Below are 56298 nucleotides of genomic sequence, written 5' to 3' on the forward strand. Positions count from 1 at the left end.
GACAGGATGTACGTGAACTCGGTGTCGGGCCGATCGACGACCGGCCAGCCGCCCGGCTGGCATTCCCAGATGCCCAGATTGCCGACCGCGTCGGGCGCGAGGCGCTGAATCGCGATTTGCGGATCGCCGCGATCGGCGCCGGCGCGCTGGCCGGCGGCCGCGAGCGTGGCGTTGGCGGCCTGGCTCGCCTTGACGATGGTGAAGGGTTTCATCGGATGCTCCTGTTCAATGGGCGCCGGTCAGCTTCTCGAGAAGCCGAGCCGTGCGCGAGGGTTGACGGGTCAGCTTCTCTTCGGCGTCGCTGAACCCTGCCGCGAAAAGACCGCTGTTGATGCCGAGCCAGCGCAACGGCTCGGGCTCCCAGGCCGGCGACGTATGATTCACGAGCGGCAGCCGGTTGATCGGCTCGTCGACGTCGAGAATCAGGTTGCGCAGAATCCGTCCGGCGAGGTTGCTGGTCGCCACGCCGTCGCCGACGTAGTTGCCGGCCCACGCGATGCGCGAGCGCGTATCCATGCTGACGGTCGGGCACCAGTCGCGCGACACGCCGAGTGCGCCGCCCCAGCGGTGCGTGATGGCAGCATCGGCCAGTTCCGGGAAGAACTCGACCATCGACGCGTGGATCTTGGCGTGCGCATTGCCGATCTGGTCGTCGCCGTCCGACATTCGCGACCCCCACTGATACGGCGCGCCGCGGCCGCCGAACACGAGCCGGCCTTCTGCGGTGACTTGCCCGTACACGCGCAGGTGTCGCATGTCGTTGAACGCGAGCCGGTGATCGAGTTGCAGCGACTGCCGCAGCGCGAGCGGCAGTGGTTCGGTCGCCAGTACCAGCGAGTAGAGCGGAATCACCGAGCGGCGATGGTCGGATTGCTGGCACGAAAACGCTTCAGTTGCGCGCACAACCGTTTCGGCCGCGACGCTCCCCGCGGCGGTGCGCACGAAGCCCGACCCGATGGCCGTGACTTCCGAGTGCTCGTAGATGCGCGCGCCGAGGCTTTCCACGAGCCGTGCGAGCGCATGCACGAGCTTGCCGGGATGGATCAATGCGCAATGCTCGGTGTACAGCGCGCCGAGCACGCCGCGCGCGCCGATGCGTGCTTTTGCCTGCGCCGCATCGAGCGCGCGCCACTGATCCGGCAGCCCGAACCGTGCGGATGCATCGACGGCCGCCGCGACGCGCGACAGTTGCGCGGTGCTGCGCGCCAGCGACACGAAGCCTTCTTTCTGGTAGTCGGCGTCGATGCCTTCCCGCGCGAGGATGCGGCCGATCTCGTCGACCGTTTCGTTCATCGCGGCCTGCAGCCGCAGCGCGTCGTCGTGCGAGTACATCTGCGCGACGCGCGACAGCGAGATCGGGAAGATCGCCGACGCCCATCCGCCGTTGCGCCCCGACGCCCCGAAACCGACCACCTCGCGCTCGACCAGCGCGACGCGCAGCGAAGGCTGCGCCTTCAGCAGGTAGTACGCCGTCCACAGCGCGGTATACCCGGCGCCGACGATCACGACGTCCGCATCGACCTGACCGGCCAGCGCGCCGCGCGCAGGGGCGGCCTGGTGCCACAGCGGCTTGAGCGGCAGTTTCATCAATTCAACTTCAGCTTGCATGTGCGTGTTCCGGTTTGAATGGAGCCGCGCGCCGTCATTCGCCGACGGGGCGGGTATGTGCGGCCGGCTGCGGGCGACCCGCGCGGACCAGTTTCAATACGCCGTACGTGACGACGATGACGGCGATCGCGATCAGGCACTGCACGAGGCTGAGCCGCGTCGCCGGATCGAGCGCCATGCTCGCGAGCACGGCGACGATCGAGCAGGTCACGGCGAGCGGCAGCCACGGGTGCAGCCACATCCGGAACTTGAGCGTGCCTTCGCGTTCCCAGCGCTTGCGCAGCTTCAGTTGCGACAGGCAGATCATCAGGTAGACGAACAGAAACACGGCGCCCGACGAATTCAGCAGGAGCTGGAACACGGTGTCCGGCCAGAGCGCGGCGATCACGACGCAGCCGTAGCCGACCAGCGTCGACGCCAGCACGCCCAGGCGCGGCACGCCGCGGCTGCTGGTCTTCGACAGCCACTTCGGCGCCTCGTGGTTCGTGCTCAGCACGAACAGCAGCCGCGACGACGTGTACAGCCCCGCATTGAGCACCGACAGCACGGCCACCAGGATCACGGCCGTCAGCATGGTCGCCGCGCCCGGGATGCCGATCTTCTCGAGCGTCGCGACGAACGGCGACTTGCCCGGCACGATGTCGGTCCACGGCTGCGCGACGACGATGAAGAAGGTCGACAGCACGAAGAACACGAGGATGCGCGCCATCACCGTGTTGACGGCGCGGCGGATGTTGCGGGCGGGATGATCGGATTCGGCGGCCGCGATGGTCGCGACTTCGACGCCCGTCATCGAGAAGATCACCGACACGACGCCCGAGAACAGCGTCAGCGTGCCGTGCGGCAGGAAGCCGCCGTGCGCGGTCAGGTTCGAGAAGCGCGCGGTGGAGCCCGGCCAGAGCCGGAACACGTACGCACCGGCGATCACGAGGAACACGACGATCGCCGCGACCTTGATGCCGGCGAACCAGTATTCGGCCTCGCCGAACGAGTTGACCGACAACTGGTTGACCGAGGTCATCACGATCATCAGCCCGAGCGAGATCGCCCAGACCGGCAACTGCGGCAGCCAGCCGTTGATGATCTGGCCGCCGACCACCGCTTCGAAGCCGACCACGATCACCCAGAAATACCAGTACAGCCAGCCGGTCGAGAAGCCGGCGAGGTCGCCGTACGCCATTCGCGCGTAGTCGACGAACGAGCCCTTCATCGGGTGCGCGGCGGCCATCTCGCCGAGCATGCGCATGATCAGCCCGACGATCACGCCGGTAATGCCGTAGGTGATGAAGGCCGCCGGCCCGGTCGACGCGATCACCGCGCTCGAACCGACGAACAGGCCGGCGCCGATCACGCCGCCGAGGGCCAGCATGCTGATGTGCCGGGTCTTGAGTGCGCGTTTCAGGCGCGGGTCGTGTTCCGTCTGAATGGGCATTGCTTGTCTCCGTCTGACCTGTTTTCGTGTCGTTGTCCGGACGGATACTAGGCAAGCGGCCGACGGCTGCCTATGCAAAAAATCCCAGCGCGGCGGCGTCGGTTCGTACAAATGTATGAAGCCGGCGACGGCCGGCGCAGGCCGCGCGCCGCGCGGAAGGCGGCGCGGGACGGCCTGTCAGCCGCGCAAGGTCCGAGCGGGGAACAGTTGCGCGTTCTTGCCGGCGAGCAGCGCGATCCAGAACCGCGCGGTGCCGTTGGTGGTCGTCGGCTTGAGGCCCGTCAGCTGCTCGACGAGCTTGAGCCGGTACACGAGCGTCTGGCGATGGATGCCGAGGTCGTACGCGGTCGCCTTCCAGTTGCCGTCGTTTTCAAGGAACCTCATCAGCGTCGCGAGCAGCGACGTGTCGTGCAGCCGGTCGTGCTCGATCAGCGGCCCGAGATAGCGCCCGACCAGCGCACGCGCTTCGGCCAGCGACTTCGGCGCCATGATGAGCCCCGTGTCGACGTCGCCGTAGCGCAGCACGTCGGTCTCCAGCTCGAGCGCCTGCGTCATCGCGAGGCGCGCCTGCCGCACGCTTTCGCGGAACCCGGTCGCGACCGCGATCGGCCCGCTGACGCCGATCGCCGTGCCGTCGCCGAGATTGCGCAGCAGCGCGTCGATCGTGTCACGGCGATCCGGTGCGAGCGCGAGCAGCCCGTCGTCTTCGAGCAGCAGCGGGGTCTTGTCCTGCAGTCCGGGCGCGTGATGCACGTCGCCGGGCGTCCAGTGGCCCGCGCCACCCGGCCGGATCGACAGGCACACGAACGTGCCGGTCAGGCCGCGCCGCTCCAGCATCGGCCGCACGAACGCAAAATCGGTTTCGTTTTCCAGCAGGCTGCGCAGCAGCGCCGCGCCCTCGTCGCGCTGCGCGTCACGCGTGATCATCAGGCGCTCGAGCTCGACGCCGAGCAGGCCGACCAGCGAGCGCACGAACAGCGGGTCTTCCGGCGCGGTGCGTCCTGCGCGCCGGATGACGAGATGCGCGCGCACCCGGCCGCCCAGCGCAATGCGCTCGACATGCCGCGTATCGGCATCAGCATCAGCAGTGGCCGCCGCCGCCGTCTTCGCGGACGTGACGAGCAGGGCGCCGCTCGCCGTATCCTCGATGCGCAGCGTCAGCCCATGGGCGGCGGCGAGGATCGCGAGCCGGCCGGGAAAATCGGCCTCCTGGCGCATGGCTTCCGCGTAGGTCTGGAACAGCCGTTCGCTCGCCTTGAAGCTGTCCCGCTGCGCGCGCAGCACGCTTTCGATCACGTGACGCGACAGCGTGACGAATTCCAGCTCGAAGCTGGCCTGGAGCACCGGGAACATCAACTGGTCCGCCGCATTCAGCATCTTGCGCGACAGCTTCGGCGCGTCGGCCTGCGGCGCGACGACGAGGGCGCTCGCATTCGTCTGCGCGATGCGTTCGAGCCACGCGACCTGGTCCTTCGGCGCGTGCGGCATGCCGCCGCCCGTCGTCATCACCAGATTGCCGGCGCTGACCCAGCGCCACGGGTCGGGCAGGTCGACCGCGTGCGCCCACGTGATCAGCCGGTGCGTACCGGCGGCGCCCGCGATGACCTTCAGTCCCAGCGACGGGGTATCCAGCAGTTCCTGCACGGTGATCATCGAAAAACTCCCTGGCTCGCGGGCCGGCTGCGGGTCGAGGTCGAAGCGCCGCTGGCCGAAAGTGCATGATGATAGTGGCTGCGCGCGGCCGGCGGTCGGTCGGCCGTTGCGCGCCGCCGCCGCGGTTCCGCGGCGTATCCATTGTTGGTACGATCGCGCGTATCGTCCACGCCGGCGTCGCACGCCGCCGGCCCATCGGCCGCGCGGCCGCACGATCCGCGCGGCCACGTTCGGGAGAAGCGGTTCATGTTGCAGGCGTTCGCGGTCTTGCTGACCTTCCAGTGTCTCGGGGAAGGGGTGTCCTATCTGTTCGGCCTGCCGGTGCCGGGCCCCGTCATCGGCATGCTGCTGCTGTTCGGCTTCGTGATGCTGCGCCCGCAGGTGGCCGACGCGATCGAGCCGACCGCGCTCGAGCTGCTGCGCCATCTGTCGCTGCTGTTCGTGCCGGCCGGCGTCGGCATCATGGTGTCGGCCGATCGCGTGCGCGGCGATGCGCTCGCGGTCGTCGTCGCGCTCGCGGTGAGCACGTCGCTCGCGATCGCCGTGACCGCGCTCGTCACGCGCGCGTTGCTGCGGCGCCAGCGGCGCGCGGATGCCGCGGCGGAGGGCACGCAATGACGGCCTTCCCGAAACTCGGCGCGATCTGGGTCTATCTCGCCGCGACGCCGCTGCTCGGCCTGACCATCACGCTGATCGCGTATCTCGTCGCGCAGGCCGTCTATGCCCGCGCGCGCTTCAATCCGCTCGCGAATCCGGTGCTGATCGCGGTCGCGCTGATCGTCGGGTTGCTGATGCTCACGCATACGCCGTATCCGACGTATTTCGAAGGCGCGCAGTTCGTGCATTTCCTGCTCGGCCCGGCGACCGTCGCGCTCGCGTTGCCGCTCTACCGCCAGTGGTCGAAGCTGCGCCGCGCGGCGGTGCCGCTGCTCGTCGGCCTGCTCGCGGGCTCGCTGACCGCGATCGCATCGGCGGTCGGCATCGCCGCGCTGTTCGGTGCGTCGCACCAGACGATCGCGTCGCTCGCGCCGAAATCGGCGACCACGCCGATCGCGATGGCCGTCGCGCAGGAGATCGGCGGAATTCCGTCGCTGACCGCGGTGCTGGTGATCTCGACCGGGATCTTCGGCGCGGTGTGCGCGCGCGGGATTCTCAACGCGCTGCGCATCGAGGAGCCGGCCGTGCGCGGCTTCGCGCTCGGCGTCGCGTCGCACGGGATCGGCACCGCGCGCGCGTTCCAGGTCAGCGAGGAGGCCGGCGCGTTCGCGGGGCTCGGGATGGGGCTGAACGGCGTGCTGACGGCATTCGTCGTGCCGATCCTGCTGCCGATGCTGTCGCGCTGGCTGTGAGCAGCCAGCGGCGCGCGACGCTATCGGTTTCCCTGATGGCGCACGCGCGGCCTCGGCCGGCCGGGCGCCGGCCGCGCATGTATCGCAGCCGTTATCGGGAGAATTCGGGAACCCGCACGGACATTTGCGCAGTGATCGGCTAACGTTGCATCGGCGCCGTCGTCGCACGCCGACGTCCATGGCGTGCGTGCCGGCGTTCGACCCACAATCAACAATCGACAAGGAGATCCGGCCATGACGAAGTCTCGCGTGGTTTCGGTGGCAGTGGCAGTAACGGCGTCGTTCGGTCTGCTGTTGACCGCCGCGCCGGCGGCATACGCGCAGGATCCGGCGTCCGCACCGACGCAGAAGCAGCTCGACAAGGCGCAGAAGAAGGCGGCCCGCAAGGCAGCCCGCGCGCGCCACGCGAAGGACCTGAAGGCGATCGGCACGGGCACCGGCTACCGGCTGACCAACGACCAGAGCAACTATCCGCAAAACGCGGTGCAGAAGGCGCCCGCCACGAAGGCGGCGCCGGCCGCACCGGCTTCGGGCCAGTAACGGTTAGCGGTCGCGCAAGAAAAACGGCGCCGGTTCGACCGGCGCCGTTCGTTTATCCGCGTCCCGCGCAGGCCGGACGCGCCGCCGCTCCGGGTTTCCCCGGGGCCGGCGGCATGCCGCGTTACGACGCGAGCTTGGCCGCGAGTTCCGCGACGTGCTTGCCCTGGTAACGGGCGATATCGAGTTCGTTCGCGCTCGGCTGACGGCTGCCGTCCGCGCCTGCGAGCGTGGTCGCGCCATACGGCGTGCCGCCCGTGATTTCGTTCATGTTGACGAGCCCGCTGCACGCGTACGGCACGCCCACGATCACCATGCCGTGATGCAGCAGCGTCGTGTGGAACGACGTGATCGTCGTTTCCTGGCCGCCGTGTTGCGTGCCGGTCGATGCGAACACGCTGCCGATCTTGCCGACGAGCGCACCCTTCATCCACAGGCCGCCGGTCTGGTCGAGGAACGTGCGCATCTGGCCGGCCATGTTGCCGAAGCGGGTCGGCGTGCCGAAGATGATGGCGTCGTAGTTCGCGAGTTCGTCGATCGTGGCGACCGGTGCAGCCTGGTCGACCTTCACGCCGGCTGCCTTCGCCTGGTCGACGGGAATGGTTTCCGGCACACGCTTGAGCGTGACCTCGACGCCGGGCACCGATTGCGCGCCTTCCGCGACGTGCTGCGCCATCGTTTCGACGTGCCCGTAGGACGAGTAATAAAGGACGAGTACCTTGGCCATGTTGCGAATCTCCGATTAAGAAGGCCCCGCATTCAGCGGGGCCAGGTTGTCCGAACGGGCGTTATGCCCACTCGGCCGTCACTTCGACCGGACGCAGGTCGAATACCAGCACTTCGGCATCCTTGCCATCGGCGAACGTCAGCGCCTGTTCGCCGCGGATGCGGGCGCCGTCGCCTTCGCCGAACGTCACGCCGTTGACCGTCACGCTGCCGCGTGCGACGTGCACGTAGGCGAAGCGGTCCGGTGCCAGTTCGAGCGTGGCGCGCTCGTCGCCGTCGAACAGGCCGGCGTAGATCCGCGTGTCCTGCCGGATCGTCAGCGAGCCGCCGTTGCCGTCAGGCGACACGATCGGTGCGAGCTTGCCGCGCTTGTCGGCCGCCGCGATATTCGTCTGCTGATAACGCGGCGCAGCACCCTTTTCAGCCGGCCCGACCCAGATCTGCAGGAAGTGGACGGGCGTGTCTTTCGAGTGGTTGAACTCGCTGTGACGCACGCCGGTCCCCGCGCTCATCAGCTGGACGTCGCCCGGCACGATCACCGACCCGGTGCCCATCGAATCCTTGTGCTCCAGCGCGCCGTCGAGCACGTACGACAGGATTTCCATGTCGCGGTGCGGGTGGGTGCCGAAGCCGCCGCCCGGCGCGACGCGGTCGTCGTTGATCACCAGCAGATCGGAGAAGCCGACTTGTTGCGGATCGTAGTAGTTTGCGAAAGAAAACGTGTGACGCGAGCTGAGCCAGCCATGCTCGGCACGGCCACGTTGGTTTGCTGCACGAGTCTCGATCATGATGTTGTCCTGGATGTCCGCCGGTCCTCGGAAGTGGGCCCGGCCGTTCGTTGAGATGAATCTTAGGTCAATCTATTTGACAAATAAATGGCTGAGGAGATAATGACTGTCTCTTTGGGGTGGACAATATGGAACTCAACGACCTGAGGATCTTCGTCGCGACGGTCGATGCGGGCAGCTTCACGGCCGCGGCCGACCAGTTGATGCTGTCCAAGCAGTTCGTCAGCCGGCGCACGATGGCGCTCGAAGCCGCGCTGGGCGTGCGTTTGCTGCATCGCAACACGCGCAACCTCGCGGTCACGGAATCGGGGCAGGAGTTCTATGCGCGCGCGCAGCGGATCCTCGCCGAGGTCGCCGACGCCGAGCAGGCGATGTCGGTGCGCAGCACCGAGCTGCACGGCTCGCTGAAGATCAGCGCGCCGCTGTCGTTCGGGATCACGCACCTGTCGCCGCTGATCGCCGAATTCCTGTCCGCGCATCCGGCCGTGCGGCTGAACCTCGACCTGACCGACCGGCGCGTCGACCTGATCGGCGAGGGCTTCGATCTCGTGTTGCGGATCGGCGCGCTCGAGGATTCGACGTTGATCGCGCGCCCGCTCGGCGCGTGGAAGATGATCGCGTGCGCGAGCCCCGCGTACCTGAAGCGGCAGGGCACGCCCGCGACGCCCGCCGAGCTGGCCGGCCATACGTGCCTGATGTACGGGCGCGAACGGCGCGTCGGCTGGGAATTCCGGGTCGACGGCGCGGCGCGCACGTTCGACGTGCAGGGTCCGCTCATCGCGAACAACGGCGAAGTCGTGCGCGACGCGGCGATCGCCGGGCTCGGCATCGCGCTGCTGCCGCATTTCATCGTCGGCGGGGCGATCGACAGCGGCGCGCTGGTGCCGGTGCTCGACGCGTATGCGCCGTCGCCGATCACGCTGAACGCGGTGTTTCCGCAGCACCGGGAAGGGTTCGTCACGCTGCGCACCTTCATCGGGTTTCTCGCGGAGCGGCTGGACGCGCGCGGATAGCCGGCCTCGCCACGCGCCGATTGATCGACGGCGCGCATCCGCGTTACGCTTCGACGGGGCCTGGGCCCGCGACGCACGCCGGGCCGGGCGTTTCTACCTCGAACGTGTCGGGCATGTCGTTTCTGCACGCCCGACATTCAGCGGCGAACCCGTCCAATGACAATGACAATCCAGCACCGATCGAATACGCGCGCCGGCGAGCGAGGGCACCCGGCGATTGCGGCGCTCCCCGTGCGCCACGCGGCGGCCATGAACCTGCGATCCATCGCGACTGCCGCACTACTGACACTCGCGCCGATCGCCGCGCATGCCGCCGGCTTCGACTGCGCGAAAGCCGCTTCACCGACCGAGAAGGCCATCTGCGCGGATGCCGGGCTGTCGAAGCTCGACGGCCAGTTGGCGGCGGCCTGGAAGGCGGCGCTGGCCAAGGGCGGCGATACGGCTGCGCTGAAGGCCGCGCAACTGAAATGGCTCAGGCAGCGCGACCTGTGCGGCGGCGACGCCGAGTGCGTCGGCGATCGCTATCGCGAGCGGCTCGCGAGCCTGAACGGCACGCCGCTGGCGGCCGATCGCTGGCAGCAGACGTGGTATCGCGACAGCGACAATCCGTCGTTCGGCGGCGCGCTGACGTTCACCGGCACCGCGTCGCGCCTTCATTTCGAACTGAGCGGCAACAACGGCGCGAATACCGGCGAACTCGGCGGCGATATCCAGGTGCACGGCGACAGCGGCACGTTCCGCCAGGACGCATGCCGGCTCGATTTCAGCCGCAAGGGCGCGCGCGTGCAGGTCGTGCAACACGGCGACGATGCCGATTGCGGCGCCGGTGCGGGCGTCGTGTATGGCGGCGACTACGTGACCGCCGCGAAGGCGCAGACGAAGCCGGCCGCCGACCTCGTGACGCTGAAGGTGCTGGTCGATGCGAAGCAGAACGCGATCGCGCACAGGCTGCTCGGTGCCGATTATCAGACGCTCGTCGACACGATCAATTACGGCGCTCAAGACAAGGATCTCGACGGCCTGAACGCCGATGTGCAGTCGTACTGGGTGCGCGGTATCGCGACGACGAACGCGGCGATCGTGATGCGCCGCGGCACCGATCTGTGGATCGGGCTGCTCGTGTTCGATGCGCACGACACCGTGCGGATGCGCTATTACACCAACGTGCCGACGTGGAAAAAGACCGTGCCGAAGACCATTCGCGCGTGGCACGACACGCTCGACAAGACGCTTCCGATCGACATGATGTGATGCGGCGGGATGAAGGGCCGGCGCGCGTGTCGGCCCTTCATGACGCGTTTGTTACGTGACAATTGTCCACTCATAAGTGACAGCGAATCTTGTTTTGACGGATTGATGATTTCTGGTGAGACAGTAGACTGCACTCGTGCTTCGCCAGAACCGATCCGGAACGCGCCACGGCGGCGCGCCAGGGGCGGATTCTTCGGCGACGGGCCAACCGGCCCGTGGACCGATCGCGCGAGGAGTCGTCCGTTGCCGACCCACAGGTTCGCCGTTCCGGCGGACGCCGGCAGCGGGTGCGTCAAACCGTCAATTCAAGGTGAGTGTTATGCGTTACGTTTCGCTGGAGTCGAAGAAGGACGAGCTGCTGCTGGCAGCCCGCGTGCTGCTGATGATCCTGTTCGTGTTGTTCGGCTGGCAGAAGCTGACCGGCTTCTCGGGCACGGTCGCGTACATGACGTCGACGGGTTCGCCGTCGCCCGAGCTGGCCGCGGCGATCGCGGTGGCGGTCGAGCTGGTCGGCGGCGCGCTGATCGCGATCGGCTTCTACACGCGTCCGCTCGCGCTGCTGTTCGCGGTCTATACGCTCGCGACCGCGCTGATCGGGCATCGCTACTGGCAGTTGCAGGGGATGGACCAGTACGTGGCGATGATCAACTTCTACAAGAACATCAGCATCATCGGCGGGCTGTTGTTGCTTGCGGTGACCGGGCCGGGGCGTTATTCGCTCGACCGGAAGTGAGATAGCGCGGCGGTTCGTGCGGCATGACAAGCCCGGTGCGCTTAATCGTGCACCGGGCTTTTTTCATGGCGAGTGCGCGTCGACGTCCGGCGGCACTCGACATCGGTTGCCGGTTCCCGTATAGATTGGCGTTCCCATGTTTCCCGTTCATCGCCGACTACCGTGCCGCACCCGACCATCGTTCTCATCGGCGCCTCCGGCCTGCTCGGCCGCGCGGTCGCCGCGTCGCTGTCGCGCGAAGCGTCGCTCGACCTGATCGCGACGATCCGCAATCCGCAAGGCGCAGGCGCTGCGCGCGTCGCATTGCCGCCCGAGCACATCGTCACGCTCGACGCACTCGACCAGCCGGCCCTCGAACACCTGTTCGACACGCGCCGGCCGGCCGCCGTGATCATCTGCGCGGCCGAACGCCGCCCCGACGTCTGCGAGCGCGACCCGGCGGGCGCCCGCGCGATCAACGTCGACGCCCCGGCGCGCATCGGCGCGCTCGCCGCGCGATACGGCGCGTGGACGCTCGGCATTTCCACCGACTACGTATTCGACGGCCAGGCCGCGCCCTACCGCGAAGACGCGACGCCGAACCCGTTGAACATCTACGGCCGCACGAAGCTGGAAGGTGAAGCGGCGTTGCTCGCCGCGTCGCCGCTCTCCTGCGTGCTGCGCCTGCCGTTGCTGTACGGCCCGATCGTCGACTGGAGCGAGTCGGCCGTCACGAGCCTCGTGCCGGCGATCGTCGCGTCCGCGCGGCCGGGCGCAACCGCGGTCGGCATGGACGCGTGGGCGATCCGCTACCCGACCTACACGCCGGACGTCGCGCAGGTCATCCGCGACCTGACGCTGCGGCATCTCGCGGGCGCATCCGTCACGGGCATCCGTCATTGGTCGGCAGAAGAGCCGATGACCAAGTACGACATCGCGCAGCGGATCGCGGCCGCGTTCGGCATCGACGCATCGCTCACGCCGATCGACCGGCCGACCGACGCGACGCCGCGCCCGTACGACTGCCATCTGGATGCATCGCGCGTGCGCGCGCTCGGAATCGACCGGGCGACGCCGTTCGACACCGCGCTGCGAGCCGTGCTGCGCGACGCGCCGCCGTTGCCGTAACGCCCGCGCGCCGGGGTGCGGCAGCACGGCGCACCGGTCATCGTGCGTGCACGGAAAGGCGATACACTGCGCAGGTTCCCGCGTGCCGGGGAGCATCAGGGCGCCGGGCCGGTTCGACGATGTCCTGACTCATTCGAACAAATCAAATCAAGAGAGAAAGAGAGGGCCCATGCTGACACGTCTTCGTATTGGACTCGATCGCGCGCGCGACCTGCGCGACGCCAGCCGACCCGCGCCCATTCAGCCGCGCCCGCAGGCCTGCGAACTGGTCGACCTGAGCGCCAAGCGCGCGACCTGGCGCGTGCCGGTTCCCGGCCAGGCCGACTGCTATCTGGCCGCGACGCCCGGCGAAACGGAACGCTACGTCGTGCATATTGATGCCGACCGGTTGCCCGGCCTTCCCTCGACTCGATTCGCAGGATTGCGTGCCGCGCCGGATCATGCCGCTCGATCGCAAGTTCTCGACGGCTGCCGCCGCGTTCAGGGGCGGCCGTCTCGAGCCGGTCACGCTGCCGCCGGTGGGCTACTGGCTCGAGGGCAGCGGCTACGAAGTCGCGATGAGCGACGGCATGACGCGCACCTACTGGCTGCTCGCGAATCGCGTGCGATCGTTTCCGGTCAGCGTCAACGAAGCAACCTGGGCGATGATGCTGAACAACATGGCCGGCGTCGGCGTGTCGCCGATCGCGTTCAGCGCGCTTTTTTCCCGGCGCGCATGAGCGGCGCGCGACCCTCGAATTGACACCCTGCGTTCGCGGCCAGTAAAGTCGCGTCGCGGGGCGGTGGGTCAAGCACACCCCCGGAACAGGCAACCGATGTTCCAGGACTACGGGGCTACCCCGTGGATGAGATCGACACGCCGATGCGTCGCAAGAGCGCAATTTGCGCGTTGCGCAAAGACTGCTCTCGCAGCACCTGTCACGTTGGCTCATCGTCCCGCCCATTCTTCCTCATGCACGCGTCCCTGTCCGACACCGTCCGTACGATTGCCGAAGCGATGCTGGCCGGTGCGCCGGAACGCGGCGGCGTCGTCGACCGGGTCGCGGCCGTGCTCGGCGGCGCGCCGCCGTGGGCCCACGACGTGTCGGACGATGCGCTGGCACGCTTCGGCACGCAGTGGGCCGACGTCGGTATCGACCGGCTCGCCGACATGCTGGCCGATGCGCCGGCGTTCCTGAACGCGTGGTACGGCCCGCATCGGCCGGTCGTGATTCGCGTCGTGCGGCGGCCGCCGGTGCAGCGGCCGTTGCCGCCTCGGCTTGCCGGCTGCGACGTGCCGCTCTGGCCGACGTGCGGCGATCTTGCCGCGTGGCTCGGCGTGAGCGCGGCCGAGCTCGACTGGCTGTCCGATCGCTGGCGCGTCGACGCGCGTAGCGCCGATACGCCGCTGCATCACTACACGTACACCGGATACGACAAGCGCAGCGGCGGCTCGCGGCTGATCGAAATACCGAAGGGCCGGCTGCGCGAAGCGCAGCGGCGAATCCTGCACGGGCTGCTCGATCGCATTCCGCCGCACGACGCGGTGCACGGTTTTCGCAAGGCGCGCGGGATCGTGTCGTTCGCCGCGCCGCATGCGGATCGCGACGTCGTCGTGCGTTTCGATCTCGCGGATTTCTTCGTGTCGGTACGGGCGGCGCGGGTCCATGCGCTGTTCGACACGCTCGGCTATCCGGTCGAGGTCGCGCGGACGCTGACCGCGCTGTGTACCAACCGCGTGCCGTCGGCGCGGCTGCTCGCGCCCGACCTGCGCGACCGGTTCGACTGGGCCGCCCGCCGACGCTACCGCTACCGGCATCTGCCGCAGGGTGCGCCGACGTCGCCGGCGCTCGCGAACCTGTGCGCGTTTCGCCTCGACATGCGGCTCGCCGCGCTCGCGCGTTCGCTCGGCGCGACCTACACGCGCTATGCGGACGATCTCGCGTTCTCGGGCGGCGGCGTGCTCGTGCGCGACACCGAACGGCTGACACTCCGGGTCGCCGCGATCGCGCTCGAAGAAGGCTTCGCGCTGCAGCTGCGCAAGACGCGCGTGATGCGGCGTGGCACGCGGCAGCAACTGGCCGGCGTCGTGGTCAACCGTCACCTGAATCTCGCGCGCGACGCGTTCGATCTTCTGAAGGCCATCCTGACCAACTGCATTCGCCACGGGCCGGCATCGCAGAATCGTGCTGCCCACGCGGACTTCCGCGCACACCTGGCCGGACGGGTCGCGCACGCGGTCGCGCTGAACGCCGCGCGCGGAGCGAAGCTGCAGGCGCTGTTCGACCGGATCACGTGGGATACGCGCAGCCCGGGCACGTAAATCGTCGCGCGCGCGTCGCCGCTTGCCGTTCATCCACACGGGCGCGGGCCGGATCACAAAAGTCCTCGAACACGACGCTTGCGCGCTGCTATCATTCGCGCCATGCCGCGCCTGTGCAGGGCGTGGCGCGTGGCGGCGAGGAGGTCGCCGCCCACGGTTCGCCGCGCGCTTGCGTGCGGTGCACCACGTGTTGCACGCTGGATCGGTCCGGCTTTCGATGCTTGCATGTGTGTTCGACACACGTCGAAAGTCTTTCAGATTTCAGGCAAACGATTCACACATTGCAACATTGATTGGCGGAACTTCGTGATAGGTTCAGCCATCGGATGTTTTTTGAATAAAAACATGCCCAAAGAGGATGAGTACATGACCCAGGCCCTGCAGGAACTCGAAGCACAACTTCGGGACCTGAACATCAAGCTGTCGGAAGCGAAGCAGAAGGAGAAGCAGGCCGCGCTCGCGGCATTCAAGGAACAGGTCGAGCTGTTGGGAATCTCGCAGCAGGAAGTGCTGAGTGCCCTCGGCTACATCGTTCAGCGAAAACGCAAGTCGCCCGCCAAGTATTACGACCCGACGACGGGTCGCTCGTGGTCGGGCCGCGGCCCGAAGCCGAAATGGCTCGAAGGCAAGGATCTCGGCACGCTGCTCGTCGACCGCGAGGCCAAAACCTGGTGGCCCGGGGACGACCAGGGCTGATCCAGCACGGCGCCGGAACCGTTCCGGCGCCGTTCGACATGCGCCGGCGGGGATTCCGGCCGAGTGTCACCGTCCCGTCCTTTCGATGTCCCGCTCACGCGCGGCATCGTCCGTTTCATCTTTCAAACCGATTACTTTTCGCGTCCCGCATCCCGCTCCGGCAAGCGGGATGCGGTGCTTTTCCGCCCGCGTCCGCTCACCGGCCGGTCACGCGCGGCAACTGGCCTTAGAATGTCGCCCGGACATTTCCGGCACAACACCATGGCAGCAAACATGAAATCTTCGGCGCTCGGCGACCCGGCGGCGCCGCGCGGGGAACCGGTCGGGCCTTACGCGTGGAAGGCGCTGGCCGGCTCGGCGATCGGCTATGCGATGGACGGCTTCGACCTGCTGATCCTCGGCTTCATGCTGCCCGCGATCACCGCGGCGCTGCACCTGACGCCCGGGCAGGGCGGCGCGCTGGTCACGTGGACGCTGATCGGCGCGGTCGCCGGCGGCATTCTGTTCGGTGCCCTGAGCGACCGCTACGGGCGCGTGCGCGTGCTGACCTGGACGATCCTGCTGTTCGCGATCTTCACCGGCCTCTGCGCGTTCGCGCAGGGCTTCGGCGATCTGCTCGTCTACCGGACCATCGCGGGCATCGGCCTCGGCGGCGAGTTCGGGATCGGCATGGCGCTCGCCGCGGAAGCATGGCCGGCGAGCAAGCGCGCGCGCGTGTCGTGCTACGTCGCGCTCGGCTGGCAGGCCGGCGTGCTGCTCGCCGCGCTGCTGACGCCGCTTCTGCTGCTCCATATCGGCTGGCGCGGGATGTTCGTGGTCGGCGTGCTGCCCGCGCTGCTGGCCTGGTTGCTGCGCAACCGGCTGCACGAGCCGGAAGTGTTCGTGCAGCGCGCGACGCAGCCGCGCGCGAACACGTTCCGGATGCTCGTCGCTGACGGCCGCACCACGCGCATGAGCGTCGGCATCGTGATCCTCTGCGCGGTTCAGAACTTCGGCTACTACGGGATCATGATCTGGCTGCCGACCTTCCTGTCGAAGCAGATGGGCTTCTCGCTGACGAAGTCGGGGCTGTGGACGGCGGCGACCGTGATCGGAATGATGGTCGGCGTGTGGGTGTTCGGGCAGCTCGCCGATCGCATCGGGCGCAAGCCGACGTTCCTGCTGTACCAGCTCGGCGCGGTCGTGACGGTCATCGCGTACGCACGGCTGTCCGATCCGACGACGATGCTGTGGGCCGGCGCGCTGATGGGGATGTTCGTCAACGGGATGGTCGGCGGATACGGGACGCTGATGTCCGAAGGCTATCCGACCGCCGCGCGCGCGACCGCGCAGAACGTGCTGTGGAATATCGGCCGCGCGATCGGCGGGTTCGGGCCGGTCGCGGTCGGCGCGCTGGCCGCGCACTACTCGTTCCAGACGGCGATCGCGCTGCTCGCCGGCCTCTACGTGCTCGACATGGTCGCGACGCTGTTCCTGATCCCCGAACTCAAGGGCGTCGAACTCGAATAGCGGCATGTGCGGCACGGCACGGCGCAAGACAACCCAACGACCTCCACCGGAATTCACGATGCAACGCGACAACCTGACGATCGGCGTGATGGGCTCGGGCAAGGAGCCGTGGCTCGCGTTTTCGGAGCCGCTCGGCGCGTGGCTCGCGCAGGCCGGCTTCAATCTGCTGACGGGCGGCGGGCAGGGCGTGATGCTCGCGGTCGCGCGTGCGTTCGCCGGCGTGCCGGCGCGCGCCGGGCGCTCGATCGGCATCCTGCCGACGCAAGCCGATCCGCAAGCGGGCTTCGTGCCGCTCGACGGCTATCCGCATCCGTTCGTCGAGATCCCGATCCTCACGCCGCTGCCGCGCCGCGAACCGGGCGCCGATCCGCACACGATCAACCGCAACTACGTGAACGTGCTGAGCAGCGACCTGATCGTCGCGTTGCCAGGCGGTCACGGGACGGCCGAGGAGATCGCGCTTGCGCAGCGCTGGCGCAAGCCGCTCGTGTGTTTCGGCCCGGACGGTGCGTTCCGGGAACTCGCGCCGGGCGCCGAGTGCACGTCGTCGCTCGATGACGTGATCCGGTTCATCGACGCCACGTTCGCGCCGGCGCCTTCACGCGCGGAACCCGCGCCGCGCTAGTCGCGTTGCGCGGCGGCGCATCGGCCATGCGCTTTCGTTATCGTGCGGCCGTGGCGTGCGGCGTGCGTGCGACCTCGGTCGCCACGACGCGAATCGCGTCGATCAATGCACGCGCGGCGGGCGACGGCGGGCTGCCGGCGCGCGTCATCAGGCCGATGTCGCGGGTCGTCTCGCGCATCGGCACGTCGAGCACGGTCAGCAGCCCCGCCTCGCATTCGTAATGCAGCTGCTGCGCGGACAGCACTGCCAGCATGTCGGTGTGCAGCAGCAGGCCGCGGATCACGGCGAGGTCGGCGCTCTCGACCGTCGGCATCGGCGGCTTGAGCTTCATGCGCCGGAACAGCGATTCGAACAGGCCGCGCGCGGGCGAGTGGCTGCGCGGCAGGATCCATTGCGCGCCGGCCAGGCGCCCGAGCCCCAGGTTGCGCAGGCTCGCGAGCGGATGATCGTGCCGCGCCAGCACGACGAGGTTCTCCGACATCACGCGTTCGTTTTCGAGGTCGCTCGCTGCGTCGCTCGCGCGCAATGCGCCGAGGATGAAGTCGATGTCGCCGGCGCGCACGCCGGCGACGAGCGCTTCGTACGCGCTTTCGTCGGTGATCACGCGGACCTTCGGGAAGCGCGTGACGACGCGCGCGACCGCTTCGGGCAGGATCAGCGTGCGGCCGAGCGGCAGCGCGCCGACGGTCACGACGCCCTGGATGCTGCCGTGCAACGCGGCGACATCGTCGGCGACATGCCGCAATTCGTTCAGCGCGCGCCGCACGTGCAGCAGGAACGTTTCGCCGTCGGTCGTCAACAGCAGGCCGCGCGGATGGCGATGGAACAGCGGGAACCCCGCGCCGCTTTCGAGAATCCGGATCGCGCTGCTGACAGCGGGCTGCGTGACGCCGAGCGTGCGCGCCGCGCTCGGCATGTGCCGGTGTCGCGCGAGCGTCGAGAACAGCTGCAGCCGCCGCGTGTTGAGCAGGTACGCGGGCAGCCCGCCGTCGGCCGATGCGCGGCGGCGCGACTGGCGCAGCGCGCACCAGTTCGCGAGCGCACCGAGTTCGGCGAACACGCGCTCGCCGCGTTTCAATACCGCGCGCCCGACCGGTGTCGCGAGCATCCCCGACGGCTTGCGGTCGAACAGCGCTTCGCCGAGGGTCGTTTCGAGATCCTGGACCGCGCGCGTGACGGCCGACTGCGCGCGAAACAGCGTCGCGGCCGCCCGGCTCACGCTGCCGGTTTCGGCCACGCGCTGCACCGCGTACAGGCATGCGAGGTTCGGGAGTTCGGTGTCGTCCATGGGGCGGTCGGTGAGGCTGCGCGCGTCGCGTCGACGGTTGACCGACTTTACCGGAACGGTGACGCCGGAGCTTGCGTCGTGCTTATCGGCCTATCTGATTTATTTATCGGTCGTGAAGCGTGCGGCGCCATCGCCGTGCCGGCGGCGGCGCGGGAGTCAGCGCGCGAGCGCCATATCCGGCGGGCCTTCCGGGCGCTGCCGCCTCTGATCGCATGCCGCTTGAAAGCGTGTCGGCCATGCGATCACGTCGATTTATAAGGGTTTGCACTTACTTTTTGACCATGCCTGTGAATGCGTAATTTCGATCCCGGGCACTGCACAAGCGCGGTGGCCGGCGCATCGGGCCGCCATCTGATTCATTGTTCGTCCGATCACGAAAGGGCATGGCCGGGTGCGGCGCCCGAACTCACGAGCGAGGCAGTGCAATGGGACGACAGCACATCATCGGGACCGGCGAGCCGGTCGTCGGCAGCGCCACGGACGCCGTGCAGGCGCGCGCGACGCTGGCCGACACGGTACGGGCCGGCATCCGCGGCGGCGTGACGGGCGCGGTGCTGATCTGGGTGTACGAGGCGCTCGTCTGGGTCGGCGCGCAGCACCTGATGCCGCTCGCCGGCATCCCGCGCAACGCGACAGGGCTCGTGTTCGGCAAGGCCGTGCAGGACGCGCTGGGCATCGGCGCGTACGTTCTCGGCACCGCGATCCACTTCGCGTTCGCGTTGTCGTGGGGCATCGTGTTCGCGGCGATCTGGCCGTGGTTTCGCCGGCGCGGCTTCGAAGCGACGTTCGTTGCGTTGTTCTTCGCGATCGTCGCGTGGATCGTGATGCACGTGCTGATCATGATCGCGTCGAGCAACCACCCGAATTATGCCGACCCGAACGTGATCATCGGCGGGTTCATGTCGCACTTTGTCTTCGCCGTGCCGCTCGCGCTGGTCGTCAAGCGCAGTCTTGCGCCGCAGCCGTCCGGCCGCGGGTAGCCGGCGAACACGCATTCAATCTGTTGCGGACGGCGAGGCCGGACCGCGTTCGAGCATCACGAAGGAGCATAGGCATGGCACGGATTATCGGGGGCATCGCGGCCTCCCACACGCCCACGATCGGGTTCGCGTTCGACAAGAACAAGCAGGACGATCCGGCCTGGGCGCCGATCTTCGAAAACTTCGCGCCGCTCGCCGGGTGGCTCGCCGAGAAGCGCCCCGACGTGCTGCTGTTCATCTACAACGACCATGTGACGTCGTTCTTCTTCGATCACTACTCGGCGTTCTCGCTGGGCGTCGGGCCGCAGTGGCAGCCGGCGGACGAAGGCGGCGGCGCGCGCGACCTGCCGCCGATCGCCGGTCATCCGGCGCTGGCCGCGCATATCGGCCAGTCGTTGATGGCCGACGAGTTCGACATGTCGTTCTTCCAGAACAAGCCGCTCGACCACGGCTGCTTCTCGCCGCTGTCGGTGCTGTGTCCGCACCGGCCCGACTGGCCGGTGCAACTCGTGCCGCTGCAGATGGGCGTGCTGCAGTTGCCCGTGCCGTCCGCGCGCCGCTTCTACCGGCTCGGGCAGGCGCTGCGGCGCGCGATCGAGAGCTTTCCGGAAGACCTGCGCGTGGCGATCGTCGCGACCGGCGGGCTGTCGCACCAGGTGCACGGCGAGCGCGCGGGCTTCAACCATCCGGAATGGGACGCACGCTTTCTCGACCTGTTCGAGCGCGACCCCGAACGTCTGGCCGGCATGACGCTCGGCGAATACGCGACGCTCGGCGGCTTCGAAGGCGCCGAGGTCGTGATGTGGCTCACGATGCGCGGTGCGTTGCCGGCGGGTGTCGTGTGCCGTCATCGCAGTTACTACCTGCCGTCGATGACGGGGATCGCGACGGCCGTCTACGAGCCCGCGGACACCGACGTCGACGAGGCGGCGGCCGAGCGTCATCGGCAGCGGATGGCGGTCGAACTGGCCGGTGTCGAGAAACTGCCGGGCACTTATCCGTTCACGATCGAGCGCGCCGTCCGCGCATACCGGATCAACGACTATCTGCACCGGATGATCGAACCCGCGCATCGCGCGCAGTTCCTGGGCGACCCGGAAGCCAGCTTCGAAACCGCGGGCCTCAGCGCGGAGGAGCGCGACCTGATTCGCCGGCGCGACTGGCCCGGCCTGCTGCGCTACGGCGTGATCTTCTTCCTGCTGGAAAAGCTCGGCGCGGTGACGGGCGTGTCGAACCTGCACATCTACGCGGCGATGCGCGGCGAATCGCTGGAGGATTTCCAGCGCACGCGCAACGCGCCGGGCGCGCTGTACTCGGTGGCCGGCAAGAGCGCGGGCACGCTCGGCTGGGACGGTGCCGGGGAGAAACGCAATCCGTAACGCGTGACGAAGGCGCCCGCGATAGCGCGGCGCCTTCCCGGGCGGTAATCCGGCAACATACCCATCCATATAAATAGGATGACGAATTGATATGAACGATCGTCGTCAAGGAGACAGGAGAGAGATGATGGCAAGCGGCAAGACAATCGACATCAAGTCGTTCATCGACGACCGGCCGGTCTCGCGCTACCAGTGGTTGCTGGTGGTGCTGTGCTGCCTCGTCGTGATCGCCGATGGAATGGACGTCGCGATCATGGGATTCGTCGCGCCGTCGGTGATTCGCGACTGGGCGATCTCGCGGCCCGAATTCGGCCTCGTGATGAGCGCGGCGCCGATCGGGCTCGTGATCGGCGCGCTGGTGGCCGGCCCGAGCGCCGATCGGTTCGGGCGCAAGCGCGTGCTGATCGCGTCGGTGTTCCTGTTCGGCGTGTTCACGATCGTGACCGCGCACGCGCATTCGCCGTTCGAAATGGCGATGCTGCGCCTGCTGACCGGCATCGGTCTGGGCGCGGCGATGCCGAACACGACGACGCTGTTGTCGGAGTACGCGCCGCAGCGGATGCGCGCGCTGATGATCACCGTGATGTTCACCGGCTTCAACCTCGGCTCGGCGCTGATCGGTTTCGTCGCCGGCTGGCTGATTCCGCTGCACGGCTGGCGCGCGGTGCTGCTGTTCGGCGGCACGCTGCCGCTGTTGCTGATCCCGCTGCAGCTGTGGCTGCTGCCCGAATCGGCACGCTTGCTGGCCGTGCGCGGCGCGCCGTCGCAGCGCATCGGCGCATTGCTGAACCGCGTGTGCGGCGGGCAGTTCAGCGGCGACGAGACGTTCGTGTCGAACGAGCCGCCGCTGCCGACGCGCAAGCCGATTGGCGTGCTGTTCTCGCAGGGCTACGGGCGCGTGACGCTGTCGCTGTGGATCACGTACTTCATGGGCCTGCTCGTGATCTATCTGCTGACCGGCTGGCTGCCGACGCTGATCAAGGATGCGGGCCTGTCCGTCAGCACGGCCGCGAACGTGACCGCGATGTTCCAGATCGGCGGCACGATCGGCGCGATCGGCGTGGGCTGGCTGATGGACCGCGTGCGGCCGGCGCCGGTGATCGGCGCCGCGTATCTCGGCGGCGGGCTGTGCGTGGCCGTGCTCGCGTGGGCCGGTGCGCTGTCGTCGTCGCTCGCGCTGCTGGTGTTCGCGGCCGGCTTCTGCATGAGCGGCGCGCAGACGGGGCTGAACGCGTATGCACCGGGACGCTATCCGACCGTTGCGCGCGCAACCGGCGTGAGCTGGATGCTGGGGATGGGCCGCTTCGGCAGCATCTTCGGCTCGGCGATCGGCGGCGCGTTGCTCGGGTTCGGCTGGCAGTTCGACGCGATCCTGTCGATGCTCGCGGTGCCGGCCACGCTGGCCGCGATCGCGATCATGACGACGCAGCGCGCGAGTGCGCCCGAACCGCAGGAACTGGAACACCCGGCGCACTGACGGCGTGTGGCGAACCGCCGTCCGGCGCGGTTGCCGGCAGGGTGCCGGACATATCATCAAACGCAGGAGCATCCATGATCATCGACATTCACGGCCACTACACCACCGCGCCGAAGGCGCTGGAAGCGTGGCGCAATCGCCAGGTCGCGGCGATCGGCAGCCCGTCGGAGCAGCCCACGGTTGCCGAGCTGCGCATCGGCGACGACGAGCTGCGAGAATCGATCGAGCACAACCAGCTGCGCCTGATGCGCGAGCGCGGCCTCGACCTGACGATCTTCAGCCCGCGCGCGAGCTTCATGGCGCATCACATCGGCGATTTTTCGGTGTCGAGCACCTGGGCGGCCGTGTGCAACGAGCTGTGCCATCGCGTGCATCGCCTCTTTCCCGATCGTTTCGTGCCGGCCGCGATGCTGCCGCAGAGCCCGGGCGTCGATGTCGCGACCTGCATTCCGGAGCTCGTGCGCTGCGTCGAGGAATACGGCAACGTCGCGATCAACCTGAATCCCGATCCGTCGGGTGGCCACTGGACCAGCCCGCCGCTGTCGGACCGCTACTGGTATCCGATCTACGAGAAGATGGTCGAGTACGACATTCCCGCGATGATCCACGTGAGCACGAGCTGCAACGCGTGCTTCCACACGACGGGCGCGCACTACCTGAACGCCGACACGACCGCCTTCATGCAGTGCCTGACCTCCGACCTGTTCCGCGATTTCCCGACGCTGCGCTTCGTGATTCCGCACGGCGGCGGCGCCGTGCCGTATCACTGGGGGCGCTTTCGCGGGCTCGCGCAGGAGCTGAAGAAGCCGCTGCTGAAGGATCACCTGCTCAACAACGTGTTCTTCGATACGTGCGTGTACCACCAGCCGGGCATCGACCTGCTGACCGGCGTGATCCCGGTCGACAACATCCTGTTCGCGAGCGAGATGATCGGCGCGGTGCGCGGCATCGATCCCGAAACCGGTCACTACTACGACGACACGAAGCGCTACATCGACGCATCGTCGCTCGATGCGCACGCGCGTCACCAGATCTACGAAGGCAATGCGCGGCGCGTGTATCCGCGCCTGGATGCGCAACTGAAAGCGAAGGGGCTGTGAACATGACTGAACTTGGCGTGGTGTACCGCACGATTCATCGTGCGGACCGGGACGTCGCCGCGCGCCTCGGCGCGCTCGGCTCGGCGACGGTGCACGAGGCGATGGGCCGCACGGGGCTGCTCAAGCCGTACATGCGGCCGATCTATCCGCGCGCGCATGCGGCCGGTACGGCCGTCACGGTGCTGCTGCATCCGGGCGACAACTGGATGATGCACGTCGCCGCAGAACAGATTCAGCCCGGCGACGTGGTCGTCGCGGCGGTCACCGCGGATTGCACCGACGGTTATTTCGGCGACCTGCTCGCGACCAGCTTCAACGCGCGCGGCGCGCATGCGCTGATCATCGACGCCGGCGTGCGCGACGTCGCGGTGCTCGAGGCGATGCAGTTCCCGGTCTGGAGCAAGGCCGTTTCGGCGAAAGGCACGATCAAGGCGACGCTCGGCTCGGTGAACGTGCCGGTCGTCTGCGCGGGCGCGCTCGTCAATCCCGGCGACGTGATCGTCGCCGACGACGACGGCGTGGTCGCGGTGCCGGCCGCGCGCGCGGCGCAGGTGCTCGAGAAGGCCGTGGCACGCGAGGCGAACGAAGCCGCGAAGCGCGCGAAGCTCGCGTCCGGCGTGCTCGGTCTCGACATGTACGACATGCGCGAGCCGCTGCGACAAGCCGGCTTGCGTTACATCGACTGATGCGGGCGGCGGCGATGGAGCAGATAGCGAGCGCGACGAGCAGCGTCACGGGCATGTCGTCGATGGCGACGCGACCGGTTTTGCGCCAGCTTGTGGCTGCCTACGCGCACGAGACGGGCGTACGCGTGTCGATGACGTCGGTCGGCGGCGTCGATGCCGCGCGGCGCGTGCGGGACGGCGAGCCGTTCGACCTTGTCGTGCTGGCGTCCGATGCGATCGAGCGGCTGGCGGCAGACGGCCATGTCGATCCGCGCAGCCGCAGGGATATCGCGCGCTCGGGCATTGCGGTCGCGATTGCAGCGGGCCGTGTGCGACCGGAGATCGGCACCGACGCCGCATTGCGCGACACCGTCTTGCGCGCAGGCCGGATCGGCTATTCGACGGGGCCGAGCGGCACGCACCTGAATCGCCTGTTCGCGCGCTGGGGCATCGCCGACGAGATCGCGCCGCGTCTCGTCCAGGCGCCGCCAGGTGTGCCGGTCGGCGCGTTGATCGCGGCCGGCGATGTCGAGCTCGGCTTTCAGCAATTGAGCGAGCTGATGCACGTGCAGGGCATCGACGTGGTCGGCGCGCTGCCGGATGCCGCCCAGGCCGTGACGGTGTTCTCGGCGGCGATCTGCAATACCACGCGGGATCGCGCGGCCGCGGCGCGGTTTCTCGCGTATATCGCGTCGCCGCAGGCCGATCGCGTCAAGCGCGAATACGGTATGGAACCCGCGTAAGGCCACGGTCGGCCGGCGCCGATAAACGAATCGGATGGGATTCGGGTTTCTTCGCAACGGGTTCGACGGATTAGCTTAGTCATACTGATGATGCAATGAACGGCAAGCCGGATCGTTCGGCGATGCCCGGCGTACCGCAGTACCTTCGCAACGTTGCCGCATCGCCCGTTCCGGACGCGCGGCATATCGAACAGAACGACAAGGAGACAGGCATGCAGGCGAACTGCAGGGCAGGGTGGTGGTTGAACGCATGGCGGTACTCGCCGGGCTACGAGGCGCAGTGCCAGGTCAAGGGTTCGCAACTCGTTTGCACGGGCGGCAACGGCTGGCATGCGTATCGGCCGTGATCCGGCGATGGCGAGCCGCCACCAGAACACCGTATTCACCACTCAACAAGGCAAGGAAGGAGACTGATCGATGAAGAAGCAGGCATTGCGGGCGATGCTGACGTCCGGCGTCGCGATGGCGGTGGTCGCACCGGCATGCGCGCAGAGCAGCGTGACGCTGTACGGGATCGTCGACAACGGGATCGGCTACCAGAGCAACGCGACGACGCTCGGCTCGACGAGCGGCGGCAAGTCCGTCGTCCGGATGAACCAGGGCGTGTGGGCCGGCAGCCGGTTCGGCCTGAAGGGCGCCGAAGACCTCGGCGGCGGCACGAAGGCGATCTTCACGCTCGAATCGGGTTTCAATTCGGCTTCGGGCGCCACGCAGTACACCGATGCGATGTTCGGCCGGCAGGCGTGGGTCGGGCTGACCAACGCGACGTACGGCACGCTGACCGCGGGGCGGCAGTATGCGTCGTACTACCAGACGATGTCGCCGTTCAGCCCGACGACGTGGGTCACCGGCTACTACGGCGCGCACCCGGGCGACGTCGACGGGCTCGACACCATCTACCGCGCGAACAACACGATCGAGTACACGTCGCCGAAATGGTACGGCCTGACGCTGAGCGGTTCGTACTCGCTCGGCGGCGTGGCCGGGAGCACGAACGCCGGCTCGACGTGGGCGACCGGGATCCAGTACGCGGCCGGCCCGTTCGGCGTCGGCGTCGCGTTCGAGCGCGTGAACAACGCGAACACGGCCGGCGGCACGTGGGGGGCGAACTCGACGACGTCGAATGGCGGCTCGCAGGTCGGCGTGTCGGCGCTGACGAACGGCTACCAGACCGCGAAGGCGCAGCAGCGGTTCGCGCTCGGCCTCAGCTACCGGTTCAGCGACACGTGGGATGCGACGGCCACGTACACCAACACCGAATACATCCCGGGCGCGGCGTCGAAGTTCTTCAACACCGCGATCTTCAACACGGCCGGCGCGGTGCTGCACTGGAAGCCGTCGGCGGTGTGGGATTTCGGCGCGGGCTATGCGTACACGCGTGCGACCGAATCGAACGGCATCACCGACAGCGCGCAATATCACCAGTTCAACCTGTCGCAGTACTACGCGCTGTCGAAGCGCACCGGGCTGTACCTGCTCGAAGCGTATCAGCACGCGAAGGGCAAGACGCTCGGCACGAGCGGCGCGGGCAGCATCGTCGATGCGACCGCGACGCTGGGCGACGGGTTCAACAGCGCGCCGTCGTCGACGGGTAGCCAGTTCGCGTTTGGTGCGGGGATCATTCACCGGTTCTGACCGGCGCCGCTCGCAACACGCCACACGCCACCCGCAGCCTGGACGGCCGTACGTGCGCGCAGCGCGTACGGCCGACGTCATCGGCGCTCAGAATGAATGCGTCATTCCCACATGCGCGAGCAGTTGCGAGCGCCCCGACGACGGCCCGTTCGGATAGGTCGCCGCCGTCGCCCCGTTGCCCGACGCGAGCTGCCACGTCAGCGTCGCCTGCAGCTGCGTGCGTTTCGACAGCGCGTACAGGTTGCCGGCCTCGAGCGTGTTCCAGTGCATGCCGTCCATGCGCGAATACGTGTAGTCGAGCGTGACCGATTCCGCCGCGGTGAACCGGTAAAGCGTGCCGGCGTCGACGTTCTGCATGTGCGTGGCCGTGCTCGCGCCCTTGATGTCGGTCCGCGTGTACAGCACGTTGACGTGCCACGGCTCCGTGATCCGGTACGTGAACCCGATGCCCAGGTTGTTGACCTCGTTCGACTGGAAGGTTTTCTGCGCGGACAGCGTCTGGCCGAGGAACTGCGTCCAGCCGAAGTAGTTGTACAGGTCGAGCACGCGGCGTTGGGTCGTCATGTACGTGACGCCGACCGACAGCGGGCCGCGATCGTAGGTCGCGTACGCGCCCGCACTGTGACCCGTCGCGTCCGACCCGGTGAAGCCGTACAGCGCGCCGACGCGCATGCCGTACCAGTCCGGACTCCGGTATTTCACCGCATTCTCGATCTGGTAGCCGTTGGTCAGGCTGTCCAGGTTGCCTGCATGGAACGAGTACAGGTTGCGATTCCAGAACGCATTCGAGTAGCGGATCGCGACGTCGTCCATCAGGTCGGACTGGCGCCCGAACGTCACCGTGCCGAACGGGCCGTCGAGGCCGACATACGCCTGCCGGTCGAACAGCGTGCCGGTCTTGATCAGCGTGCCCGTATTGACGTTGAAGCCGCTCTCCAGCGCGAACACCGCGCGATAGCCGCCGCCGAGATCCTCGTTGCCGCGCAATCCCCAACGCGTCGGCGCACCGATCCCGGACGCCGTGCCCCACGACGCGCCGCCGCGCTTGTTGCTGATGTAGGTGACGCCGGAATCAACCTGGCCCCACATGGTGACCGTGCTGCTTTGCGCGTGGGCGAGCGAAACCAACGAGGCGCCGCATCCGGCGATCAGGAAGGTGCGAGGCAGGATTTTCATGTGTCAGGGACCGGGAAGAAGGCGGACAGATCAACCGAGTGACTCGGCAAATGACCACCAGTGGACGTTTTGTTATCAGGTGGGAAAAATCATAGGGCCGGGTTTTGACCTGAATCAAGCGGAAAATAATTAAGCGCTCCTTGACCCTTGCTTTTGTCCGCGCGATCATCGCGTCTCATATGGTCGAAGTGTCCATCCATGGACTAACAGGGCCAGAATAAGACGAGAGACTCCCGATGCCTGACACCTCCTCCCGGAAACCCACCCGCGTCCGCTTCCTGATGCTGTTTCTCGTGTTCGTCGGCACGGTCGTCAACTACGTCGACCGCGCGAACCTGTCGGTCGCGGCGCCGCTGCTCAAGCACGAATTCGGGCTCGACCCGGTGGCGATCGGCGTGCTGTTCTCCGCGTACTCGTGGACCTACGTGCTGGCCAACCTGCCGGGCGGCTGGGTCGTCGACCGCTTCGGCTCGCGCGTGATGTATGCGGTGGCGCTGCTGACCTGGTCGAGCTTCACGCTGCTGCAGGGTTTCGCGGGCCGCTTCGCGACGCTGTTCGGGCTGCGCCTGGGCGTCGGCATCGCGGAAGCGCCGACTTTCCCGATCAACAACCGCGTCGTATCGATCTGGTTCGCGCAGCGCGAACGCGGCATCGCGACCAGCGTGTATCTCGTCGGCCAGTACGTCGGCATGGCCGCGCTGACGCCGGTGCTGTTCTGGATCGCCGGCACGTTCGGCTGGCGCGAGATCTTCTTCGCGACGGGCTTCGTCGGCATCCTGTGGGCCGGCGTCTGGTATCTGCTGTATCGCGACCCGGAGCAGTGCACGTGGGCGAATGCCGCCGAGCTCGAGCACATCCGCACCGGCGGCGCGGTGGTCGAAACCGGCAAGCCCGCGCGCGGCGAACCGTTCCCGTGGCGCAAGCTCGCGATCGTGTTCCGCAACCGCCAGATCATCGCGATCTGCGCGGGCAAGTTCGCGTCGCTGTCGTCGCTGTATTTCTTCCTGACGTGGTTCCCGAGCTACCTGATCACCGAGCGTCACATGACCGTGCTGAAGGCGGGCGGCGCCGCGTCGATCCCGTTCATCGCCGCATCGGTCGGCGTGCTCGCGGGCGGCGCGTTGTCGGACTGGCTGCTGCGGCGCGGCGCGAGCGTCGGCGCCGCGCGCAAGACGCCGATCATCACCGGCCTGCTGCTGGTGCCGACGATGTCGCTGGCGGTGCTGACCGACACCAACTGGGTCGTGATCGCGATCATGTCGTTCGCGTTCTTCGCGCAGGGCGTCGCGTCGGCATCGTGGTCGCTGATCGGCGACATCGCGCCGCGCAGCATGCTCGGGGTCACGGGCGGCGCGGTCAACTTCGTCGGCAACCTGTCTGGTATCGTTACGCCCATCGCCATCGGCTTCATCGTTCGCGAGACGGGTTCGTTCGGATGGGCGCTCGGGCTGATCAGCATGTTCGCGGTGATCGGCGCGTTGTGCTACACGTTCCTGCTCGGCGAGGTCAAGCGCATCGAGCTCGATCCGCCAGCCACGGGCGGCAGCGCGCCCGAACCGCTGAAGTCGACGGTGCAGGACTGACGACGCAAGGCCACGATGAATCCAGATACGCCCGACACCACCGGCACGCTCTCCGACGACGACACCTATCTCGTTCCCGCGCTCGAGCGCGGCCTGCGGATCCTCGAACTGTTCAACGCACGCGATCCGATGCTTACGCCGAACCTGATCGCGCAGCGGCTGGGCCTGCCGCGCACCACGGCGCTGCGGCTCGTCCAGACGCTGCAGACGCTCGGCTATCTCGAGCGCGCGAACCGCGATCGCGACGTGCGGCTCGGCGCGCGCGTGATGAAGCTCGGCTTCGACTACCTGAGCTCGCTCGCGCTGACCGACATCGGCACGCCGGTGATCGAGCGGCTGCGCGACGCGACCGGGTTCGCAAGCCACCTGGTGGTGCGCGACGGCCGCGACGTCGTGTTCGTCGCGAAGGCGTGGACGCACGATTCGGTGATGAGCGCGATCAAGGTCAACATCGGCACGCGCATTCCCGCGCATGCATCGGTGCACGGCCACGTGCTGCTCGGCGATCTCGACCAGACGGAACTCGACGCGCTGTTTCCGGAGCCGATGCTGCCGACCTATACGCCGCACACGCCGCGCACCGCGGCGGAAGTGCATGCGCGCGCGCAGAAGTACGCGGCCGACGGCTACGCGCTCAGCGAATCGTCGTTCGAGCCCGGCATCTCGGTGATCAGCGCGCCGGTGCGCGACAGCAGCGGCCTGATCGTCGCCGCGGTCACGCTGACGGTCGCGCGGCCGTTCCTCGAGAAGTCGATGATCGACCAGGGGCTCGTCGGCCAGGTCCGGCACGCGGCCGACGATCTGTCGGCGCGGCTCAACTACCACGACGCCGGCCACGACTGAGCCGGCGCCCGGGCCGGTGCCGGCGGCGCAGGCCGCGGGCGGGGCCCGGCATCGCCGCGCGCGTCAGCGCCCGGTCTTCAGTTGCGCCCACAACCGGTTCTGGAGCCGGCGGATCTCCGGCGACATCGGCTTGAGCAGCGTCATCTTGCTCAGGACCTCGTCGGCCGGGTAGACCGACGGATCGTGCGCGATCGCGGGCTTCACGAACTGGCGCGCGGCCTTGTTCGCGGTCGGGTAGAACACCGCGTTGGTGATGCCCGCGTTGACCTTCGGGTCCTGCAGGTAGTTGATCCACTTCAGCGCGGCGTCGCGGTTCGGCGCGTCCTTCGGGATCACCATCATGTCGAACCACAGCAGCCCGCCTTCCTTCGGATTCGCGAAGCGGATCTCGTACGGACGCTTCGCTTCCGCCGCGCGGCGGTGCGCGATGCCGACGTCGCCGGAATAGCCGAACGACACGCACAGGTCGTTGTTCGCGAGATCGTTGATGTACCCCGACGAGTTGAACTGCGTGATGTATGGGCGCACCTTCTTCAGCACCTCGTACGCGGCGCGATAGTCGGCCGGGTTCGTGCTGTTCGGATCCTTGCCCATGTACTGCAGCGTCGCGGCGAACACGTCGACGGCCTGGTCGAGGAACGAGACGCCGCAGCTTTTCAGCTTCGCCATGTTGGCCGGGTCGAACACCAGCGCCCAGCTGTCGACCGGCGCCTTGTCGCCGAGCGCCTTCTTCACGGCCTGTACGTTGTAGCCGATGCCGTCGGTGCCGTAGGCCCACGGCACGCCGTACTGGTTGCCCGGATCGGCGTCGGCGACCATCTTCATCAGCAGCGGATCGAGATTCGACAGGTTCGGCAGCTTCGCCTTGTCCAGCGGCTGGTAGACGTTCGCCTGGATCTGCTTGGCCATGTAGTTCGAGGTCGGCACGACGATGTCGTAGCCGGAGTTGCCCGACAGCAGCTTCGCCTGCAGCGTGTCGTCGCTGTCGTAGTTGTCGTAGCGCACGTGCAGGCCGGTCTGCTTCTGGAAATTCGGGATCGTGTCAGGCGCGATGTAGTCGGACCAGTTGTAGATGTTCAGCTCGCCGGCGGCCTGAGCGTTCGTGTGGCCGAAAGCGGCGGCCGACATCGTGACGGCGGTGGCGATGGCGCGGCGAAGGGTGCGAAGTGGCATGACATGTGTTCCGGATCGGCGTGTGCCGCGCTCGGTTGTGGGCGAGTCGCTGCGCAACGGTTCAAGAGAGGGACGTGCGTGCCCGTCCGGCGCTCGCGGCGAGCGTCGGCGGGGCGTGACGATCAGGCGTCCGTTCGGCCTGCGAAGCGAATCGTGCGGACACGCAACGCGCGTGACGCGACACGATGCGCAGGTCGAACGGAATGGCGGGTGGAGGCGCTAAGGCAGCAGCGACGCCACGTCGTCGGTATGGATCGCGACGAACGCGCGCGCGGCGACGGCGTTGTGACGGCGGACGGAACGGCGGGACAGGATGGTGTAGATCGACAGATGCAGGCGAGGACGTTGCCGGCGGCCATGGTCGTCGGCGGATGCGCTCGCGACGCGCACGTGGCGCGCATCGCCTCGTCTCCACCGCACCAGCGGGCCACGGATTCTCACGATTACTCTCGACCGGGTTGTTGAAAGTATTGAACACCTGGCGACTCGCGGACGCTTGCCGTTCACGCTTCGATCGCTGCGTTTGCCGCGCGACGATCGAAGCAAAACGAAAGCAGGATGCAAAGCGAAATCGCCTGTATCTGACGTTCCTGTGAATCATCAGGGAAATCGCTGTAAGGATGTCTCCGGATTTTCCCTAGTGAGCTACATGCTCATGCGCACGATCGGCGCGTGCGATACCGAGGGTTTCCCCCGGGCCGGACGGATCGAAAGTGATGAGAATATTCGACGCTCTGTCGCTAGCGACGAACCGGGGAATGAACGTGTCCGCTTTTGCAATCCGAGCCGCGACGACGGCCGATATTCAGCGCATCTTCGCGGTCCATCTGGATTCCGTGACGCGCCTGTGCGCCGCGCATTACTCGCGCGAGCAGATCGCGAGCTGGCTGGACGGCCGGACGCCGGCCATGTATCTCGACGCGATCGCGCGCAACGCGCTGTGGGTCGCCGACGGCGGCGACCTGCTCGGTTTCGCGGAAACGGCCGGCGAGGAACTGACGAAGCTGTTCGTGCGCGGCGATCGCGCGCGCAGCGGCGCCGGCAGCGCACTGCTGGAGACGGCGGTATCGGACATCGCGCGCGCCGGACATGGCCGCGCGTATCTCGAGGCGACGACGAACGCGGCGCCGTTTTACGGCAGGCATGGCTTCGACGTGATCGGGACCGGCCATTTTTCCCACGGAAACAGCCCGCTTCAGCTGGAAATCGTGAAGATGTCGAGACGGCTGACGCGCGTCTAGCTTGCGCGTTCGTCGCCGTGCATCACACGACGCGAATTCCGAAATTCTCGATCAGCATCGCCGCCTGATCGTGCGACACGATCGCGCCGCGCAGCACGCCCGACGCGAGCAGCTTGGGCGTGCCGTCCAGCTCGACGTCGCGCAGGTCGGCGCCGTCGAACCGCACGTCGTTCAGGTGCGCGTTGCGCAGGCTGCCGCCTTCGAACACGGCGTCGCGAAAGTCCGCGCCGGCGAGATCGGCGTCCGAGAAGTCGAGCGCGACGAGCCGCGTCTTCCGGAATGAAAAGCGGCGCAGGCTCGCGCCGACGAGCAGCGTATTCGAGAATTCGATGCCGAGCGTCTTGCATTCGTCGAAATCGGCGCCGGTCAGCCGGCATTCGTCGAAGCGCGCCGAGCCGAGCTTGCTGCGTCGCCAGCTCGTGTTGTTGAGGTCGCAGGACTGGAACTGCGCGTCTTCGAGATCGACGGACGCGAAGTTTGCCTGGCGCGCGCGACAGCGAATCCAGGTGGTTTGCGCGAGCGTGGCGCCGACGAACGACGTTTCCGCGAGCGCGCAGCGCTCGAAGCGTGCGCCGCGCAAGTCGAGCCGCGACAGGTCCGCGCCTTCGAGGTCGCAGTCTTCCAGATGAAGCGGCGCAGGCGCGCTTTCGACGAGAAGCAGCAGGCCGGCGCGATCGAGCGTTTGGCCGGAGACGGAAACTCCGCAGGTCGTCATGGGGTGATCCAGTGTGAGTTGATGGGGGCGAGGCCGGTACGCAACGGTATCGGCCGGGCGGTGCGGCAGCGCGCGTGCATCGCGGCTCAGCGCGTTGCCTTCATCCGCGCGGCGACCGGCTTGCCGGCCGGCTCGCGCGGGAGCGTCAGCAGGATGCGCAACTGCGCGCGCATCGCCGGCTCGTCGGCCGGCACGAGGCAGTAGGCGAGCCCGATGCGGCTGATCAGCGCGATGATGTCGTCGAGCGCGGGCACCGCCTGGGTGCCGTGCGCGGCGACGTAGTCGCCATACGGTTTTTCCAGCACGCGTTGCCACATCGGCGCGATGTTCTCGACGATGTAGCCGAACACGTCGGTAGACAGGTTCGTGGCCAGGTAGTTGTGGTGAAAGCCGCCGTGATGACGGTCGCGGTAGCGCACCGCGAAGCACACGCTCTCTTCGCAGTAGGCCTCGAAATCGTGCTCGAAGCGGGTGAGCGCGCGCTGCATCTCGTCGAAGAACTCGGCGTTCTGCACGCCGATCACGCCCTGGATCAGTTCCTTCTTCGTACCGAAATAGCGGTACAGCGTGCGCCGCGAAATATTCGCGCGGCGTGCGACGTCGTCGATCGACAGACGGTCGATCCCGTGCTCGATCATCGCGTCGAGCGTCGCGCGCAGGATTGCGCTTCGCCCGTCATTGACGCTGTCCATCCTGCTGGCGTCGCCCCAGCGCAGTTGCCGATCCATACCCTTCCTCGATGCGATGTGGGCCCGTTCCGGTGTGTCGGTGTGCCGTCAGCAGCGGATTTTCGCACACGTTGTCACAAAATTGGAATTTGTGCCATTATGCGCGTCACAAATTAGTTGATTTGTGACATAGCGTTCGGGCGGATCGATCCGCCCGACGCGTTCCCGGCAAGGTCCGCCACACGGATGCAGGGCTGCGCCTCTCGACTGGAAGGAGACGATCCATGACCGAATCACTCGCGCCGGCCAGCCGGCATCCCGTTCACCGGATTCACGCCGCGCCGATCGACGCACGCTATGCGCGCGGCTGGCATTGCCTCGGCCTCGCCGACGACTACCGCGACGGCCGCGCGCATGGCCTGTCGGTATTCGGCACGCGCGTGGTGGTGTTCCAGGGCGAGGACGGGCAGTTGCGGATTCTCGACGGCTATTGCCCGCACATGGGCGCCGACCTCGGGCGCGGGCAGGTCGAAGGCAATGCGCTGGTGTGTCCGTTTCACGGCTGGTCGTGGGCCGGCGACGGCACCTGCGCGGCGATTCCGTATGCGCAGCGGATCCCGCCGAAGGCGCGTATCCAGTCGTGGCCGGTGATGGAGCAGAACCGCCTGCTGTTCGTATGGAACGATCCGGAAGGCAACGCGCCCGATCCGGCGGTGGAAATTCCGCGCATCGACGCGTGCTTCTCCGACGCATGGAGCGACTGGGCGATCGTCAAATGGGTGATCAACACGAATTGCCGCGAGCTGATCGACAACCAGTCCGACATGGCGCACTTCGGCCCCGTGCACGGCGCGCCGATCGACTACTTCTGCAATACGTTCGAGGGCCCGGTCGCATACCAGAAGTTGCGCGGCGGCAGCACGCGGCTCGCCGGCAGCGGCGGCCTGACGGCCGACTCCGCGTATTTCGGCCCCGCGTACCACGTGACGCTGATGACGGGCGAAGCGCAGGGGGCGCCGCTCCGGTCGATCCTGCTCAACAGCCACGTGCCGATCGACACGAACAGCTTCGAGCTGCGCTTCGGCGTGATGGTCGAAAAGAATCCGGCGCTCACGGACGAACAGAGTCGCGCGATGGTCGACGGCTACGTGCAGGCCGCGCAGTCGGCGTTCCGCGAGGACGTCGCGATCTGGGATCACAAGACGCGCGTCGACAACCCGCTGCTGTGCGAAGGCGACGGCCCGATCTACCGGCTGCGCCAGTGGTATCAGCAGTTCTATACCGACGTGGCCGCGCTGCCCGCGCAGCACGCGCGTGTCGAGGTGCACGAGTACCGCGGCGAGCACGGCGCGTGGCGCCAGCTCGCCGACGTGCCGGCCGATGCCGCGAGCCGGCTCGCGACGATCTGACGGGAGGGGACCATGCACGACGATCGACACGATCCGCTCGGCGACGCCACGTACGACGTGGTGGTGGTCGGCTCCGGCGCGGGCGCGATGACCGCGGCGCTGCGCGCGCACGACCAGGGGCTGTCCGTCCTGGTGGTCGAGAAAGGCGCCGTCTACGGCGGTACGACGGCGGTGTCCGGCGGCGGTATCTGGATTCCCTGCAACGACCAGATCGCCGCGCTCGGCGGCAGCGATTCGTATGACGAAGCGACGGCTTATCTGCGCGATGTGGTCGGCGAGGATTTCGACGCGCAGCGGATCGACGCGTATCTCGAGAACGGCCCGAAGATGGTCGCGTATCTCGCGAAGCACGCACACACCCGTTTCAACGCGGTGCCGCGTTATCCCGACTACTACCCGGATCGCAAGGGCGGCAAGCCCGGCTACCGGACGATGGAGCCGGCGGCGTTCGATGCCGCGCGGCTCGGTGCGCATTTCGACACGTTGCGCGCGCCGTCGCCGGCCACGCTGATCGGCGGGCGCATCACGATGACACAGATCGAGGCGCACACGATTCTCGCGAAGGAGCGCGGCTGGCTGCGGCTCGCCGCACGCCTGATGCTGCGCTACGCGACCGATTTCAGGTGGCGCCGCCGCACGCCGCGCGACCGGCGCCTGACGCTCGGCAATGCACTCGTCGCGAGTCTGCGCGCGGCGCTCGCGCAGCGCGGCATCGCGTTGTGGCTCGCGACGCCGATGCGCTCGCTGCATACCGACGGCGCGCGTGTGGACGGCGTGATCGTCGAGCGCGAGGGCCGGCCGTTCGGCATCCGCGCGACGCACGGCGTCGTGCTCGCGTGTGGCGGCTTCGAAGCGAACCAGGCGATGCGCGACCAGTATCTGCCGAAGCCGACGCGCGCCGAATGGAGCGCGGCGCCGCCGATCAACACCGGCGACGGCATCCGCGCGGGGCTCGCGCTCGGCGCCGACGTCGCGCTGATGGATGTCGTGTGGGGCGTGCCGACGGTGCGCGTGCCGGGCGAGGAGACGCAGCGTGGTTTGTTCGTCGAGCGGTCGGCGCCGCGCTGCGTGATGGTCAACCGGCTCGGGCGGCGTTTCATCAACGAATCGGCGCCGTATCCGGACGTGATCCACGCGATGTATGCGGACCATGCGAAAACCGGCGCCAACGTGCCGGCGTGGATGATCTTCGATGCCGAATACCGGAAGCGTTATCCGTGCGGCGTGTTGCTGCCGGGCAGCGTGCAGCCCGACAGCAAGATGCCGGCCGGCTGGCTGGACTCGGTCATCTATCGCGCCGGCACGCTGGCCGGGCTGGCCGCGAAGATCGGCGTCGATGCGCAGGGGCTCGCGCAGACGGTCGAGCAGATGAACGGCTATGCGTTGACGGGCATCGACACCGAGTTCGGCAAGGGCGGCAACCTGTTCGATCGCTATTACGGCGATTCGTCGTCGAAGCCCAATCCGTGCCTCGGGCCGATCGAGCGCGCGCCGTTCTATGCGCTGCGGATCGATCCCGGCGAGATCGGCACGAAGGGCGGCTTGCGCACCGACGCGCAGGCGCGCGTGCTGCGGCCCGACGGCTCGGTGATCGACGGGCTCTACGCGCTCGGCAATACGTCGGCGGCCGTGATGGGCAAGACCTATCCGGGCCCCGGCTCGACGATCGGGCCGGCGATGACGTTCGGCTATGTCGCGGCCGATCATATTGCGGCCGTGCGGCAGGCGGCGGAGGCGGTTGCGGTGACGCACTAGCCCGGGCGGCGGTCGCCCCCCGCGTCGTCGCCGTCGCCGCCATTGATTCCGCCGACGGGCGATATTGGCCGGTCCGTCTCCATAGTTCTCCCGATGCCGGATCGGCCGGATTGTCCTTAAGCTTGCCGCTCCCCGCGCCAAGGGTTGGCCGCGGGCGGTGGAGAATCAAGGTGCAGACGAATGCGGGATGCGCGCCGGCGGCGTGCGACGGGGCGGGGGACGCGATCGGCATCGCCGAAATGGGCGAGCTGGTCACGCAGATTTATCAGGGGCCGCTGGAGACGCCGCCGTGGCGCAGTGCGCTGGAGCTGATCCGCCGCGCGCTCGACGCCAGTTACGTGACGCTGGTGCTGCGCGCGGCCGCGAACGATCGGCGCGTGCCGCTGACGATTCATGCGTCGGAATCCCGCCCCGTCGGGGTGGATCGTGAAGACACGCCGTACAACCGCGATTTCTACGCGATCGACCCGTTCGTCGGCCTGCCGTCCGATCGCGTGGTGACGGTCGACGAAGTGTTCGGCGCGACGGCGTGGGTCGCGAGCGAGCTGTATCGGACCTTCCTGCAGCCGCTCGACATTCGTCACGTGCTCGGCGCCGACTTGCGCACGCAGGCGGGCGTCGAGTGCCGCTTCCGGGTGTGCCGCAAGCATGCGGCCGCGCCGTTTTCGGCGCGCGACAAGGCGCGCTGCGGATGGCTGCTGCCGCACCTGAAGGGCGCCGTCGAACTGCATGCGCGGCTCGACGCCGTAGCCGTCGAGCGGACGCTCTATGCGAACGCGGTCGACCGGATGCAGATCGCGATGATCACGCTCGACCGGCACGGGATGATCGTCGACGCGAACGACGTCGCCGGCGACCTCCTCGCGCAACGCAACGGGCTGATCGTCACGCGGGACACGATCGAAGCGACCGATGCGCAGGACAACCGCCGGCTCCAGCGGCTGATCCGGCGCGCGGTGGCGGGCCATCTCGGCACGGCTGCCGCGCCGGCCGAGGCGATGGCGGTCACGCGCGGCGCCGGCAAGCCGCGGGTCGGCGTGCTGGTGCGCACGATCGCGCTGTCGGACTGGTCGGGCGACAGCCAGCGGCGGCCGGCGGTCTCGATCCTGTTGCGCGACCCCGACCGCAAGCCGTCCGGCGAGCGGGAAATCCTGCGCAAGCTGTACGACCTGACACCGGCCGAGACCGCGCTTGCGCTGCGGCTGACGGACGGACTCACGCTCGACGAGGCCGCGGAGGAATCCGGAATCCGCAAGAACACGGCGCGCGCGCACCTGCGCTCGATTTTCTCGAAGACGGGGGTGTCGCGGCAGGCGACGCTCGTGCGGATTTTGCTGGGCAGCGTGGTGCCGCTGGGGTGACGGGGGAAGGGTTCCGACGCGGTCGATCGTTGTTGCCCGGGCTTCCGTTGGTGCCATGCAGGACCGTTGCGCTGCTTTGCCATGTACGACCGTGAGATGCGGCGTGACGCCCCGGTCTTCGTCTGCGCGCTGCTCGTCACGGGTCGTTTCCTTTTCCCAGGGTTGCCCGCGCCCGCTCGTCGGGTCGAACGTTGACGCCTCCCGTGCAGCCTCTCCCGCTTCCTGACGCGCTCCCCATCCCCATCCCCGTCCGATATTTTTGACACCGCTTGTTCACTTGGTCAATAAAGTCTAATCTAGACTTTGTGTCCACGTTGCGCTTTCACACAGTTCACGAAGTGAATGGCAGTCCGCACCGGCAAGCCCTGCGGATTGCCCGCCCCTCGCCCTAATCGAAGCGAGCGTCCCGTTCGCTTGATCTCAACGGAAGCAGGTGACGAAATGAAGCGTGTTGTCCATGCAGTCGCGGTTGCGTGCGCGGTCTTCGGCGGGCCGGTGCATGCGGAGGCCGGTCATGTCGTGCGGTTCGGCACCGAGCCCAACTACTACCCGTTCGAATACAAGACACCGGACGGCAAGCTCGCCGGGTTCGACTACGACATCGGCTCCGCGCTTTGCGCTGCCGCGGGTGTTCAGTGCACGTGGGTCGAAAGTACCTTCGACGGCCTGATTCCAGGCATCAAGGCGCGCAAGTTCGACATCATCAATTCCGACTTCAGCGCGACGGAAGCCCGGGCCCGCGTGATCGACTTTTCCGACATGCTTTACGATGTCACGCGCAGACTCGTCGCGAAGAAGGGCGCGAACCTGCAGCCGACCGTCGCATCGCTGGCCGGCAAGACCGTCGGCGTGGTCCAGGGAACGATCGAAGAGATCTATGTCCGGCAGAACTGGGGCGCCCACGGCGTCAACGTCGCGACCTACCAGACGGCCGACCAGGCCTATGCCGACCTGGCCAACGGCCGGATCGACGCGACGTTCCAGAATGTCCAGGCGGCGAAGAAGGGCTTCCTGAGCAAGCCGCAGGGCGCCGGGTTCGATTATTCGGGCGCGCCGATCATCGACGAACGCACGCTTGGCGTCGGTGTCGCACTCGGTTTTCGCAAAGAAGACGCCGCGTTGCGGGAGCGCTTCAACCTCGCGCTGGCAAAAATCAAGGCGGACGGCACGCTTCAGCAACTGGTCGAAAAGTACTTCCCGCCCGGCTTCATCATGCTCAAGTAGCACGGGCCATCTTTCTCGCAGCACTACCCACATCGCGCTGACTCCATGGACAAGACACTTGAACACGCCGCGCTCGCACTCGCGCAGCGGCTCGCCGACGAAGCGCGTGCGATCTCGATGCAGTATTTCCGCACGCGGCTGACCGTCGAAACGAAATCGGACCACACGCCCGTGACGCTGGCCGACCGGGAAATCGAAACGCGGATGCGTGCGCTGATCGCGTCCGCGTTTCCGGACCATGCGATCTGTGGCGAGGAGTTCGGCGAAAGCGCCGCCGCGCGCTACACGTGGCTGCTCGATCCCGTCGACGGCACGAAGCCGTTCGTGATGGGATTTCCGGTCTTCGGCTCGTTGATCTGCCTGACCGACGGTGTCGAACCCGTGCTCGGCGTGATCGAAATTCCCGCGACGAGCGAGCGCTGGATCGGCGTCGCCGGCACCGCGACGCTGAACGGCCAGCCCGTCAAGGCCGCGACCTGTACTCATCTCGCGCAGGCCCGGCTGGCGGGCACCTCGCCGTTCGATTTCACGGCCGACGACGTACCGCGGCTGAACCGGCTCATCGCACAAGCCGCGATGCACCGCTTCGGCGGCGGATGCTATTCGTTCGGTCTGCTTGCGAACGGCGGCGTGGATCTCGTCGTCGAGGCCGGCCTGGAGCCGTGGGACTACATGGCGCTGGTGCCGGTCGTCGAGGGGGCGGGCGGCGTCATCACCGACTGGCGCGGCGACCCGCTCGGCATGTCGTCGGACGGGCAGGTGATCGCCGCCTGCACGCGCGAACTGCACGAAGCGGCACTGCGTGTGCTGAATGCATAGACCGGCAGTCCGGCCGCAAGGCGCCGCGCGCGCCTTCGAGGGCCGAATGCCATGACGGAGCGGGAGTGCGGATGATCTCCAATAGCGAGCTGTTGCTCAGGCTGGTGCTGGCCGCGGGGCTCGGCGCGTCGATCGGCATCGAACGGGAACGCATGAACTGGGCGGCGGGCCTGCGCACCCATATGCTGGTCTGCGTCGGGTCGGCGTTGATCATGCTGGTGTCCCAGTTCGGTTTCGTCGACGTGCTGGACCGCGATCACGTGTCGCTGGATCCGTCGCGCGTCGCGGCCCAGGTCGTGTCGGGCATCGGCTTTCTTGGCGCCGGCGCGATCCTGTTGCGCGGCGAGGTCGTCCGCGGGCTGACGACGGCCGCCAGCGTCTGGTGCGTGTCGGGGATCGGGCTGGCCGTCGGCGGCGGGTTGTATGTCGGCGCGATCGGCGCAACGGTCATCGTGCTCGTCATCCTGGCCGGCATCAAACCGCTGGAGCGGCGCTACTTTGCGCAGAAGCAGTTCTACAGCCTCGAACTGCTGGTCGAACGCGGCGTGCTGACGCTGGAGCGGCTCGGCGGCATGGACGACCTGCGCGGCGCGCGCGTGAAGCAATACGTTTCGCAAACGTCGGAACGGGATCCCGCGCTCGAGCAGGTGTCGATCGCGCTGTCGAAAATCACCGACGCGCAATGTGAAGTCATCACCAGCCGGCTGAAGGGCCTTCCCGGTGTCCATCATTGCAGCCGGATCGTGTAGGCGCATCGTGGCCGATGTGTCTCCACGCTCGCGCACGACGATCTCGTGCCGAGCGTGACGTGACGGGGCGCGTCGCGGCGTCGACGGGCCCTAGAACAGCACCTCCAGCGAGTGAAACAGCCGCCGCTCCTTCGGCTCGCTCGAACGCCCCATCTCCTGAATCACTTCGCGAAAGCACTCGAGGAAGCACTGGGCCGCTGCGCTCATCCGCACGTCGGCGCGCGACGTGAGGCAGATCGTCGACGGATCGACGACCTCGCGCAGCGGCAGCGCCTGCAGGCCGTCGCGCATCAGGCCGCTCTCGACGAGCGGCCACGGATAGACGGCCAGCATGTCGGTCTGCGTGAGCAGGCCGAGCCCGACCGACACCGAATGCGCGAGATGGATGGTCTGCGGCACGCGCATCCCGTGCTTGCGGAACAGCGTCTCGAGCAGCGAGGCCTGACCGGCCGGATCCCACGTGAGCAGCCATTCCGCATCCTCGAGCTCGTGCAGCGTGCGGCAGTCCTGCTTCGGATGGCCGCGTCGCCCGACGACGGCCGCCTGCGTCGAAAAGAGCGGCACGTTGTGGAACTCGGAGCGCGCCGGGTCCGTCGGCGTCCGGCCGATCGAGAAATCGAGCGTGCCGTCGCGCAGCAGCGGTTGCACGATGGCGAGCAGCCCCTCGAAGAATTCGAGCTTGACCTCCGGCATTCGCGCGCGGAACTTGACCACGGTGGGCGGCAGGAAGGTCAGCGCGACCCACGGCGTAATGCCGACCGACAGCCTGCTCGCGTTGGCGCCGCGCATCGTGCGGATCTCGGCATCGGCGCGCTCGAGCTGCTTGAGCACCGAGCTGGCGTGAACCTGCAGTGCACGACCGTACTCGGTCAGCGAGACGCCGCCCGCGTGCCGGTGCAGCAGGGGCACGTCGAGATCGGCTTCCAGTTCCCGCAGCGCCTTGGTGACGGCCGCCGACGAAACGCCGAGCTGGCGGGCCGCAGCGCGGATGCCACCGCTGGCGACGATGGCATTCAACGTCTTGAGTTGATGAAGTTTCATGGCTGGACGTGCCATCAGGGTGGTAACCAGAGGTTGTCACTGTAACCGCCGCTTGGCTATCGGTCAAAATCGAATCTGACTAAGCTGGCCGCCTGAATGAATGAACCGGGAGGCGACTTGGATACCAGCTTGATTCCGCCGGGACTGCGCGCGAGCGAGGCGGAAATGATCGAATTGCGGCGCCATCTGCACGCGCGTCCGGAACTGGGTTTCGAGGAATTCGAAACCAGCGATCTCGTTGCACAGCGGCTGCAGGCGTGGGGCTATACGGTCCACCGCGGCCTGGGCAAGACGGGCGTCGTCGGGCAGCTGAAGCGCGGCGACGGCGTACGCCGCCTGGGCCTGCGTGCCGACATGGACGCGCTGCCGATCCACGAACAGACGAACCTGCCGTACGCGAGCCGCACGCCGGGCAAGATGCACGCGTGCGGCCACGACGGCCATACGTCGATGCTGCTGGCGGCGGCGCAGCAGCTCGCGGCCGAAGGCACGTTCAGCGGCACGCTGAACCTGATTTTCCAGCCGGCCGAGGAAGGGCTCGGCGGCGCGAAGCAGATGATCGACGACGGCCTGTTCGAGCAGTTTCCGTGCGACGCGGTGTTCGGCATGCACAACCTGCCGGGCATGGCGGCGGGCACCTTCGGCTTCCGGCCGGGGCCGATCCAGGCGTCGTCCGATACGGTGATCGTGACCGTGAAGGGGCGCGGCGGCCACGGCGCGGTGCCGCAGAAGGCGGTCGACCCGATCGTCGCGGCCGCGCACATCGTGCTCGCGCTGCAGTCGATCGTGTCGCGCGCGGTCGCGCCGCTCGACATGGCGATCATCACGGTCGGCGCGATCCACGCGGGCGATGCACCGAACGTGATTCCCGAAACCGTTGAACTGCGGTTGTCGGTGCGCGCGCTGAAAACGGAAGTGCGCGCGTTCCTGCGCGAGCGGATCGTCGAGGTGGTGCAAGCGCAGGCGGCGGTGTATCGCGCGAGCGCGACGATCGACTACCGGACGGGCTACCCGATGGTGATCAACGACGCGGACATGACCGAATTCGCGCAGCAGGTCGCGATCGACTGGCTCGGCGCGGAGCGGGTGATCACGGGCATGGACCCGGTGACGGGCAGCGAGGATTTCGCGTACATGCTCGAGGCCTGCCGCGGCAGCTACCTGTTCATGGGCAACGGCGACGGCGAGGGGGGCTGCATGTCGCACCACAACCCGCATTACGACTTCAACGACGCGTGCCTCACGACCGGCGCCGCGTACTGGGTGAAGCTCGCCGAAGCGTTCCTCGTGTAGTCGGGCGGCGCAGACGGCCACCCGACGTATCCGACCATCACAACAAATCACTCGTCCGCAAATTGGAGATCACTGTGGGAGACGAACTCATGCATTCCCCTCGTTCGGGCGGCGCGCCCGGCGCGTCGCGTGACACGGCAGGCGGCCACGCGGACATCACCGGCATCGGCAAGGTCAAATCGATCGTCGCGATCACGCTCGGCAACGGGCTGGAGTTTTTCGACTTCACGACGTACGCGTTTTTCGCGCCGGTCATCGGCAAGCTGTTCTTTCCGTCCGGCGACCCGTTGACGCAATGGCTGCTGGCCGCCGCGTCGTTCGGGATCGGCTTCGTCACGCGTCCGCTCGGCGGCCTCGTGCTCGGCGCGTATGCGGATCGCGCGGGGCGCAAGGCCGCGATGAACCTCACGCTGACGCTGATGGCGCTCGGTTCGCTGCTGATCGCGTGCGCGCCGACTTACGCGTCGGCGGGCGTCGCGGCGCCGCTGCTGATCCTCGCCGCGCGGCTCGTGCAGGGCTTCGCGCTCGGCGGCGAAGTGGGCGCGGCGACCACGCTGCTGCTGGAGTTCGGCGGCGATCGCTCGCGCGGGCTCTACGGCAGCTTCCAGATTCTGAGCCAGGGCATCAACTCGGTCTGCGGCGCGCTGCTGGGCGTCGCGCTGAGTTCGACGCTGTCGCAGGCGGCGCTCGAGAACTGGGGCTGGCGTGTGCCGTTCTTCATCGGCGTCGCGGCCGGGCTGGTTGCGATCTACATTCGCCGTCACTTGCGCGAGACGCTGCCGGAAGCGGTCGACGCGGAACCCGTCGCGCTGTCGAAGCCGATCCGCGAGGTGTTCACGCACCATCTCGGCGCGCTCACGATCGGCATCCTGACGACGATCGGCGGCACCGCAGCCAACTACATCGTGCTGTATTACCTCGCGTCGTATGCGGTGCAGGTGCTGCATTTCCCGATGGCGCTGTCGCTGTGGGCGCCCGTCGCCGGTTCGGCGCTGATGGTGATCTGCGCGCCGCTGGCGGGGATCCTGTCCGATCGCGTCGGCCGCAAGCCCGTGCTCGCGATTTCGCGGCTGCTGCTGATCGCCGCGATCTACCCGGCGTTCCTGCTGATCCACGCGGTGCCGACGCTGTTCGCGCTGGTCAGCGTGTGTACCGTGCTGGCGATCCTGGCGACCTTCACGATCGTGCCGGGGCTCGTGCTGCAGCCGGAGCTGTTCCCGCGGCACGTGCGCGTGACCGGCATGTCGATCGTCTACTGCGCGGGTGCGTCGATTTTCGGCGGTTTCGCGCAGTTCTTCGCGACGCTGCTGATCAAGCTGACGGGCAACGTGTTCTCGCCGTCGTGGTATCTGATCGCATGCGGATTGCTGTCGCTGACGCCGCTGCCGTTCCTGCGCGAGACGGCGCGGCGGCCGATCGACTGATCGCGGCGGAGGCGCTTCGTCATGCGGCCGCGTGTGGCGAAGCGAAGTTCAAGCGAGGGCCTGCGGCCGCTCGGGAGGTCGACAGGCGTCCCGCGCGGCCGCTTCGTTTCAGCGCAACGCGAACAAGGTTCTCAGCCTGGCCAGATCGCCGTTCAGCCACGCGATCACGTCGGTCTGCCGGCTGCGCAGGCTCCATAGCAGGTCGACCGCTTTCAGGAACGCGGAGCGCTGGTACTCGTGCGGCAGCACGCACAGGTCGCGGTTGCGTTCGTCGGCGAGCAGGTGCTCGGGAATGAACGCCCAGCCGAGCCCTTTCTTCACCAGATCGACGAGCTGCGCCTGGTTTTCGATGTGCCACATGATCTCGGTATAGCGGCCGAACACCGAGCCGCCTTCCGCGTCGCGATCGGCGGCGCGCAACTGGCGCACCTGCGCGAGATCGCGGTTGCTGACGGCCTTCAGTGCGGCCAGCGGGTGGTTGCGCGCGGCAACCGGCACGAACTGCACGTGGCCGAGCGTCGTCGCGCCGAATTCGACCGGCGTCGCCTCGACTGTCGCCGCGACGCAGATGTCGAGCGCGCCGTGCTTGAGCAGCGCGGCCGCGTCGGCGCTGTTCGGTTGCAGCAATTCGAGCTGCAGTTCGGGGAAGCGCTGTTCCAGTTCGAGGCACAGCAGGTGGACGGCCGCCTGCGGCAGGATCGGGTCGATCCCGAGCCGCAGCCGATGCCCGCGCCCGCCCGCGAGGCTGTATGCCTTGCGCTCGAGCGTCGCGGCCGCGTTCAGCGTTGCCTGCGCGAAGCCGAGCAGCACCTCGCCTTCGGCGGTCAGCGCGACCTGGTGAAGATCCCGGTCGAACAGCCGCACGCCGAGATCGGCCTCGAGATTCGCGAGCGCCGTGCTCACGGTCGATTGCGCCTTGCCGAGCTTCCGCGCGGCGGCTGACAGCCCGCCGTGCCTGGCGATCGCGATGAAGATCGCGAGGTGATCGAGGGTCATTTGGTTATCGAAAAATTCGATTACGGTCAATTATGCCATTCGATAGGCCGCACGTAGCATGTCGTCACGAAAAACGATTCGACCATCAAGGAGACGATATGCGTGCAAGCAAGCGTGCGGTATTCGACTGGATCGACAGTCACACGGCGGAGCTGTCGGACTGGCACCAGGTCATCTGGCATTTCGCGGAACCGGCGTTCCGCGAGTACAAGTCCAGCGCGTGGTACGTCGAGCAGTTGCGGGCGGCGGGCTTCGACGTCGAGGCCGGCAGCGGCGACATGCCCACCGCGTTCGTCGCGACGTTCCGGCAGGGCGACGGCCCGACGGTCGCGACCTATGCGGAATACGACGCGGTGCCGGGCAACTGCCAGGCCGCATCGACGCGGCGCGAGCCGCGCGGCCACCTGTCGCGTTTCGCGCCGGGCCATACCGATCCGCATTCGGCGCTCGGCATCAGCGCACTCGGCGGGCTGCTGGCCGCGAAGGACGCGATGGTGCGCCACGGGCTGCGGGGCACGCTGAAATTCTTCGGCGAGCCGGCGGAGAAGCTGCGCGCATCGAAGCCGATTCACGCGGCGAAGGGTTACTACGACGGGCTCGACGCGGCAGTCAGCTTTCACCCGACCTACATGCTGCCGCTGTGCAATACGACGGTGTGGGATACGCATTGCGGCGTCGGCTACAACTACATCTACACGTTCACCTGTGACGATCCGCAGAACTGGATCGCTTCCGACAAGGTGAGCCCGATCCCGCAGAACCACCTGGCCGCGCGCGCGCCCGGCGCGAACGACGCGCTGATCCATTTCTACCAGCTGAACGAAGGGCTGCGCCGCTCGATGCTGCCGGCGACGGGCCTCTGGAGCTTCAACGAGGCGATCCTCGTCGCGGGGCAGGCGACCGCCGACAACCTGCCGCCGCATGTCTCGCAGATCAACTTCATGGTGCGCGCCGATTCGGTCGAGCAGGCCGAGACGATCAGCCAGGTCATGGACCAGAATGCCGAGGCCGCCGCGAAGGCGACCCACTGCAACTGGAAGAAGACGTGGGTCAGCAAGTCGCGCGGCGGGCTGCCGAACCATGCGCTCGCACGCGCCACCTACGAGAACCTCGAGCTGGCCGGCGCGCCGCGCTGGAACGGCGACGCGATCCGGATCGCGCAGGAGATCCAGCGCAACCTCGGCGTCGACGCGATGGCCGAGCCGTTCCTGCCCGTGACCGAGCAACTGATTGACCCGCAGGACTGCGAGGCGGCGCTGCGCGCGCAGATGCCGTCGTGGCAGAAGTACATGACGTCCGACGATTACACCGAGTACACGTGGCATTGCCCGACCGTGCGGCTCTACGTCGCGCGGCCGATGCTGAAGGCGCCGCAAGGCTTCGTCTACCCGGACTGGGTCGCGAACGCGCTCGGCGGGATTCGCGAGACGATCGACCCGATGATCGTCAGCGCGTCGAAAACGATCGGCGCGACGCTCGTCGACCTGCTCGAAAACGGCGAGCTGCTGCGCGCCGCGCGCGACGAGTTCGCGCAGCGCACGCAAGGCGGTGTCGGCGGCGCTGCGTGGCAGCCGCCGATGCTCGATGCGGACTTCCGCGTGCCGCACCGGTATCGCTGGCCCGAATACGTGACGACCGTGCGCGGCGAGGAGTGGACGATTCCGTACCGCGACGACGAATAACCCGCCGCGCGGCGGGTTCCGTCAACCCATTCATTCGAACGATTCCAATTTATTCCAATTGCGCGACCGGCCGGGCCGCCCGCCCGGCCGGTGCAGGAGACAAGACATGGAACATGTCGCCCACGCGTCGCAGTCGTCGGCCATCGAAGGCCGCTCGATCGACTATGTACCGAAACACGAACGGAGCGCGAAGCTCCGTCACCAGGGGCCATTCTGGTTCGTCGGCAACTTCCACTTCCTGACCGTGTCGATCGGCTTCGTCGGCCCCGCGATGGGCCTGTCGGCCGGCTGGACCACGCTGGCCGGCGCGCTCGGCATCATGTTCGGCACCGTGTTCATGGCGTTCCACGGCTCGCAGGGGCCGGAGATGGGGTTGCCGCAGATGATCCAGTCGCGCGCGCAGTTCGGCTATCGCGGCGTCGTGCTCGCGCTCGTGGCCGCGCTGTTCGTGTTCTTCGGGATCAACGTCGTCAACGTCGCGCTGATCGTCGAGGGCATGCGCAATATCCTCGGCTTCGATTCGAAATCGGTCGGGCTCGTCGCGATCGCGGTGGGCGCGCTGCTGGCGATCTACGGGCACGACGCGATGCATCGCGCGTTCAAGTGGTCGCTGTATGCGACGCTGCCGGTCTACGTGATCGTCACGCTGCTCACGATCACGCATGCGGGCGGCGCGGCGGCCGGCACTCCGATGACCACGCTCGGGTTCAACTGGGTCGCGTTCCTCACGCAGTTCGCGGTGTCCGCGAGCTACAACATCGGCTATGCGCCGTACGTGTCCGACTACACGCGCTACCTGCCGGCCGATACGCGCCGCAAGCCGCTGATCGCGGCGGTGTTCGTCGGCGCGTCGCTGTCCGGCGCGTGGATGATCGCGCTCGGCGCCGTGCTTGCGCAGTCGCTGTCGGCGACGAACGTGCTGGCCGCGATCTATGGCCTCGGCAACGCGGCCGTGCCCGGGCTCGGCGCATTGCTCGTCGCCGTGGCCGTGATCGGCTTCCTGCCGATCATCGCGCTGAACACGTACAGCGCGACGCTCACCGTGCTCACCGGCGTCGACAGCCTGCAGTCGCTGACGCCGAGCCGCCGCGCGCGCGTAACGACCATCGTCGCGATCAGCGCGCTGCTCGGTGTGTGCGTCCTGTTGCTCAAGGGCAGCGGGCTGAACCTGCTGAACCTGTTCCTGACGACGCTGCTGTATTTCCTCGTGCCCTGGACGGCCGTCAATCTCGTCGACTACTTCTTCGTGCGCAAGGGGCACTACGTGATCCCGCATTTCTTCCGGCCCGACGGCATCTACGGCACGTGGCAGGCCACGGGAATCGCCGCGTACCTGATCGGTTTCGTCGCGATGATTCCGTTCTTCAGCATCTTCGATCCGTCGACCGGCAAGGCGGTGTTCGTCGGGTTCGTCGCGCAGCGGCTGCATGAAATCGATATCGCGTGGCTCGTCGGGCTGATCGTGTCGGGCAGCGTGTATTACCGCGCGGCGCGCAAGCTCGACCTGAATGCCGAGCGGGCCCTGATTCGCGCACAGGATGCTGGTTGAACAGCGGGCGACGAGAAGGAACGTCGCCCGTGCGACGCGCGCCTGGCGCGTCGGGATGGCAGGGCGCCCGATCGAGCGGAAGACGCGATAGCGCGCGGTGTCGTTGCGACCCCGTATGGCTTCGGGATACCCGCCGCAGGAGGGGGCGGCGGGTATTCATCCGATGGCCGACGCCGGCGGAATGGGCGCATACTCGGAACGTTCAACCCGATCGAGTGACGATGGAGATCGACATGAACCGACCGCAACCCATGACGATCGCGTTGCTCGCCGCATCCGGCGTCGCGTCGCTATTCCTGTTCGCCCAGGCTGCCCGTGCCGCCACCGATGGCGGCGACACCGCGCCCTGTCGCGCGGCGAGCGCACCGGGTGCGCCGATCGGGGCCGCCGGCATATCCGGTTCGTCGGTCCGAAGTTTTTCCCGCCCGGGCTGCGCGGGCGCGGTCCTGCAGGGCGAACACGGCACCGCGACGGTCAACGGGGACAGGGTCGAGCTGAAGGCCGGCACCGTCTACGTGAACGGCGTGTCCTACGGTTCGGTCACACCGGCGCAGACGGTCGAATACGATGTCGCGCGCGGCAAGCGCACGTTGCGCGTGGATGGCGACGTGCGCATCCCCGCGCAGTGACGTTTCGTTCCGGGTGAGGCGGAGGCCGCGCGGCGGTCGGCGGCAAGACTGCACCCCGCCGACGATTGCCGGGCGAGGTCCGCGACGTTCGCCGGCTCAGCCGCGGATGAGCGCGAGCAGATCGGCGTTGGGCGTGCGCATCCCCTGCGGGAAACCCTGGCAGGCCTTCAACGTGCTGTTCCTGGCCGGAATCGGCATGTGGAACGATCCGGTCGTCGTTGCCGCGCATTCCGACCCGTTCCTCTAGTCCGGGCCTTGACCTTGAAGTCAGGTTGAATCTTAGAGTGCCTGCTGACGGTAATGAATCAGCAGGCCGCGCACGTTGCCTGCCACGATCAATCTTCGACGCGAGGCAACGCACATGGACAGGCGCTTTACACAGGTCGAATTCGGGCCGCACACGGTCGACGTGCCCGAAGGCGGGTACTACGACCGGTTCCGGATGAATCCGGATCTCGACGAAGTCGCGCGGGATCCCGCCGCGGGGAACATCGACTTTTTCCGTCGGATTCCGAAGCGTCAGGTCGCGTCGCGCGTCGGGCCGACGTGGGCGCCGAACTTCTACTATCGTTCCAGCAGCGCGCAGCTGCTGTTTCTCGCGCCGCTCGAACGGCTGCGCACGACGCTGCCGGCGCCGCTCGAACCGCTGCGCGCGGTGCCCGGCTACGGGCTGGTCGCGCTGACGTTCTTTTCGTATTCGGTCTGCGACAACGATCCATATGACGAGGTATCCGTCGCGGTGGTGATTCGCCGGCCCGGCGCGCGCGGCTCGCAGGCGCTGGAACTGCTCGACGCGATGCGGCGCAGGCACTTCTTCGCGCATGTGCTGGCGCTGCCCGTCACCACGGAAATCGCGCGGGTGCGCGGCGTGCACGGCTATCAGCTGCCCAAATGGCTCGCCGATATCGACCTGAGCATCGGCGCCCGCGTCAGCGCGCGGATTGCCGGGCCGGACGGTCGGCCGGACCTGACGCTGAACGCACCGGCGCCTGCGCTGGCTCGCGTGGCGCCGCAATCGCGGATGGGCACGAACACGATGATCAACCTTGTCGACGGCGTGTGGCACCAGAGTTCGGTGCAGACCAATACGCTGTCGTTCGCGCAGCGCATGTTGCCGCGCGACGTCGAGCTGGTGCGGCATGGCGGTCCGCTGAGCCAGTTGCTCGACGGACTGGGCGTATCGACCGTCATGCGGTTCGACGTCGTCGAGGATGCGCAACTGGTGCTGAATCTGCCGACGCCGCTGCACGCGTTGAACCCGTATTGAATGAACCCGCTCGATGAACCCGGCCGACCGTAGCCACCCCATCCCTTTTCCAGAGGAAGCGTCGATGACCCAGCCGACCCCTGATCTCGATCTCGTCGTATTCGGTGCGACCAGCTTCGTCGGGCAGATCCTGACCCGCTACCTGTCGGAATACCTGCCGGGCAGCGGTGAAACGCTGCGCTGGGCGATTGCCGGCCGCTCGGCAACGAAGCTGCGGGAACTCCGGGATTCGCTGGGCGCCGCGGGGCAGGCGCTGCCGATCATCGTCGCCGACGCGGCGGACGAAGCGCAATTGCGGGCGCTATGTGCGCAGACACGCGTCGTCGTGTCGACCGTCGGCCCGTATGCGCTGTATGGCGAGCCGCTGGTCCGGACCTGCGCGCAAACCGGCACGGACTACTGCGACCTCACCGGCGAGACGCAGTGGATCAAGCGGATGATCGAACGATACGAGCCGGCGGCGCGGCAGTCGGGTGCGCGCATCGTGCATTGCTGCGGCTTCGATTCGGTGCCGTCGGATCTCGGCGTGCTGTTCCTGCAGCAGCACGCACGGCGGCAGTGGGGCGTGCCGGCGACGCAGGTGAAGATGCGCGTCAGGACGCTGAAGGGCGGCGCGTCGGGCGGCACGGTCGCAAGCGTGATCAACGTCGTGCGCGAAGCCGCGGCCGATCCCGCGTTGCGCCGCGAATTGCTCGATCCGTATGCACTGTGCCCGAACGAGCATCGCTTCACGGTGCGACAGCATGCGGTCAGGTCGGCGGAATTCGATCGCGACGGCGGCACGTGGATCGCGCCGTTCGTGATGGCGGCGATCAACGAGCGCGTGGTGCATCGCTCCAACGCGCTCGCGAACGATGCGTACGGTCGCCGCTTCACCTATGACGAAGCGGTCATCACGGGCACGGGCCTGAAGGGCCGCCTCGCGGCGCTGACGATGGTGGCCGGCCTCGGCGCGTTCATGGTGGGCGTGCTGATCAAGCCGGTGCGCAGCCTGATGGAGCGCTTCCTGCTGCCGAAGCCGGGCGAGGGGCCGAGCGTCGCCGCGCAGCAGGCCGGCCGCTACGACCTGCGCTTCTTCGGCCGCGCCGACGACGGGCGGACGCTGCGCGTGAAAGTCACCGGCGATCGCGATCCCGGCTACGGCTCCACGGGCAAGATGCTGGGGCAGGCCGCCGTCGGCCTCGCGCTGGACTGGGCCCGCGACGGCGAGAAGACCGGGCGCCCCGGCGGCTTCTGGACGCCCGCGACGATGTTCGACGAGCGCTTCGTCGAGCGCCTCGTGCGTCATGCCGGGTTGCGTTTCGAGTTGCTTTGAGCGCGTTGCGACAGGAAACCAAAAATACAGGATCACGAATCGACGTGAGGAGACCGCTTACTGCCACCGCGGGTCAGCAGGCCGGAGTCGTTCCGGCCGGGGAGTGTCGGGAACATGAAGATCGGGGAACTGGCGCGACGCACCGGCCTCACCCCGTCGCGCATCCGCTTTTACGAACGCATCGGCCTGTTGACGGTCGTCGAGCGGGCTGCGAACGGGTATCGCACTTATCCGCCGGAAGCCGTGACGGTGCTCGACCTGATCACGGTCGCGCAGAAGGCCGATTTCAGCCTCGACGAGATTCGCACGCTGATGCCCGCCGACCTCGCGACGTGGCAATGCGGGTCGTTGCGCGACGCGCTTTGCCGCAAGCTGCAGGACATCGAGGCGCTGGAGCGGCGGCTCGCGGGCATCAAGGCGCAGGTCGTGTCGCTGATCGCCGGACTGGGCGCGCAAGCCGGTATGGTTGAGTGCGCAACCAACGCGCAGGGATGGCTGTCGCGGATGCGGCGCCGCCCGAACGGCTCGTAGGCGGCGCGCCGGCCTGCCGCGCTACAGGAGCGCGACGACCTGCTCGGCCGTCGCCTTCGCCGATTGCGGATTCTGTCCGGTCACGATGCGGCCGTCGACGACGACGTTCGACGTGAACGGCAGCAACGCCTTCTCGTAGCGCGCGCCGCGCTGCTGCATCGCTTGTTCGACGTTGTACGGCACTTTCTTCGCGACGCCGGCCAGCACTTCCTCGACCCACGAGTAGCCGGTGATCCGGCGTCCGGCGACCAGCAGCGAGCCGTCCGACAGCGTCGTGTTCAGCAGGCCGCAGTAGCCGTGGCAGACCGACGACACGATCCCGCCGCGCTCGTAGATCGCGCGCGTGAGCCGCTGCAGGCCCGCATCGTCCGGGTAGTCCCACATCACCGCGTGGCCGCCCGTGAAGTAGATCGCATCGAACCCGGCCGGGTCGATCTCGTCGGGGCGCGCGGTGTTCGCGAGCAGCGCTTCGTTGGCCTGGTCGGCGCGCCACGCCCGGGTTGCGGCGTCGGCGTGCGGCCATTTGAGCGAGCGCGGCTCGAGCGGCGACACGCCGCCCCTCGGGCTCACGAGCCGCTGCTCATAACCCTGCTTCGCGAAGATGTGATGCGCATGGGTCAGCTCGGACAGCCACAGCCCGGTCGGCTGCGACGGATCGGCGTAGTGCGCGACGTTGCTGACGACATGCAGTATCCGCCTGGTCATGATGCGATCCCCTCTTCATCGGCCACGGGCGGCCGTTCCTGACGCACACCATAACCTTTAAGCAAGGTCGAAGGTCAAGACTTCTTCGCCCGGCGCGGTTTCGGTGGTTCGTCGGCCAGCACGAGCCCGTCGAGCAAGGTCGTCAGCGCATCCTCGATCGCATGGTCGCCGACTTTCTCGCGCACCAGCCGCCCGTCGATCGCGAGCATCGTCAGGCCGTGCAGATGCGCCCAGCACGCGGTCGCCTGGCCGAGCGCGGAGCGCGGACGGATCGTGCCGGCTTGCTGGCCGCGCGCCAGCAACTCGACGACGAGCAGGAAGGGCGCTTGCGTGCGCGGATCGCGGTGGATGTCGGACGGGTCGCCGGCATCGGCCGCGAACATCAGACGATAGAGATCGGGGTTGCGCCGGCCGAACGCGAGATGCGCATAGGCGAGCGTGCGCAGCACGGTCGGCGCGTCCGGTGCGGAATCGATGGCGCCGGCGAGCTCGTCGCGCAGGCGGTCGAACCCGATCAGCGCGAGTTCGTGCAGCAGCGCGGCCTTGTCCGGGAAATGACGGTACGGCGCGGAATGGCTGACGTTCGCGCGCCGCGCGATTTCGCGCAGCGTGAACTGCCAGCCCTGTTGCTCCTGCAACGTGTCGAGCGCCGTGTCGATGATCGCGCGACGCAGATCCCCGTGGTGGTAGGTCTTCTGCCCGGCATCGGCGTCAGCTGGCATCGTGGGGTTCCAATGTTGACATGGAACACATTGTGGTCCTATGATCCGTGGCACGCAAGTTGACAGTGTCTACATTGACGCAAACCGATGAGGTTCGACATGGGCGTTCCCGCAGAATCCAGCTTGAGTATCGACCCGGCGGCGTTGCTGGCCCGCCAGCGCAGTGCCTTCATCGCGGACGGGCCGCCGGGCCTCGCGCAGCGCAAGGCGCGGCTTGCGCGGCTGCGCGCCGTGGTGCTCGCGCATCGCCGCGAGGTGGAAGAGGCGATCAGCGCCGATTTCGGGAACCGCTCGCGCCATGAGACCGCGATCATGGAGCTGGTCGGCGTGATCCAGGCGATCGACTACCTGACGCGCAACCTGCGCCGCTTCATGAAGCCGCAGCGCCGCCACGTCGGCTTGCTCTATCGCGCCGGGCATGCGCGGGTCGAATACCAGCCGGTCGGCGTGGTCGGCGTGATGGCGCCGTGGAACTACCCGTTCGCGCTCACGTTCATTCCGCTGGCCACCGCGCTCGCCGCCGGCAACCGCGCGATGCTCAAGCCGTCGGAACTGACGCCGCGCACGAGCGAGGTGATGCGGCGCATGCTCGAGGCGACCTTCCCGGGCGAGGAAGTCGCGGTCGTGCTCGGCGGCCCGGAAGCCGGCGCCGCGTTCAGCGGCTTGCCGTTCGATCATCTGCTGTTTACGGGCAGCACGCAGGTGGGGCGCAAGGTGATGAAGGCCGCCAGCGACAACCTGGTGCCGGTCACGCTCGAGCTGGGCGGCAAGAGCCCGGTGATCGTCGCGCGCGGGCATGTCGACGATCGGGCCATGTCGAGCATCGTGTTCGGCAAGCTGTCGAACGGCGGGCAGACCTGCGTCGCCCCGGACTACGCGCTCGTGCACGAAGACGACGTCGACGCATTCGTCGCCCGCTACGACGCGATGGTCGCGCGCTTCTATCCGGACGGCCCGACGAGTACCGACTACACGTCGATCGTCAGCGACCGGCATTACGACCGGCTGAAAGCGCTCGTCGACGACGCGCGCAGGCAGGGCGCGCGCGTGATCGAGGCGGGCGTCACGCCGCAGCGCGCGGGCAGCCGCACGCGCACGCTGGCGCCGATGCTGGTCGTCGGCGCCAGCGACGACTCGGCGCTGATGCAGGAAGAAATCTTCGGGCCGATCCTGCCGGTGCGCACGTACCGGACGATCGGCGACGCGATCGACTACGTGAACGCGCGTCCGCGCCCGCTGGCGCTCTATTACTTCGGCCCGACGGACGCCGACTGCGCGAGCGTGCTCGAACGCACCACGTCGGGCAACGTCGGGATCAACAACACGCTGCTGCACGTCGCGCAGGAGGATCTGCCGTTCGGCGGCGTCGGCCCGAGCGGGATGGGCGCGTATCACGGCATCGAAGGGTTCCGCGCGATGAGCCACGCGAAGGGCGTATTCGTGCAGGGGCGCTGGAATCTGCCGAGCCTGCTGCGTGCGCCGTTCGGCAAGCTCGCGGACGTCGCGCTGGCAACGATGCTCGGCTCGCGGCGCTAGGGCCTGTTCACGCTAATAACGGGCTTGCGAACGTGCCTTTCCGCCCGCAGGGCAAGGAGTGAGGAGGCGCAATAGCCGTAGCTATTGCAACGACGAACGACGCCGCCATGCGGGCGGAAAGGCACGTTCCCCTATTTGGAAAATTCATTCGTGGGGCTGGCCACCAGAAGGGCCGATCGCTGCGTCATGCTCCTCGCGAATACGTCGAGTATTCGCTTCGTCGCATCCTTGCGCTCGGCCCTTCTGGTGGCCAGCGCAAGCCCGTTATTAGCGTGAACAGGCCCTAGGCTGCGCGC

The 56298-nt window shown here is 67.6% G+C and carries 54 protein-coding genes (1 of these 54 cut by a window edge); 38 read left to right on the top strand and 16 right to left on the bottom strand.

Going from position 1 to position 56298, the window contains the following annotated elements:
- The 4 genes from BX604_RS22565 to BX604_RS22580 form a co-directional block, all read right to left on the bottom strand.
- Positions 1-212, bottom strand: partial view of a cupin domain-containing protein gene (locus BX604_RS22565; RefSeq protein WP_098553103.1) — the 5' portion only. Its footprint begins 139 nt before the window's first position; only the first 212 of its 351 coding nucleotides appear in the window; the start codon lies at positions 210-212; its stop codon lies off the left edge, out of view.
- A gap of 13 nt (positions 213-225) precedes the next feature.
- Complete coding sequence (locus BX604_RS22570; protein WP_098553104.1) at positions 226-1608, bottom strand: NAD(P)/FAD-dependent oxidoreductase; 1383 nt, start codon at positions 1606-1608, stop codon at positions 226-228.
- 34 nt (positions 1609-1642) lie between these two features.
- Positions 1643-3040, bottom strand: a complete 1398-nt coding sequence (locus BX604_RS22575) for an amino acid permease (protein WP_098553105.1) — start codon at positions 3038-3040, stop codon at positions 1643-1645.
- Between the two features lie 177 nt (positions 3041-3217).
- Positions 3218-4693, bottom strand: coding sequence for a PucR family transcriptional regulator (locus BX604_RS22580; RefSeq protein WP_098553106.1), 1476 nt, complete (start codon positions 4691-4693; stop codon positions 3218-3220).
- Between the two features lie 246 nt (positions 4694-4939).
- On the opposite strand from BX604_RS22580, the gene BX604_RS22585 reads away from it, so the two are divergent.
- The 3 genes from BX604_RS22585 to BX604_RS22595 all read left to right on the top strand — a co-directional run bounded on the left by BX604_RS22585 (position 4940) and on the right by BX604_RS22595 (position 6582).
- Positions 4940-5311: a CidA/LrgA family protein gene (locus BX604_RS22585; RefSeq protein WP_096508618.1), complete on the top strand. Its 372-nt coding sequence runs from the start codon at positions 4940-4942 to the stop codon at positions 5309-5311.
- Positions 5308-6042, top strand: a complete 735-nt coding sequence (locus tag BX604_RS22590; protein WP_098553107.1) for an LrgB family protein — start codon at positions 5308-5310, stop codon at positions 6040-6042. Before BX604_RS22585 ends, BX604_RS22590 begins: the two co-directional genes overlap by 4 nt.
- A 234-nt stretch (positions 6043-6276) precedes the next feature.
- Positions 6277-6582, top strand: coding sequence for a hypothetical protein (locus tag BX604_RS22595; protein WP_098553108.1), 306 nt, complete (start codon positions 6277-6279; stop codon positions 6580-6582).
- Positions 6583-6703: 121 nt separating this feature from the next.
- Here the strand turns inward: BX604_RS22595 and wrbA are convergent, their stop codons facing one another.
- Positions 6704-7306: an NAD(P)H:quinone oxidoreductase gene (gene wrbA, locus BX604_RS22600; protein ID WP_098553109.1), complete on the bottom strand. Its 603-nt coding sequence runs from the start codon at positions 7304-7306 to the stop codon at positions 6704-6706.
- A 61-nt stretch (positions 7307-7367) separates the two neighbouring features.
- A complete protein-coding gene (locus BX604_RS22605; RefSeq protein WP_098553110.1) occupies positions 7368-8093 on the bottom strand; it encodes a pirin family protein in 726 nt (241 codons plus the stop codon).
- Positions 8094-8221: 128 nt separating this feature from the next.
- Here BX604_RS22605 and BX604_RS22610 point away from each other — a divergent pair, with 128 nt between their 5' ends.
- The 9 genes from BX604_RS22610 to BX604_RS22650 all read left to right on the top strand — a co-directional run bounded on the left by BX604_RS22610 (position 8222) and on the right by BX604_RS22650 (position 17329).
- Positions 8222-9106 carry a LysR family transcriptional regulator gene (locus BX604_RS22610; protein WP_098553111.1) on the top strand — a complete coding sequence of 295 codons (885 nt, stop codon included), beginning with the start codon at positions 8222-8224 and terminating at the stop codon, positions 9104-9106.
- A gap of 249 nt (positions 9107-9355) precedes the next feature.
- On the top strand, positions 9356-10357 hold the full coding sequence (locus tag BX604_RS22615) for a lysozyme inhibitor LprI family protein (RefSeq protein WP_257146395.1): 1002 nt from the start codon (positions 9356-9358) through the stop codon (positions 10355-10357).
- Positions 10358-10676: 319 nt separating this feature from the next.
- Positions 10677-11090: a DoxX family protein gene (locus BX604_RS22620; protein ID WP_098553113.1), complete on the top strand. Its 414-nt coding sequence runs from the start codon at positions 10677-10679 to the stop codon at positions 11088-11090.
- 162 nt (positions 11091-11252) lie between these two features.
- Positions 11253-12197: a dTDP-4-dehydrorhamnose reductase family protein gene (locus BX604_RS22625; protein ID WP_098553114.1), complete on the top strand. Its 945-nt coding sequence runs from the start codon at positions 11253-11255 to the stop codon at positions 12195-12197.
- A 440-nt stretch (positions 12198-12637) separates the two neighbouring features.
- The gene (locus BX604_RS39705; protein WP_257146396.1) at positions 12638-12916 is read left to right on the top strand and encodes a plasmid fertility inhibition factor family protein; all 279 of its coding nucleotides are present in this window, start codon (positions 12638-12640) and stop codon (positions 12914-12916) included.
- Positions 12917-13149: 233 nt separating this feature from the next.
- Positions 13150-14499, top strand: a complete 1350-nt coding sequence (locus tag BX604_RS22635; RefSeq protein WP_098553115.1) for a reverse transcriptase family protein — start codon at positions 13150-13152, stop codon at positions 14497-14499.
- Positions 14500-14865: 366 nt separating this feature from the next.
- Positions 14866-15195: an H-NS histone family protein gene (locus BX604_RS22640; RefSeq protein ID WP_098553116.1), complete on the top strand. Its 330-nt coding sequence runs from the start codon at positions 14866-14868 to the stop codon at positions 15193-15195.
- A gap of 261 nt (positions 15196-15456) precedes the next feature.
- On the top strand, positions 15457-16704 hold the full coding sequence (locus BX604_RS22645) for an MFS transporter (protein WP_098553117.1): 1248 nt from the start codon (positions 15457-15459) through the stop codon (positions 16702-16704).
- A 58-nt stretch (positions 16705-16762) separates the two neighbouring features.
- Positions 16763-17329 (top strand): DNA-binding protein, encoded by a 567-nt coding sequence (locus tag BX604_RS22650; protein ID WP_179894857.1) that lies wholly within the window; start codon positions 16763-16765, stop codon positions 17327-17329.
- A 37-nt stretch (positions 17330-17366) separates the two neighbouring features.
- Here BX604_RS22650 and BX604_RS22655 read toward each other — a convergent pair whose 3' ends face one another.
- A complete protein-coding gene (locus BX604_RS22655) occupies positions 17367-18617 on the bottom strand; it encodes a LysR family transcriptional regulator (RefSeq protein WP_098553119.1) in 1251 nt (416 codons plus the stop codon).
- Positions 18618-19042: 425 nt separating this feature from the next.
- On the opposite strand from BX604_RS22655, the gene BX604_RS22660 reads away from it, so the two are divergent.
- From BX604_RS22660 to BX604_RS22695, 8 genes are all read left to right on the top strand, one after another.
- On the top strand, positions 19043-19597 hold the full coding sequence (locus BX604_RS22660) for a hypothetical protein (protein WP_098553120.1): 555 nt from the start codon (positions 19043-19045) through the stop codon (positions 19595-19597).
- Positions 19598-19671: 74 nt separating this feature from the next.
- Positions 19672-20976, top strand: coding sequence for a gallate dioxygenase (locus BX604_RS22665; protein ID WP_098553121.1), 1305 nt, complete (start codon positions 19672-19674; stop codon positions 20974-20976).
- 127 nt (positions 20977-21103) lie between these two features.
- Positions 21104-22453: an MFS transporter gene (locus tag BX604_RS22670; protein WP_098553976.1), complete on the top strand. Its 1350-nt coding sequence runs from the start codon at positions 21104-21106 to the stop codon at positions 22451-22453.
- Positions 22454-22527: 74 nt separating this feature from the next.
- Positions 22528-23553, top strand: coding sequence for an amidohydrolase family protein (locus tag BX604_RS22675; RefSeq protein WP_098553122.1), 1026 nt, complete (start codon positions 22528-22530; stop codon positions 23551-23553).
- A gap of 2 nt (positions 23554-23555) precedes the next feature.
- Complete coding sequence (gene ligK, locus BX604_RS22680) at positions 23556-24239, top strand: 4-carboxy-4-hydroxy-2-oxoadipate aldolase/oxaloacetate decarboxylase (protein WP_098553977.1); 684 nt, start codon at positions 23556-23558, stop codon at positions 24237-24239.
- 14 nt (positions 24240-24253) lie between these two features.
- Positions 24254-24961, top strand: coding sequence for a substrate-binding domain-containing protein (locus BX604_RS22685; RefSeq protein WP_098553978.1), 708 nt, complete (start codon positions 24254-24256; stop codon positions 24959-24961).
- Positions 24962-25056: 95 nt separating this feature from the next.
- Positions 25057-25308 carry a hypothetical protein gene (locus BX604_RS22690; protein WP_098553123.1) on the top strand — a complete coding sequence of 84 codons (252 nt, stop codon included), beginning with the start codon at positions 25057-25059 and terminating at the stop codon, positions 25306-25308.
- Positions 25309-25378: 70 nt separating this feature from the next.
- A complete protein-coding gene (locus BX604_RS22695; RefSeq protein WP_098553124.1) occupies positions 25379-26596 on the top strand; it encodes a porin in 1218 nt (405 codons plus the stop codon).
- Between the two features lie 87 nt (positions 26597-26683).
- Here BX604_RS22695 and BX604_RS22700 read toward each other — a convergent pair whose 3' ends face one another.
- Complete coding sequence (locus tag BX604_RS22700) at positions 26684-27772, bottom strand: porin (protein WP_098553125.1); 1089 nt, start codon at positions 27770-27772, stop codon at positions 26684-26686.
- A 236-nt stretch (positions 27773-28008) separates the two neighbouring features.
- On the opposite strand from BX604_RS22700, the gene BX604_RS22705 reads away from it, so the two are divergent.
- The gene (locus tag BX604_RS22705) at positions 28009-29355 is read left to right on the top strand and encodes an MFS transporter (RefSeq protein ID WP_098553126.1); all 1347 of its coding nucleotides are present in this window, start codon (positions 28009-28011) and stop codon (positions 29353-29355) included.
- Positions 29356-29370: 15 nt separating this feature from the next.
- A complete protein-coding gene (locus BX604_RS22710) occupies positions 29371-30198 on the top strand; it encodes an IclR family transcriptional regulator (RefSeq protein ID WP_098553127.1) in 828 nt (275 codons plus the stop codon).
- 63 nt (positions 30199-30261) lie between these two features.
- On the opposite strand, the gene BX604_RS22715 is transcribed toward BX604_RS22710, so the two are convergent.
- A complete protein-coding gene (locus BX604_RS22715; RefSeq protein WP_098553128.1) occupies positions 30262-31371 on the bottom strand; it encodes a polyamine ABC transporter substrate-binding protein in 1110 nt (369 codons plus the stop codon).
- 219 nt (positions 31372-31590) lie between these two features.
- Complete coding sequence (locus BX604_RS22720) at positions 31591-31812, bottom strand: hypothetical protein (RefSeq protein ID WP_143748077.1); 222 nt, start codon at positions 31810-31812, stop codon at positions 31591-31593.
- A gap of 317 nt (positions 31813-32129) precedes the next feature.
- Between BX604_RS22720 and BX604_RS22725 the strand changes: the two genes are divergently transcribed.
- Positions 32130-32612 (top strand): GNAT family N-acetyltransferase, encoded by a 483-nt coding sequence (locus BX604_RS22725; RefSeq protein WP_257146397.1) that lies wholly within the window; start codon positions 32130-32132, stop codon positions 32610-32612.
- A gap of 22 nt (positions 32613-32634) precedes the next feature.
- Here the strand turns inward: BX604_RS22725 and BX604_RS22730 are convergent, their stop codons facing one another.
- Both BX604_RS22730 and BX604_RS22735 read right to left on the bottom strand, forming a co-directional pair.
- A complete protein-coding gene (locus tag BX604_RS22730) occupies positions 32635-33327 on the bottom strand; it encodes a pentapeptide repeat-containing protein (RefSeq protein ID WP_098553130.1) in 693 nt (230 codons plus the stop codon).
- 86 nt (positions 33328-33413) lie between these two features.
- Positions 33414-34055 (bottom strand): TetR/AcrR family transcriptional regulator, encoded by a 642-nt coding sequence (locus BX604_RS22735; protein WP_098553131.1) that lies wholly within the window; start codon positions 34053-34055, stop codon positions 33414-33416.
- A gap of 224 nt (positions 34056-34279) precedes the next feature.
- Between BX604_RS22735 and BX604_RS22740 the strand changes: the two genes are divergently transcribed.
- From BX604_RS22740 to BX604_RS22765, 6 genes are all read left to right on the top strand, one after another.
- Positions 34280-35404 carry a Rieske 2Fe-2S domain-containing protein gene (locus BX604_RS22740; protein WP_098553132.1) on the top strand — a complete coding sequence of 375 codons (1125 nt, stop codon included), beginning with the start codon at positions 34280-34282 and terminating at the stop codon, positions 35402-35404.
- A 12-nt stretch (positions 35405-35416) separates the two neighbouring features.
- Positions 35417-37159 (top strand): FAD-dependent oxidoreductase, encoded by a 1743-nt coding sequence (locus BX604_RS22745; protein ID WP_098553133.1) that lies wholly within the window; start codon positions 35417-35419, stop codon positions 37157-37159.
- Between the two features lie 170 nt (positions 37160-37329).
- Positions 37330-38520, top strand: coding sequence for a helix-turn-helix transcriptional regulator (locus BX604_RS22750; protein WP_098553134.1), 1191 nt, complete (start codon positions 37330-37332; stop codon positions 38518-38520).
- Between the two features lie 441 nt (positions 38521-38961).
- On the top strand, positions 38962-39744 hold the full coding sequence (locus BX604_RS22755; RefSeq protein WP_098553135.1) for a transporter substrate-binding domain-containing protein: 783 nt from the start codon (positions 38962-38964) through the stop codon (positions 39742-39744).
- Between the two features lie 45 nt (positions 39745-39789).
- Positions 39790-40563, top strand: a complete 774-nt coding sequence (locus tag BX604_RS22760) for an inositol monophosphatase family protein (protein ID WP_098553136.1) — start codon at positions 39790-39792, stop codon at positions 40561-40563.
- A 71-nt stretch (positions 40564-40634) separates the two neighbouring features.
- Entirely contained in the window at positions 40635-41312 is a 678-nt protein-coding gene (locus BX604_RS22765) for an MgtC/SapB family protein (protein WP_098553137.1), read from the top strand.
- Between the two features lie 90 nt (positions 41313-41402).
- On the opposite strand, the gene BX604_RS22770 is transcribed toward BX604_RS22765, so the two are convergent.
- A complete protein-coding gene (locus tag BX604_RS22770) occupies positions 41403-42353 on the bottom strand; it encodes a LysR family transcriptional regulator (protein ID WP_098553138.1) in 951 nt (316 codons plus the stop codon).
- 117 nt (positions 42354-42470) lie between these two features.
- On the opposite strand from BX604_RS22770, the gene BX604_RS22775 reads away from it, so the two are divergent.
- Positions 42471-43646: a M20 aminoacylase family protein gene (locus BX604_RS22775; protein WP_098553980.1), complete on the top strand. Its 1176-nt coding sequence runs from the start codon at positions 42471-42473 to the stop codon at positions 43644-43646.
- A gap of 89 nt (positions 43647-43735) precedes the next feature.
- Positions 43736-45070, top strand: a complete 1335-nt coding sequence (locus tag BX604_RS22780) for an MFS transporter (protein WP_098553139.1) — start codon at positions 43736-43738, stop codon at positions 45068-45070.
- A gap of 108 nt (positions 45071-45178) precedes the next feature.
- On the opposite strand, the gene BX604_RS22785 is transcribed toward BX604_RS22780, so the two are convergent.
- On the bottom strand, positions 45179-46066 hold the full coding sequence (locus tag BX604_RS22785) for a LysR family transcriptional regulator (protein WP_098553140.1): 888 nt from the start codon (positions 46064-46066) through the stop codon (positions 45179-45181).
- Between the two features lie 98 nt (positions 46067-46164).
- Here BX604_RS22785 and BX604_RS22790 point away from each other — a divergent pair, with 98 nt between their 5' ends.
- The 6 genes from BX604_RS22790 to BX604_RS22815 all read left to right on the top strand — a co-directional run bounded on the left by BX604_RS22790 (position 46165) and on the right by BX604_RS22815 (position 53039).
- Positions 46165-47748 (top strand): peptidase M20, encoded by a 1584-nt coding sequence (locus tag BX604_RS22790; protein WP_098553141.1) that lies wholly within the window; start codon positions 46165-46167, stop codon positions 47746-47748.
- Positions 47749-47854: 106 nt separating this feature from the next.
- The gene (locus BX604_RS22795) at positions 47855-49297 is read left to right on the top strand and encodes a purine-cytosine permease family protein (protein ID WP_098553142.1); all 1443 of its coding nucleotides are present in this window, start codon (positions 47855-47857) and stop codon (positions 49295-49297) included.
- 233 nt (positions 49298-49530) lie between these two features.
- A complete protein-coding gene (locus BX604_RS22800; protein WP_098553981.1) occupies positions 49531-49926 on the top strand; it encodes a sugar ABC transporter ATPase in 396 nt (131 codons plus the stop codon).
- 361 nt (positions 49927-50287) lie between these two features.
- Positions 50288-51193 carry an acetoacetate decarboxylase family protein gene (locus BX604_RS22805; protein WP_098553143.1) on the top strand — a complete coding sequence of 302 codons (906 nt, stop codon included), beginning with the start codon at positions 50288-50290 and terminating at the stop codon, positions 51191-51193.
- Between the two features lie 64 nt (positions 51194-51257).
- Positions 51258-52508: a saccharopine dehydrogenase family protein gene (locus BX604_RS22810; RefSeq protein WP_098553144.1), complete on the top strand. Its 1251-nt coding sequence runs from the start codon at positions 51258-51260 to the stop codon at positions 52506-52508.
- A 114-nt stretch (positions 52509-52622) separates the two neighbouring features.
- Complete coding sequence (locus tag BX604_RS22815) at positions 52623-53039, top strand: MerR family transcriptional regulator (protein ID WP_098553145.1); 417 nt, start codon at positions 52623-52625, stop codon at positions 53037-53039.
- Positions 53040-53060: 21 nt separating this feature from the next.
- Here BX604_RS22815 and BX604_RS22820 read toward each other — a convergent pair whose 3' ends face one another.
- Together BX604_RS22820 and BX604_RS22825 are read right to left on the bottom strand one after the other, a co-directional pair.
- Positions 53061-53744: a type 1 glutamine amidotransferase domain-containing protein gene (locus tag BX604_RS22820; RefSeq protein ID WP_098553146.1), complete on the bottom strand. Its 684-nt coding sequence runs from the start codon at positions 53742-53744 to the stop codon at positions 53061-53063.
- A gap of 74 nt (positions 53745-53818) precedes the next feature.
- Positions 53819-54466: a TetR/AcrR family transcriptional regulator gene (locus BX604_RS22825; protein ID WP_098553147.1), complete on the bottom strand. Its 648-nt coding sequence runs from the start codon at positions 54464-54466 to the stop codon at positions 53819-53821.
- A gap of 123 nt (positions 54467-54589) precedes the next feature.
- Here BX604_RS22825 and BX604_RS22830 point away from each other — a divergent pair, with 123 nt between their 5' ends.
- A complete protein-coding gene (locus BX604_RS22830) occupies positions 54590-56002 on the top strand; it encodes a coniferyl aldehyde dehydrogenase (RefSeq protein ID WP_257146398.1) in 1413 nt (470 codons plus the stop codon).
- Positions 56003-56298 lie beyond the last annotated feature (296 nt).

Source organism: Burkholderia sp. JKS000303 (genome assembly GCF_002563755.1).
GTDB classification, from domain to species: domain Bacteria; phylum Pseudomonadota; class Gammaproteobacteria; order Burkholderiales; family Burkholderiaceae; genus Burkholderia; species Burkholderia anthina_B.

Excerpts from the sequence above, each read along its gene's own strand:
- BX604_RS22570 (WP_098553104.1), bottom strand. The coding sequence starts at position 1,608 with ATGCAAGCTGAAGTTGAATTGATGAAACTGCCGCTCAAGCCGCTGTGG.
- BX604_RS22575 (WP_098553105.1), bottom strand. The coding sequence starts at position 3,040 with ATGCCCATTCAGACGGAACACGACCCGCGCCTGAAACGCGCACTCAAG.
- BX604_RS22580 (WP_098553106.1), bottom strand. The coding sequence starts at position 4,693 with ATGATCACCGTGCAGGAACTGCTGGATACCCCGTCGCTGGGACTGAAG.
- BX604_RS22585 (WP_096508618.1), top strand. The coding sequence starts at position 4,940 with ATGTTGCAGGCGTTCGCGGTCTTGCTGACCTTCCAGTGTCTCGGGGAA.
- BX604_RS22590 (WP_098553107.1), top strand. The coding sequence starts at position 5,308 with ATGACGGCCTTCCCGAAACTCGGCGCGATCTGGGTCTATCTCGCCGCG.
- BX604_RS22595 (WP_098553108.1), top strand. The coding sequence starts at position 6,277 with ATGACGAAGTCTCGCGTGGTTTCGGTGGCAGTGGCAGTAACGGCGTCG.
- wrbA (WP_098553109.1), bottom strand. The coding sequence starts at position 7,306 with ATGGCCAAGGTACTCGTCCTTTATTACTCGTCCTACGGGCACGTCGAA.
- BX604_RS22605 (WP_098553110.1), bottom strand. The coding sequence starts at position 8,093 with ATGATCGAGACTCGTGCAGCAAACCAACGTGGCCGTGCCGAGCATGGC.
- BX604_RS22610 (WP_098553111.1), top strand. The coding sequence starts at position 8,222 with ATGGAACTCAACGACCTGAGGATCTTCGTCGCGACGGTCGATGCGGGC.
- BX604_RS22615 (WP_257146395.1), top strand. The coding sequence starts at position 9,356 with ATGAACCTGCGATCCATCGCGACTGCCGCACTACTGACACTCGCGCCG.
- BX604_RS22620 (WP_098553113.1), top strand. The coding sequence starts at position 10,677 with ATGCGTTACGTTTCGCTGGAGTCGAAGAAGGACGAGCTGCTGCTGGCA.
- BX604_RS39705 (WP_257146396.1), top strand. The coding sequence starts at position 12,638 with ATGCCGCTCGATCGCAAGTTCTCGACGGCTGCCGCCGCGTTCAGGGGC.
- BX604_RS22635 (WP_098553115.1), top strand. The coding sequence starts at position 13,150 with ATGCACGCGTCCCTGTCCGACACCGTCCGTACGATTGCCGAAGCGATG.
- BX604_RS22640 (WP_098553116.1), top strand. The coding sequence starts at position 14,866 with ATGACCCAGGCCCTGCAGGAACTCGAAGCACAACTTCGGGACCTGAAC.
- BX604_RS22645 (WP_098553117.1), top strand. The coding sequence starts at position 15,457 with ATGGCAGCAAACATGAAATCTTCGGCGCTCGGCGACCCGGCGGCGCCG.
- BX604_RS22650 (WP_179894857.1), top strand. The coding sequence starts at position 16,763 with ATGCAACGCGACAACCTGACGATCGGCGTGATGGGCTCGGGCAAGGAG.
- BX604_RS22655 (WP_098553119.1), bottom strand. The coding sequence starts at position 18,617 with ATGGACGACACCGAACTCCCGAACCTCGCATGCCTGTACGCGGTGCAG.
- BX604_RS22660 (WP_098553120.1), top strand. The coding sequence starts at position 19,043 with ATGGGACGACAGCACATCATCGGGACCGGCGAGCCGGTCGTCGGCAGC.
- BX604_RS22665 (WP_098553121.1), top strand. The coding sequence starts at position 19,672 with ATGGCACGGATTATCGGGGGCATCGCGGCCTCCCACACGCCCACGATC.
- BX604_RS22670 (WP_098553976.1), top strand. The coding sequence starts at position 21,104 with ATGGCAAGCGGCAAGACAATCGACATCAAGTCGTTCATCGACGACCGG.
- BX604_RS22675 (WP_098553122.1), top strand. The coding sequence starts at position 22,528 with ATGATCATCGACATTCACGGCCACTACACCACCGCGCCGAAGGCGCTG.
- ligK (WP_098553977.1), top strand. The coding sequence starts at position 23,556 with ATGACTGAACTTGGCGTGGTGTACCGCACGATTCATCGTGCGGACCGG.
- BX604_RS22685 (WP_098553978.1), top strand. The coding sequence starts at position 24,254 with ATGGAGCAGATAGCGAGCGCGACGAGCAGCGTCACGGGCATGTCGTCG.
- BX604_RS22690 (WP_098553123.1), top strand. The coding sequence starts at position 25,057 with ATGAACGGCAAGCCGGATCGTTCGGCGATGCCCGGCGTACCGCAGTAC.
- BX604_RS22695 (WP_098553124.1), top strand. The coding sequence starts at position 25,379 with ATGAAGAAGCAGGCATTGCGGGCGATGCTGACGTCCGGCGTCGCGATG.
- BX604_RS22700 (WP_098553125.1), bottom strand. The coding sequence starts at position 27,772 with ATGAAAATCCTGCCTCGCACCTTCCTGATCGCCGGATGCGGCGCCTCG.
- BX604_RS22705 (WP_098553126.1), top strand. The coding sequence starts at position 28,009 with ATGCCTGACACCTCCTCCCGGAAACCCACCCGCGTCCGCTTCCTGATG.
- BX604_RS22710 (WP_098553127.1), top strand. The coding sequence starts at position 29,371 with ATGAATCCAGATACGCCCGACACCACCGGCACGCTCTCCGACGACGAC.
- BX604_RS22715 (WP_098553128.1), bottom strand. The coding sequence starts at position 31,371 with ATGCCACTTCGCACCCTTCGCCGCGCCATCGCCACCGCCGTCACGATG.
- BX604_RS22725 (WP_257146397.1), top strand. The coding sequence starts at position 32,130 with ATGAACGTGTCCGCTTTTGCAATCCGAGCCGCGACGACGGCCGATATT.
- BX604_RS22730 (WP_098553130.1), bottom strand. The coding sequence starts at position 33,327 with ATGACGACCTGCGGAGTTTCCGTCTCCGGCCAAACGCTCGATCGCGCC.
- BX604_RS22735 (WP_098553131.1), bottom strand. The coding sequence starts at position 34,055 with ATGGATCGGCAACTGCGCTGGGGCGACGCCAGCAGGATGGACAGCGTC.
- BX604_RS22740 (WP_098553132.1), top strand. The coding sequence starts at position 34,280 with ATGACCGAATCACTCGCGCCGGCCAGCCGGCATCCCGTTCACCGGATT.
- BX604_RS22745 (WP_098553133.1), top strand. The coding sequence starts at position 35,417 with ATGCACGACGATCGACACGATCCGCTCGGCGACGCCACGTACGACGTG.
- BX604_RS22755 (WP_098553135.1), top strand. The coding sequence starts at position 38,962 with ATGAAGCGTGTTGTCCATGCAGTCGCGGTTGCGTGCGCGGTCTTCGGC.
- BX604_RS22760 (WP_098553136.1), top strand. The coding sequence starts at position 39,790 with ATGGACAAGACACTTGAACACGCCGCGCTCGCACTCGCGCAGCGGCTC.
- BX604_RS22765 (WP_098553137.1), top strand. The coding sequence starts at position 40,635 with ATGATCTCCAATAGCGAGCTGTTGCTCAGGCTGGTGCTGGCCGCGGGG.
- BX604_RS22770 (WP_098553138.1), bottom strand. The coding sequence starts at position 42,353 with ATGAAACTTCATCAACTCAAGACGTTGAATGCCATCGTCGCCAGCGGT.
- BX604_RS22780 (WP_098553139.1), top strand. The coding sequence starts at position 43,736 with ATGCATTCCCCTCGTTCGGGCGGCGCGCCCGGCGCGTCGCGTGACACG.
- BX604_RS22785 (WP_098553140.1), bottom strand. The coding sequence starts at position 46,066 with ATGACCCTCGATCACCTCGCGATCTTCATCGCGATCGCCAGGCACGGC.
- BX604_RS22790 (WP_098553141.1), top strand. The coding sequence starts at position 46,165 with ATGCGTGCAAGCAAGCGTGCGGTATTCGACTGGATCGACAGTCACACG.
- BX604_RS22795 (WP_098553142.1), top strand. The coding sequence starts at position 47,855 with ATGGAACATGTCGCCCACGCGTCGCAGTCGTCGGCCATCGAAGGCCGC.
- BX604_RS22800 (WP_098553981.1), top strand. The coding sequence starts at position 49,531 with ATGAACCGACCGCAACCCATGACGATCGCGTTGCTCGCCGCATCCGGC.
- BX604_RS22805 (WP_098553143.1), top strand. The coding sequence starts at position 50,288 with ATGGACAGGCGCTTTACACAGGTCGAATTCGGGCCGCACACGGTCGAC.
- BX604_RS22810 (WP_098553144.1), top strand. The coding sequence starts at position 51,258 with ATGACCCAGCCGACCCCTGATCTCGATCTCGTCGTATTCGGTGCGACC.
- BX604_RS22815 (WP_098553145.1), top strand. The coding sequence starts at position 52,623 with ATGAAGATCGGGGAACTGGCGCGACGCACCGGCCTCACCCCGTCGCGC.
- BX604_RS22820 (WP_098553146.1), bottom strand. The coding sequence starts at position 53,744 with ATGACCAGGCGGATACTGCATGTCGTCAGCAACGTCGCGCACTACGCC.
- BX604_RS22825 (WP_098553147.1), bottom strand. The coding sequence starts at position 54,466 with ATGCCAGCTGACGCCGATGCCGGGCAGAAGACCTACCACCACGGGGAT.